The organism is Aphanizomenon flos-aquae FACHB-1287 (genome assembly GCF_014698755.1).
GTDB classification, from domain to species: Bacteria; Cyanobacteriota; Cyanobacteriia; order Cyanobacteriales; family Nostocaceae; genus Dolichospermum; species Dolichospermum flosaquae.
The window spans coordinates 1-55,866 of record NZ_JACJTO010000029.1; the positions used below are offsets into that span (position 1 = coordinate 1).

Here is a 55,866-nt window from a genome sequence, read left to right on the forward strand (position 1 = left end):
GGTTAATGCTATTACTGATGAAAATGCTCTCAATTGGTTTAATCATTGTGGATTGTTTTTTGACCCTATTTAGATAGCTATTCTTGTACTGGACTTGATATCAAACTGCTGTAATTTCCTCCCGTTCTTCAAAATTAAGCTGTTCTGGACCTTCAAGCGGCTCACCTTCCCAACTACCTATTACTTCTTCTAAAAACCTACGAGAATATCCTAATTCTTCCGGCGTTTTGGTTGCAGATTGTAATGATTTTTCTGCAATACGTTGAAATACAATTACTATTTCTAATTCTTCATTAGCAAATTCATCAGGAAGTTCAATTTTGAGAATTTTATCATTACCAATGTGCGTCTTAATCTTCATACTTTCCATAGACTGATCTCCTGGTTGATTATGTTGTCAGCGCATAAAATTTTTGATGGTTGTTCACGAATTAATGATAGAAATTAGTTTAGAAGGTAGAGGAATTTGTTTTTTACCACTACAATAAACAGTTTCTATCCATAACTCTCGCGCTTCATTAATATTTTCTATCGCTTCCTCTAAATTGTCTCCCTGACTCATACAACCTGGTAAGTCAGGAATAATTACTGTATATCCTCCGTCCTCTTCTGGATAAATAGACATGGGATATTTTAAAGACAGATAATATTCTGAAGATTGATGCTCAAGTTGAGAATTAGTTTTCATCTTGCCAATTTTCCAAGTCTAGTAATCTAATCGTTTCTTCAATATACGTTCGTTTAACTTTTTTACCCCCTTTTTTGGGAATAATAATCACTTCTCCTTGATCATTTTCAAAAGCGTGATGACTTCCCTTCGCTCTAATTTCCTGATATCCAAATGCTTCCAAAACATAACTAATTTCTTCAAATCTGGCTTCAGGAAAGAAAGAAGATATTTAATTAATTTACTTAGTTTACCCATTGACTAATCATAGCATTTTTTTGGCTAGGTGGTTGAGATAATTATTCATTGACCAGTTATACCACACTTTACAAAAATAATATTCTTGGTTAACCAAACTTAACTCCGTTTATAAACCATTTCCATTCTCAACTTCTCGACCTCAATCTTCAACCGTTCATTCTCCATTTTTAAACCGGTATTTTCATCCTTAATCAACTCTACCTCATTCCGTTTACTCAAAGCCTGATTAATTGCCAACTTCCGCATATCCAAAGAAAACCAACGTTGATAAGTTTTTGTATGAATCTGCACACTATGACCCAAATTATCCGCCGCAGCCTTAATAGGAACTCCCAAAATATGCGCTCGAATTGCCCAACCATGACGTAAATCATAGGGTTTAAAATCTAAACCAATTTTTCTAAACCACCAACTCACTCTTTGAATTAAAGCCGTGATTTCTGCATGATTATTTTGGTCTTTTTTACTAATTGCTATAGCCAACATTTCCAAATATTTAGGATTCCTTAAATCAAATTCATCAATCCATTCCTTATATAAAGGTAAAGCTTCCCTTTCACCAGTTTTACAATCTTTATCAACCCTCCAAGTTAAATCTGTATTCTCATCACTTAACCACCAATCAATATGAGGATTAACAAAAAGCTCACGGGGACGTAAACCAAAAACCGCTAACATTCCATAAATCCACCGCCAAAGTTGCCAGCTATCTTTCACATCTTGATTAACTTGTTTACCTCGATTATTTAGATATTCATCAAACTTGTAAAATCCCGTAACTATGCCCTTATCTGTAGGTACATTCCGAGAATTACTTTCAGGAACTTTAGAATAATTAGTTAAATTAATCTCAACTTTAAAAAGTTGGCAAAATACAGAAATAGCCCTCACCGCATTATATTTAGCCCATTCCTTATCTATCTTATTAATCGCATTAATCAAAACTTCCCCAATTGCCAAATCATCAGCATTTGTATAACGCTTAATGCGAGAAAAATAATAGAAAAAAGTATGTTCACTTTTAGTAGTGCGTTTATGGGTTTTAAAATATTCATCCTCAAACTTTTCTAATAACTCACCAATAGTTATTAACTCTTGTTTAATTGCTTCATTTCCTAAATATTTATCATTCCAAACAAAACTTTTTCTAGCAATTAACTTACCTAACTCATAAGCTTCTTCTTCCGCAGTTTTCAGTCCATCAAAGTTAGCAGGAATATTCAAAGTGATATTGTATTGTTTTCTTCCCGTTCCCCTGATATCCTCATCTCCTGGTTTAATAGGTAAAGTTGCCCGTAATTGCAGAGATCCATTTGATTCTCGAATTGTTACCCTCGTCTTTGCAGACTTTAACCGCAGATTTACCTGCTCTAATTCTAATAGTACCTTTGTTTTCATGTGTTCTCTTTGTTGTTGTGCTTGCAGACTTGAACCAAGAAAACTGCCATCGGTAGATGAAATAGGTTCTAAATCTGCAAAAGCTTCCTGATATTTGTCTTCACTCTGGTTATACATAGTTGTCTGTTTAGCCTATATTTAGACTAAAAATAAAGATGTTATTAGTAAACAATATCTACTTTAAGATTGCTTTCGGTAAACATTTTGCTATTTAAAAATATTAAACCATAAAAAGAATACTCCGGCCCTTATCACGGTTACGACGGATTCGCAATTTTCGCTCGTGACATGGATTTAGCTCTAAACAGCCCAACCTGGGGATTAATTGGCGCTCCCTGGAACAAAAAAGTTAAAGCTAAAGCTAAAGCTTCCGTCTAGGGAACAAAAATCTGGGGTAAAACCCCAGGAGAGTTGGAAATTCAAGATTCAAAATTAAAAATTCTCAGTTTTGAATTTTGCATTCTGAATCTTGAGTGATATTTCCGACTCTTTACCAAACGCAAACATCATACACCGCAGGAGATACAGAAAATGCCTCAGAATCCAGAAAAGATTCAGGATCACGTTGAGCTATTCCACCAACCAGAATATCAACAACTGTTTGAAAATAAGAAACAGTTTGAAAATGGCCACACCCCTGAAGAAGTACAACGGGTTTCCGAATGGACCAAAAGCTGGGAATACCGGGAAAAGAACTTTGAACGGACAGCTTTAACCGTTAACCCCGCTAAGGGTTGTCAACCTTTAGGCGCTATGTTTGCGGCCGTAGGTTTTGAAGGTACTCTTCCCTTCGTTCAAGGTTCTCAAGGTTGTGTAGCTTACTTCCGCACTCACTTAACCCGTCACTACAAAGAACCATTTGCTGGTGTTTCTTCTTCCATGACAGAAGACGCGGCTGTATTCGGTGGTTTGCAAAACATGATTGATGGTTTGGCTAACTCTTACAAACTATACAATCCTAAAATGATTGCTGTTTGTACCACCTGTATGGCAGAAGTTATCGGTGATGACTTACAATCATTCATTGGTAACGCTAAAGAAGCTGGTTCAGTTCCTCAAGATTTCCCAGTTCCTTTTGCTCACACTCCTAGCTTCGTTGGTTCTCACATCACTGGTTACGATAACATGATGAAGGGAATCCTTTCTACCTTAACCGCAGGTAAGAAGAAAGCCAAGAGCAACGGTAAAATCAACTTTATTCCTGGTTTTGATACCTACGTAGAAAACAACCGCGAAGTTAAGCGCATTGCTTCTTTGATGGGTATTGACTACACCTTATTATCTGACAACAGTGACTACGTTGATTCCCCTTGTGATGGTGAGTACAATATGTACCCAGGTGGTACTAAACTAGAAGACGCAGCAGACTCCATTAACGGTAAAGCTACTATTGCTCTTCAAGCTTACTCCACAACCAAGACCCGTGAATACATTGCTAAGGAATGGGGTCAAGACGTTTGTGTTTCTCGTCCTTGGGGTATCAAGGGAACTGATGAGTTCTTGATGAAACTCAGCGAAATGACTGGTAAAGCTATTCCTGAAGAGTTAGAAATCGAACGTGGTCGTGCAGTTGACGCAATGACTGATTCCCATGCTTGGTTACATGGTAAGCGTTTCGCTATCTACGGTGATCCTGACTTAGTTTACAGTGTAGTTGGTTTCATGTTGGAAATGGGTGCTGAACCAGTACACATCTTGGTTCACAACACCAATGAAGTTTTTGAGAAAGAATTGCAAGAACTTTTAGATTCTAGCACCTTCGGTAAATCCGCTAAAATCTGGGGTGGTAAAGACTTGTGGCACTTACGCTCCTTGTTATTTACCGAACCCGTAGATCTATTAATTGGTAACTCCTACGGTAAGTATTTATGGCGTGATTGTGGTGTACCTTTGGTGAGAATTGGTTATCCTATCATGGACCGTCACCACTACCACCGTTACGCAACTGTTGGTTATAAAGGTGTTATTAACCTGTTGAACTGGATTGTTAACACAGTCTTTGAAGAAATTGACCGTACTACCAATGTTGCTGGTAAGACCGATATTTCCTACGACTTAATTCGTTAAGAATGTCTGCAAGGATGGGATAAACCCCATTCTTTCATTTTCGGTTAAAAATAGGCAAAGGGGACGGTAATATAGGTAAATCACCTAAAATACCCTCCCCAGTCTCCAATTCCTAGCCGATACTCTTTGTTCCTTTTACCTACCTGACAGATCAATTTGGGAATAAGTTCCAAGAAAATTTATTTCCATACATTTGTTTTATTTTATACTTTATTGAAATCAAGCTGCGGAGAATAACACCTCCTGAATCATTAACCGCAGATTAACGCAACTAAATTATAGTACTTTCCGGTGTTATGAGGTACATATCTAGCGGGCAAGATGCCCGCACCACAAAAGTTTTATGATTCAATTTTGTACCTCATCAGTGCGGAAAACGCTGTATAGTAGGGTGTGTTAGCCTAACGCAATTTATAAACCAATATATAAGGTGCGTTACAGCTAATCATTAATTTCTCAAACTCCCAAATATTTTATAGTCGTAATACACCTTAATCTTTGCGGCTGAATGCTGGTAATGTTATGAAAATCCCACTCTAGAAAATACAGATAAATACATATCTTTTTTGCAGGTTTATCTGTGCAAATATTAAGTTAATCTCTTTTAGAGATCTTATAAAGTAGACGCAAAGGCACAAAACAAGAAATACATTAATTTAAACTGTAGTCTAAATATGTGAAATCCACTGTCATTTTGTGAAAGGAAAATTTGTAAAGTTAATAAATTCTATCTAACGGGAGAATAAAAATGAAAGTCAACCAAAGTAAAATTAATGAACTTCTGAGTGAATCAGGATGTGAACATAATCAAAAAAAACAGGGAGAAAAAAAGCATAAATCTTGTACACAACAAGCTCAACCAGGTGCGGCTCAAGGAGGTTGTGCTTTTGATGGTGCAATGATTGCTTTAGTACCAATTACTGATGCTGCTCATTTGGTACATGGTCCTATTGCTTGCGCTGGAAATTCCTGGGGAAGTCGTGGAAGTTTGTCTTCTGGTTCAATGCTTTATAAAACAGGTTTTACTACCGATGTTGGGGAAAATGATGTAATTTTTGGTGGTGAAAAAAAGCTTTATCAGGCGATTTTAGAAGTTAATCAAAATTACAAACCTGCAGCGATTTTTGTTTATGCTACCTGCGTTACAGCCCTAATTGGTGATGATATTGATGCAGTTTGTAAGGTAGCAGCGGAAAAAATTGCAACTCCTGTTATTCCTGTTATTGCTCCAGGATTTATTGGTAGTAAAAATTTAGGTAATCGTTTTGGTGGTGAAGCTTTACTAGAATATGTAGTAGGAACTGCTGAACCTGAATATACTACATCTTATGATATTAATTTAATAGGTGAGTACAATATTGCGGGGGAAATGTGGGGAGTTTTACCCTTATTTGAAAAGTTAGGAATTAGGGTTTTATCAAAAATTACAGGTGATGCTCGTTATCAAGAAGTACGTTATGCTCACCGGGCAAAATTAAATGTGATGATTTGCTCACGAGCGCTTTTAAATATGGCGCGAAAAATGGAAGAACGTTACGGGATTCCTTACATTGAAGAGTCATTTTATGGTATTAATGATATTAACCGTTGTTTGCGAACTGTGGCAGCTAAATTAGGTGATGCCGATTTACAGGAACGCACAGAAAAACTCATTGTTGAAGAAACTGCGGCCTTAGATATTGCACTTGCTCCCTATCGAGAAAAATTAAAAGGAAAACGCATTGTTCTCTATACTGGTGGTGTAAAAAGTTGGTCAATTATTTCCGCTGCGAAGGATTTGGGAATTGAAGTTGTGGCGACTAGCACGCGCAAAAGTACAGAAGAGGATAAGGCGAAAATCAAAAATTTATTGGGTAATGATGGTATTATGCTGGAGAAAGGAAACGCTTCCGAACTCCTGAAATTAATTGCAGAAACTAACGCAGATATGCTTATTGCTGGGGGTAGAAATCAATATACTGCTTTAAAAGCGAGAATTCCCTTTTTAGATATTAACCAAGAACGTCATCATCCCTATGCGGGTTATGTGGGTATGGTGGAAATGGCGCGAGAGTTGACTGAGGCTTTATATAGCCCCGTTTGGGAGCAAATTCGTAAGCCAGCCCCTTGGGAGTAAAAAGAGAGAAATATCTTGTTAATTATTGTGGGGTAGACATCCTATCTGCCCTTACCCTGGACGGGCTAGAAACCTGAATTATTGTGGGGTAGACATCCTGTCTGCCCTTACCCTGGACGGGCTAGAAGCCCATCCCACAAGATTTTTAGATGTTCTATAATTTATCAAAGATTCATTTATGGCGATCGCAATTGTTCCAGAAAAGTCTGTGACTGTCAACCCCCTCAAACAAAGTCAGGCTTTAGGTGCTTCTTTAGCTTTCTTGGGTTTAAAGGGAACTATGCCCTTATTTCATGGTTCTCAGGGTTGTACAGCCTTTGCAAAAGTAGTTTTAGTTCGACATTTTCGGGAAGCAATTCCCCTCGCTACTACCGCAATGACGGAAGTTACTACTATTTTAGGTGGTGAAGAAAATGTGGAACAAGCTATTCTCACTTTAGTAGAAAAGGTACAACCAGAAATTATTGGTTTGTGTACCACTGGGTTAACAGAAACTAGAGGTGATGATATAGAAATGTTCTTGAAAGATATTCGAGAACGTCACCCCGAACTTAATCATTTAGCCATTATTTTTGCTCCCACTCCTGATTTTAAAGGTGCATTACAAGACGGTTTTGCAGTCGCAGTAGAAAGTATTGTTAAAGAAATTCCCAAAGCAGGGGGAATTAAACCAGAACAAATCACAATTTTAACTGGTGCTGCTCTCACTCCTGGAGATGTTCAAGAAATTCGGGAAATAGTTACAGCTTTTGGACTAGAACCCATATTTGTTCCTGATTTAGGAGCTTCATTAGATGGACATTTAGAAGATGGTTATACTGCTATAACTGCTAGTGGAACAACTTTAAAAGAATTACGTTCTTTGGGTAGTTCAGCTTTTACCTTAGCATTAGGTGAAAGTATGCGCCAGGCGGCGAAAATTTTAGAAGAACGCTTCGGAACTAACTATCAAGTATTCAGAGATCTAATAGGATTAGAACCTGTAGATGAATTTCTGCAAAAATTATCTTTATTAAGTGGAAATCCCGTTCCTGAAAAATATCGTCGTCAACGTCGTCAATTGCAAGATGCAATGTTAGATACTCACTTTTATTTTAGTGCCAAAAGAGTATCTTTAGCTTTAGAACCAGATTTATTATGGTCTATAGTTGGATTTTTGCAATCAATGGGAGCAGAAATTCACAATGCTGTCACCACAACTCGTTCTCCCTTACTTCAAGAACTTCCTATTAAAAATGTCACCATTGGCGATTTAGAAGATTTTGAAAAATTGGCAATAGGTTCTGATTTATTAATTGGTAATTCTCATGTCAATACCATTTCTAAACGCCTTTCTATTCCCCTCTATCGTTTAGGTATTCCCATTTATGACCGATTAGGAAATGGTCTATTTACCAAAGTAGGATATCGCGGTACTATCGAACTTCTTTTTGGTATGGGAAACCTATTCATAGAACAAGAAGAATCATCAATGATGAACCAATGGTCATCAGTAATTAACAAATAACAACTGACAACCAACAAAGGACAAATGAAAGTGAAAATTGCTTTTACGACAACTGACCGAATTCATGTTAATGCTCACTTTGGTTGGGCCAAGGAAATTGATGTTTATGAAATTTCCGATAACGGCTATGAATTTATAGAAACTCTCAAATTTGAAGGTGATCTAAAAGAAGATGGTAATGAGGATAAAATTACCCCTAAACTTCAGGCTCTTAATGATTGTACTATTGTTTATGTTGTAGCTATTGGTGGTAGTGCAGCCGCTCGTTTAATTAAAAAGAATGTCACTCCAGTGAAGGCTAAATCTGAGGAGGAAAAGATTGAAGACATTCTCAACAAATTAGTCAAAACTCTTAAAGGTAATCCTCCACCTTGGTTACGGAAAGCTTTAGTACAGAAAAAACCTAGTTTTGCTGAAGAACTTGAAAACGAGAGAACAGTATGAGTACAAATAATGTGAATGGAACGGGTAACAATTCAGAGGTAGTTTTAACTCCTTTTCATAAATCATTAGTTCAACAAATCCGGGCGCAAGATAGCTATGGTTTTTACAGAAGTTGGAATGATGAATTAATCCTCAAACCCTATATTGTTACTAAAAAAAAGAAACGGGAAATTTCCGTAGAAGGTGAAATTGACCCCGCTACAATTTCTCGCATTAATGCCTTTTTTCGGGCGATAGCATCCAGTATTGAAAAGGAAACCGGACTCATTTCTAATGTAGTTGTTGAATTAGGACATGAGGGTTTTGGCTGGGCTTTAATATTTTCTGGACGCTTATTATTAGCTGTCAAAACTTTGCGTGATGCTCATCGTTTTGGTTTTGATTCTTTCGAGAAATTAGACGAAGAAGGCACAAAGTTTGTGGAAAAAGGCATTGATTTAGCCAAACGTTTTCCCGAAGTTGGCAATCTTTAATTAGTCAGTGGTCAGTGGTCAGTAGTTAGTAGTTAGTGGTTATTGATTAGTGGTTAGAGGAAACTTTCAAATTTGTTCTCTTCTATAGCAAATTACAACTGACAACTGACAAAGGACAACTGACCAATGACAAAGGACAAAAAATATGACAATTGAGGAAATCACAAACAAGATTAAAAAGCTAAATAGCAAAGCAGGTCAAATGAAAATGGACTTGCATGATTTAGCAGAAGGACTACCAACAGACTACCACAAACTGATGGATGTTGCTGCGGAAACTTACGAAATCTACTGTCAGTTAGATGGACTCAAGCAACAACTCAAAAAAATGGAGAATTCTAAATGATTACTAATATTGATGAATTCAAAAAACTCGTAGATGCAGAAGAATTTTTTATCTTTTTTAATCTGCCCTACGACCAAAAATTTGTAAATGTCAATCGTTTACATATTTTGAAAAAGTTTTCTCAGTTCATGAGTCAAATTGATGATACTTATCCTCAAATAAGTGATCAAGAAAGATTAGAGAAATATTGTATTGCTTTGCAACAAGCTTATCAGGTGTTTATAGAATCTACACCCCATGAACAAAAGCTGTTCAAGGTATTTAATGATAAGCCCAAAAATGTTGTCACCCTGACAGAAATCACCTCAGATTAGGAGTTAAAAAGTGATTAACCTAACGCCTACCGAATTGGAACGCTATAGTCGCCAAATGATGCTTCCTAATTTTGGCGAATTAGCTCAAAAGCGCCTAAAATCAGCGACTGTTTTAGTGTCGGGTGTGGGTGGATTAGGTGGTACGGCGGCGCTTTACCTAGCAGTAGCGGGTGTTGGGCGGCTCATCCTAGTCCGGGGTGGTGATTTGCGGCTGGATGATATGAATCGTCAGGTTTTGATGACTGATGACTGGGTGGGTAAACCCAGAGTATTTAAAGCCCAAGAAACCCTCAAAGCCATTAATCCTGATGTCCAAGTGGACGTGATTCACGATTACATTACCGCAGAAAATGTGGACTCTTTGGTACAGTCAGCGGATATGGCTTTGGATTGCGCTCATAATTTCACTGAACGCAATTTGTTAAATGCAGCCTGTGTGCGCTGGCGCAAGCCCATGGTAGAGGCGGCCATGGACGGAATGGAGGCTTACCTGACCACGATTATTCCCGGTGTCACCCCTTGTTTATCTTGTCTGTTTCCAGAAAAGCCGGATTGGGACCGACGCGGTTTTTCTGTTCTGGGGGCTGTTTCTGGGACTTTAGCCTGTTTGACGGCTTTGGAAGCGGTAAAACTGATTACTGGTTTTAGTCAACCGCTGTTATCAGAATTACTGACCATTGATTTAAACAGAATGGAATTTGCTAAACGTCGTTCTCACCGCGATCGCAATTGTCCAGTCTGCGGTAATACTGCTCCTTGGAGATATTCCCAATCTCAAGCCGCAACGGTGTAAGTTACCACTTTTATCAAAATCCACATCCAAATCAGAATATTCGCTACAGAATAGGACACAAAATGACTGTTACTTTAACAGAAAAGGCAGAATTTCGTCTCTGGGCATTTTTAAAGGGTTCTACAACCGACGAAACTAATAACGCGACAAAAGCTGTTCGCATCTCGGTTAAAGATGGTGGTTGTAGTGGCTATGAGTATGGCCTCGAAATTACTAGCAAGCCCCAACCTGATGATATCGTATCTCAACAAGGAAATGTGTTGATTTACGTTGATGCTAAAAGCGCCCCTTTATTAGCAGGTGTGGTAGTTGATTTTGTAGAGGGAGTTATGGACAGCGGTTTTAAGTTTTCCAACCCCAATGCAACTGATACCTGCGGTTGTGGTAAGTCTTTTAAAACCAATGATGGTACTCCCACTGGTGTACCTTGTGGACAATAGTTCAAAGTTCAAAAGTTAGATCCTTTATTTTGAATTTTGACTTCAGCTAGGGAAACTTAACTAACTCAAAAAACTCACTTCATTCACGTTTGAGGAGAATCGGAAAATGGCGACCTATCAAGTAAGATTGATCAACAAAAAAGAAGACATTGATACCACTGTTGAATGTGACGAAGACACTACAATTATAGATGCAGCCGAGGAAGCAGGTCTTGAATTACCTTTTTCCTGTAAATCTGGCGCTTGCTCTAGTTGTGTAGGTAAGATTGTTGAAGGTGAAATCAATCAAGATGATCAATCTTTTCTAGATGATGAGCAAATGGGCAAAGGATTTGCTTTATTATGTGTTAGCTATCCCCGTTCTAACTGCACAATCAAAACCCACCAAGAACCTTACCTTGCTTAATACAATATTTGTCGGGATTTAGAATTTCTAAGTTCTTTCACTTTGACAATGATGAAAGATGATAAACATCCTTCATCATTTCAATTTTCACTTTTTATTGTGATAATCCAATGTTTACCCCTTTTACAATTATGGGTTGTTCTTTAGAGTTACTAAAATCAGGAGAATTTGGCATAGTTACTTTTTGTCAAAGTCAGGACGAGACAATTAGAAAAAAGTTGATATCAATGGGAATTAAAACGGGAAATACCATTACCGTAGAACAGCAATTTCCTACTTTTATTATTAAATATTGTGGTTTATCTATGACTATAAATCGTCAAATAGCCCGGGCTATTTATGTGCGGGTGATTGATGAGTGAAAATGGTGATTATTAATTTTTGTTTAAATTGTGGTTTTTACAACCAAAGTCCTGTATAGTATTTAATATAGAGTTTAAATTTATAGACTTAAACCTAAAGCAAAAGATGTTAAAATACTATAAAGTTAGAGAGGTGAAATAATATGAGCTATCAAGATATTATTACCATTGAGCCAGATAAGCGGGGTGGTAAACCTTGTATTCGCCGGATGAGAATCACAGTTTATGATATTTTAGGTTGGTTAGCATCTGGTATGTCTTATCCAGAGATATTAGAGGATTTTCCCGAATTAACAGAAGGCGATATTAGAGCTTGTCTAGAATTTGCTGCTGACCGTGAACATCGTTTAGTTGCTGTGATAGGTGCTGTTTGAAATTGATTTTTGACCAAAATTTAAGTCGTAAATTAGTAACTCAATTAGCAGATATTTTCCCTGATTCTAGTCATGTTTAGCTTCATGATTTAGCAGAAAAAACTGATACTGAAATTTGGAAATTTGCTAAGATCAATGATTTTTGTATCGTTACTCAAGATGTAGATTTTGCAGAGAGAAGCCGTTTGTATGGTTCTCCACCTAAAGTTATATGGTTACGCTGTGGAAATGCACCAACACAAGTAGTTGAATCTCTACTGCGTTCTGGGGTGGTAGTAATTCAAAAATTGTTTGATAATCCCAATTTGGATTGTTTAGAATTGTATTAGTAAAAATTTGGTATTGATAGTAAAGTATTGATAGTAAATAGTGGGTTACGGCCTATGAAGATAGAAGAAATTATTTTTTTTGCAGAAGAAGATCAAGAAGAATAGTGAACATCATCCTGACTCTAAATCAAAGGTTAAATTTTATTAAATTTGTAAGTTCAAAAACAAAAATGCTGTATGATAGTTGGGAAATCACAATTTAATTAATATAATTAATAATTAAATTATATGAAAGTACAACAACAAATATTAGACTTTAGAAATAAAATTCTTCTGGGTGACAATCTATCTATTCTCAAACAAGTAGAAAGTGATACTTTTGATTTAATCATCACTTCACCCCCATATTTTCAGCAACGTGATTATGGAAATGGTAATTTAGGTATAGGGAATGAAACAACTGAAGCAGAATATTTAGAAAATATCTTAACTGTATTTGGGGAATGTGTGCGCGTTTTGAAAAAAACAGGAGCAATAGTTTTTAATTTGGGAGATAAATATATTAACGGTGGTTTATCTCTAATTCCTTATAAATTTGCCATTCAAGCTACCCAAAATCAAAATATTTTTCTGATTAATCAAATTACATGGTCAAAACTAAATCCTACACCACGTCAAGATAAAAGAAAATTAATACAAGCTACAGAACCTTTTTTCATATTTGCTAAATCAAAAGATTATTACTTTAATTTAGATAATTATTTACAACATTTAGATACCTTTAATAAAAGTATTAAAGGTAAACCATCTGATAAATTAGGTAAAAAATATCTGGAATTAATTAAAAATTCTGATTTAAGCGAAGCACAAAAAAATCATGCTATTAAAGAATTAAATCAAGCTATTTTAGCAGTACATAATGGAGAAATTGAAGGATTTAGAATGAAAATTCATGGCATACATAAATTAGCCTATGGTGGACAAGAAGGAGGGAGAAATAACCAAATTAAGAATCATGGTTTTACTATTATTAGAATTTTAGGAAACACTATGAAAAAAGACATCATTGAAAGTCCGGTAGAAATTACTAAAAATAATCATCATCCAGCAGTTTATCCTTTATATATTATTCAGGAACTTATTAAATTATTAACTAAAGAAGATGATTTTATTCTTGATCCTTTTTGTGGTAGTGGGACTAGTTGTGTAGCAGCTAGAAATTTAAATAGAAACTATTTAGGAATTGAAATTAATCCCGATTATGTAAATTTAGCTAATAATCGTATGGAAGAACCTGATTCTCAACAACAGGAATTATTTATATGAAAGAGAAATAGAAATATGCAGAAGTGTTGAATGTTAAGATTTTGAGGATTGTGTCCAAGTTGTGCATTGGTATTGGTGATACCAAATTTGATCAATTAATGACTCTATTCTCAATAGACAATGGATTTTACCTGGGTAAAACACAAAGATTGTAAAGTTTTATTGCAGGATTCAACACTTGTGAGAAATATGATATTAGATATAGTAAAAAAATCTGCCAATACAACAATAGAAAGATATTATATTCTGACCACATATAAAATTAGAAATTATTGCTAACGGTATTGTGAATACTTTAAAATATTACTTGCGTTGTTAAAGCATCTTTCAAATCTTGTTATATAATTATATTTATCATAGATGTTGAAGCTAAGAGTAATTCTAAAACCTAGTACAGCATTATCGTCAAAAAGCTTGCTCAACATTACTTTTGACTTTTGACTTCCACCTTGCGGTACTACCCGCAAAGGCTAGAACATCCTCAATTTAATCTTGACCGAGAACGGTTGTTAGAGAGCGTTGGGAATAAGCGTTCTATTAGGCGTTTTCACAAGCAGTCTATTATGCAATTAACCGGATTTGTTAAACAGAGACTGTATTTATTTAGCAAGTATTGGGGAATAGATTGTAGTGGTATTGGTGCTTTTTATAATGATAAAACCCAAGCCTTTCTAGAAACCAATAAGCACGTATTGCACGCAATGGCAACTGGTAAATAAATAGGAAAATAACGGGAAATGACGAACAAAGAATCTCAATTCCATGCTGATGATAAGCACCCTATACAGCCAACATCAGCAGATATTATGCTTAGGCAACAATTGGAACATTCAATTAGTAAATACTTTTATGAAGGATGCGATCGCATTATTCATAATTTATTGTCTAATTGTCGTTGGTATGCCACAACTCATGCCAGTATTTTAACTTTAGTAATTGAATGTCCTGACCAAGTTACTAACTGGAAAATTTTGCAACAAATTGTTCCTATGGCCAATGTTCTTTCTGGCATTGTTAGCAGTGCTAAAATTCGTATTTGTCCTCCCGATCATCAAACTGTACCTTTTGAAATGCGGGTAGATGAGTTACCAATTTATCGTGATTGGATCTGATATAATTTGGGATTTGAGACTTTTGATTAAGCCATTAAATTCTCTTCAATAACTGTAATTAGTTCGGCAAAAACTAAATCAGCAGAACGTTGAACTATAGGACTTAATTCCAGCCCCAAATCCAGATTTGCAGCTTCAATTAAATAAACTGTCACCTCTTCGGGAAAATCATCTAAAAAGATTTTTCTCCCAGCAGCCAAGGCATGATCCCAACGCAAATCATGTAAGTTGTAACTAGGTTCGGGCAGCGCTTCTAATTCCTTCCCTGGGACTTTAAATATAGCACCTGCTTCTGAACCTGTGCAACTAGCATCAAGAATAATTAATTTTTCACTTCCTCTCGCTTGAAATATCACCTCCATTCCGGCAGTTCCACAATCAAAAACACGGATTTTGGGGTGCGGATTTTGAGCGAGATATTGCTGTAAACGTTGGGCAATAATTACACCGACACCATCATCATTCCGATTCAGATTACCACAACCAATGATAGTTAGCATGGGATATTTATAATAACATGAATATTATTAATATTCCACAAAAAATTAGGTTCTGCGGTAGTTGTTATGCTAAATCGAGAAATTAAAAGTTCCCTTGTCATAACGACAATTTTTAAGGCTAACTTACTTAACTTATTGAACCATGCCATATAACTCATTCTTGGGAAAAAGTTTAGGAAGAAAATACGGCGTTTTCCGCACTGAAGAGGTGCAAAATTGAATCATGAAACTATTGTAATACGGGCATCTTGCCGGCTAGATATGTACCTCATAACATTGAATCATGAAACTCTTGTGGTGCGGGCATCTTGCCCGCTAGATACGTACCTCATAACACAGAAAGGCGCTGTATCTAAAAATTCTAAAAAACTTTGTTCCGTGGCAGATACATAATATTATTTGACTATTTCCTTTTCTAAGTAATTTTATTCATCTGAATCAACCTGTAATTCTGGTATTTTTGTATTGTTTAACAGGGGATTATATTCTTCAGTTACGCTTAATTTTACTACATCTCCTGACTTTACATCCTCTTGATTAGCATGGTTATAAACCTCTGTTCCAATAGCAAAGATAGCTTGTTGGAAATCGTCTAAAAGGGTTTTAAATTTCGGTACAGATATATTCGGATTCCTCATTGCCATTTGCAGTTCTTCAACCTTCTGATTAGCCAAATTTATCAACTGCTCATTAACTAAATTGGGATTATCCTGTACTGTCGAATTGTAACTGGACAAAAGATTATTAGCTTGGTTTGTGAGTTCCACCAGTTCTTTGCGTCTTTGATCATCTTCGGAAAATGCCTCAGCTTGTTTCCGCATTTTCTCAATTTCGCTGCTACTTAAACCGCCTGTACTTGTAATACGAATACTTTGTTCTCTACCAGTACCCTTATCTTGAGCCGCAACCCTGAGAATGCCATTAACATCAATGTCAAAAGCCACTTCAATTTGTGGAATACCACGAGGAGCAGGAGGAATACCATTGAGCAAGAACTTACCCAAACTTTTATTATCTTTGGCCATTGCCCTTTCCCCTTGCAGAACATGAACTTCCACAGAGGTTTGACCATCAACCGCTGTAGAAAATATTTGGGATTTACTAGTAGGAATTGTGGTATTACGATCAATAATTTTTGTAAATACCTCTCCTAGTGTTTCAATCCCTAAAGATAGAGGTGTGACATCTAACAACAACAAGGTATCTATTTCCCCCCCCAAAACACCAGCTTGGATAGCTGCACCTAAGGCTACAGCTTCATCAGGGTTAATAGAATGATCTGGAGCTTTACCATTGAAAAATTTGATTATGGCGTTTTGAATAGCGGGAATACGAGTAGAACCTCCGACTAAAATAATCCGGTCTATATTTTGAGGTTTGAGTTCCGCATCTTTGAGAGCTTGTACCATTGGGGCGATAGTACCCGCAATTAAATTTTCTGCCAGGTTTTCAAACTGAGAACGACTGAGTTCCATTTCCAAATGCTTTGGTCCTGTGGAATCAGCAGTGATAAATGGTAGGTTAATAGAAGTGGCCATCATACTAGATAATTCAACTTTGGCTTTTTCCGCTGCTTCCCGCAAACGTTGGAGCGCGATTTTGTCTTTGGTAATATCTATTTTCTCTTCTGCTAAAAACTGCTCTATCATCCAAGAAACAATGGCATTATCAAAATCGTCTCCACCAAGATGATTATTACCACTAGTAGCTTTAACTTCAAAAACTCCATCTCCCAGTTGGAGAATAGATACGTCAAATGTCCCTCCTCCTAAGTCAAATACTAAGATTAATTGTTCTTGATCTTGTTTGTCTAAACCGAAAGCTAGGGCAGCAGCAGTAGGCTCATTAATAATTCTTAATACTTCCAAGCCAGCAATAGTCCCTGCATCTTTTGTAGCTTGTCTTTGAGCATCTGTAAAATATGCTGGTACAGTAATAACTACCTTTGTAACCTTAGCACCTAAGTAATTTTCCGCGTCTTGCTTGAGTTTTTTCAAAACCATGGCGGATATTTCTTGGGGTGTGTAGTTTTGTCCGCGAATTTGTACATCAACGGTATCATCTCTACCTTTGGTACAATTATATGGGACACGACTACGCTCCAATTCTGTATCTTCCCAACGACGACCAATGAACCTTTTAATACTGTAGACCGTGTTTTCCGCATTGGTTACAGTCTGGCGCTTTGCTAGTTGTCCAATTAAGCGATCATTAACCTTACCAAAGGCTACAATACTAGGGGTAGTCCGTCCACCCTCCGAGTTAGCGATTACTTTTGGTTGTCCAGCTTCCAAAACAGCCAGACAACTATTAGTAGTACCTAGATCAATGCCGATAACTTTTTCCATATTCAAAGTATTTTTAGTTAAATATTCTAACGTAATCATGCAAATCAATTAATGAATTTGATGATTCCGTACCTCCGTGCATAAGACTAGTATAAGGCTGTTAAACTTTAAATATCAACAGCCCCATACTGTTTCGGTTAACTATTATCTTCCCCTGAAGAATCTTCCGAGACTGAAGATAGATCTTCTCTGGGAGCAGCCACTTTTACCAGTGCATGACGCAGTACACGCTCACCAAAATAATAACCCCGAACTAACTCTTCTAAAACTGTTCCTTCTGGATATTCATCCGTAGGTTCTCGCATAACTGCTTCATGTAAATTCGGGTCAAATTCTTGACCTTCAGGACGCATGGGAGCTACACCCAACCGTTTTAGGCAGTCCACCAATTGTTTATAAACTCCTTGATAACTCTTATGAATTGTTATTTCCCCTTCCGACTGGGGTTTAAGGTGCGCTCGGGCTCTCTCAAAATTATCAACTACGGGCAGCAATTCTGTGATTGTATTTCGCTTTACCTGTAAATCAAGTTCTTCTTTTTCCTTCGCAGTGCGTTTGCGGTAATTTTCAAAATCTGCCGCAATCCGCATATATTGAGAACTACGCTCTTCCAGTTGAATTTTAAGAGTTTCAATTTGTTGAGTTAAATCTGACAAGACAGCGACATCTAACTGAATAGGATTTGCTGTAGCGTCACCATATTCTTTAGTGAGTATATTCTCTTCCTGTTCATTTATTTGGTTTGCTGCTTGGTCATTAATCTCGCTACCAGACTGGTTGGAGTTAATTTCGGATGCGGAGTCGCTTTTCATTGCTTGCTATACCTCTATCAGTTCGCCCAATTACTGGCTTATAAGAACATAGGCTGAAAATCCCAGAATTGAAACCTAAAAAATCAAAAACTTTTAGGTGGTCTTTGAATTCGTGGATTAAAGCCCTGTGGGGAATTGAGCCCCAGTGACTTATGATGTTATACTATTTGTAACAGGAAAGGTGATTAACCTGTATAAAAAAACAAATGCCTAATGGTTTTTTTGGTTTTTGACACTAGGATTCCAGTTTAAATTGATTTTACCCCTTTTTTCCTCCTTCTTTCTATATGACTTACACCAACTCTCGCCATCACCAAAAAATTTTTATGGCTAGGTTATACTAGCCATCAACAAACTCTAATTATAAATATTTTTACATATAAAGCTTGTTGACTGAAATTTAATACATTATTAATGATAATTATCTACCACAGTATGGGAATACTCAAAAAAAGGCTTCCCTACTCTCACCCCATTAATTGCTTATGACTTATTCATCACCACAACGTCGCAGCACCGCGCTGACCACAAAAACTGAGTTTTCACCTTTTGCTAATAAGCTAGTTACATCTGGCTATGTCAGTAATGAACAGATGAGACAGGCCATGATTGCCAGCCGTAAGTCTCATAAACCATTAACAGAAGTCTTAGAATCAATTACTAAGCGAAAATTATCACCTGAGGTTGTCATTGAGTACAAAAAACAACATTTATTTGAACTCAAGATTTTGTACGGTGTTGAGTGCCTTGATCCGGAAATTAACCAAATTGATACCACAAAGGTGGAGAATTTAATTCAAACCCTGATTCCTGTGGATATATGTCGTCGACATCAATTAGTTCCATTGTTAAGGGATGACCAGCAAGACCCTCCTTATGTTTTGGTGGCGATGGTTGATCCAGATAATTTAGATGCCTCTGATGATCTAAACCGGATCTTGCGCCGGGAAAGCTTGTCTTTGCAGCGCAGGGTAATTACTGAGAGAGATTATCAGAAGATCATCAATAAATACTTAAACGAAGAGACTGCCCGTCAAAAACTATTAGAACAGCAAAAGACCTATGATGTTAAGGCGGATTTAGACCACTTAGAGACCCTATCCATAGATGAGAGTATTGATGATGATGTTGATTTAGATAATGCAATGAAGGGTGCTGATGATGCACCAATCATTAAACTTGTGAATCGGATCTTGTTGAAGGCCTTAAATGATGGTGTTTCAGATATTCATATTGAACCCCAAGAAGAATATCTGAGAGTTCGTTTCCGTAAAGACGGTATATTACGCGAGGCATTTGAAAATATGCCGAAAAAAATTATCCCAGCAGTGACGGCGCGATTTAAAATTATTTCTAACCTGGACATTGCCGAGAGACGTTTACCTCAAGATGGACGTATCCGACGTGTATTTGCCGGACGGAAGGTGGATTTCCGGGTAAATACTCTCCCTAGTCGCTATGGAGAAAAGGTGGTTCTGCGGATTTTAGATAACTCTTCTACTCAATTGGGCTTAGATAAGTTAATTACTGATCCAGAAACCTTGAGGATTGTTAAAGATATGGTTAGCAAGCCCTTCGGCTTAATTTTGGTCACAGGACCAACTGGCTCTGGTAAAACCACTTCTTTATATTCCGCACTATCTGAAAAGAATGATCCTGGTATTAATATCAGTACCGTAGAAGATCCGATTGAGTACAGTTTACCGGGGATTACTCAAGTACAGGTAATTCGGGAAAAAGGGTTAGATTTCTCCACGGCTTTGCGGGCTTTTTTGCGTCAAGATCCAGATGTGTTACTGGTGGGGGAAACACGGGATAAGGAAACGGCCAAAACGGCAATTGAAGCCTCTTTAACGGGTCACTTGGTGTTAACCACCTTACACACTAATGATGCTCCAGGGGCGATCGCTCGCTTAGGAGAAATGGGTATTGAACCTTTTATGATTTCCAGTTCTTTAATTGGGGTTTTAGCACAACGTCTAGTTCGTCGTGTGTGTTCGGAATGTCGGATTCCCTATGCGCCTACCATTGAAGAATTAGCTCGTTATGGTCTATCAGCCTCCCAAGAAGGACAGGTGACTTTCTATAAAGCCAATACCATTCCACCAGAGGAAATAACTACCCATAAAGATCTTTGTCCAAAATGTAATGGTATTGGCTACAAGGGACGTTGTGGGGTTTATGAAGTGATGCGGATTACTGAGGAGTTACAAGTCCTCATTAACAAGGAAGCGCCTACGGAAAGGATTAAAGAAGTGGCTGTGGAGCAGGGAATGAAAACCTTACTAGCTTACAGTTTGGATTTAGTCCGTCAAGGTGCAACTACCCTAGAGGAGGTGGAACGAGTAACATTTACAGATAATGGTTTAGAGGCTGAATTAAAAGCCAAACGAAAAAGTGGTCTGACTTGTTTAAATTGTAGTGGAGAATTACAACCGGAATGGTTAGATTGTCCTTACTGTATGACACCTCGCTTTCTAGACTAGTCAAGGATTTTGAGTTGAGAATTTTAAGTTTTTCATTGTTAATTAATTGGGGGGAATCAGACTATGGAAATGATGATTGAAGACTTAATGGAGCAATTGATTGATAAGGGTGGTTCGGATTTACACCTATCCGCTGGCTTGCCTCCCTATTTTCGGATTAGTGGACATCTGACACCCATTGGTGAACATATATTGACTGTTGATGAGTGTCAAAGACTAATTTTTAGTATGCTCAATGGTAGTCAGCGCAAAATCTTGGAGCAAACATGGGAATTAGATTGTTCTTACGGTGTGAAGGGATTAGCTCGCTTTCGGGTCAATGTCTATAAAGAACGTGGTGCTTATGCGGCTTGTTTACGAGCATTAAGTTCTAAAATTCCTAACTTTGAAAAATTAGGTTTGCCAGATATAGTCCGAGAAATGACGGAAAAACCAAGAGGACTAATTTTAGTAACCGGTCCAACTGGTTCTGGTAAAACTACTACCCTAGCAGCAATGATTGATTTAATTAACCGGACTAGGGCGGAACATATCTTAACAGTTGAAGACCCCGTGGAATTTGTTTATGAACCAATTAAAAGTCTAGTTCACCAACGTCAATTAGGAGAAGATACGAAGAGTTTTGCTAATGCTTTAAAAGCAGCTTTACGAGAAGATCCTAATATTATTCTAGTAGGGGAAATGCGGGATTTAGAAACTATTTCCTTGGCGATTTCCGCAGCAGAAACAGGTCACTTGGTATTTGGTACACTACATACAAGTTCTGCGGCACAAACTGTTGACCGGATGATTGATGTTTTCCCAGCAGAAAGACAAACTCAAGTGCGGGTACAGTTATCTAACTCTCTAGTAGCGGTTTTTAGTCAAACTTTAGTACCTAAGAAAAATCCTAAACCAGGTGAATATGGTCGGATAATGGCTCAAGAAATTATGATTATCACTCCCGCTATTTCTAACTTGATTCGGGAAGGAAAGACAGCACAAATTTACTCAGCTATTCAGACTGGTGGCAAAGTGGGAATGCAAACTTTAGAAAAAGTTTTAGCGGATTTGTATAAAGCTGGAGCTATTTCTTTTGAATCAGCAATATCTAAAACCTCAAAACCAGATGAAGTACAGCGTCTAATTGGTGGGATAGCTCCAACGACGGTTAAAGTACGTTAAATGAAATAGGGAACAGGGAACAGGGGAAATATTTACCAATCATCAATTACCAATATCAAAATTTTAAATTAATATTATGCCTACCTATGTCGCTCGTATTCGTGACTCTCAAGGAACATCCAAAACTAAAAAAGTTACCGCAGCCTCCTTAACTGAAGCTCGCAGTAATATCAGAAATCAGGGTTTTGCAATTCAAGATATCAAAGAATCTCAAAGTCTGGCTTCCCGATTTGATCTAGAAAAAATTCAAAATTCTTTTGTCAAGGTTTCTATTAAGGATAAAGCCGTTTTTTCTCGGCAATTTGCTGCTTTGGTAAATGCCGGAGTAGCTATAGTTAGAAGTTTGGGTTTGCTATCTGAACAGTCTGGTAATCCTAAACTTAAAGCGGCCTTGACAGAAATTAGTGCTGATGTCCAAACTGGAGTTAGTCTTTCCGATGCTATGCGTAAACATCCCGATTGTTTTGATGGTTTGTATGTAAGTATGATCCAAGCGGGGGAAATTGGGGGCGTGTTAGATGAGGTTTTAAATCGTCTAGCTAAATTATTAGAAGATGTATCACGATTGCAGAACCAAATTAAATCGGCTCTATCTTATCCAGTAGTAGTAGGTTTTTTGGCAACTGCTATTTTTCTAGGGATGACAATTTTTTTAATTCCAATTTTTGCAAATATTTTCAAAGATATAGGTGTAGAATTACCAGCACTTACACAATTTTTGATGACTTGTAGTGAAGTATTACGAAGTTATTGGTCTTTATTGATTATCGCCATTTTGTTTGCATTATCTTTTGCCTATCAGCAGTATTATAAAACCCCTTTTGGTAAGTTAAATATTGATGGTCTTTCTCTAAAAGTTCCTTTGTTTGGTGATTTGATTCAAAAATCTTCCATTGCAAGATTTAGTAGAACTTTTGGTTCATTAACTCGTTCTGGAGTCCCGATTTTAACCTGCTTAGAAATTGTGCGGGATACATCAGGAAACCAGGTTATTGCTAATGCCATTGACGCTGCTCGTGAAGAGGTTCAACAGGGAGGGATGATTAGTGTTGCTTTACTAAAAGAAAATGTTTTTCCGATGATGGCAATTCAGATGATGAGTATTGGTGAAGAAACGGGACAACTAGATGGAATGTTGATGAAAGTTGCCGATTTCTACGAAGATGAAGTAGAACAGGCAGTTAAGGCGCTCACCAGCATTTTAGAACCGGTGATGATTGTGGTACTGGGGGGAATGGTGGGGACGATTTTACTGGCTATGTATTTGCCAATGTTCAAAGTATTTGAAAAGCTGGGTTAAGAAAAGGTTTTAAAATCAAAAGGGTTGAGCTTTGTGACCCTTTACCCTTACTTAATCTCCTTTAAATACTATCAGGATCTACACCCAAAGCCTTTAATCTTTCCGCTAATAATTGAGCGCGTTCATCACCAGTCGCTAAAATTGTACCATCTTCGTAACACCAACGCAACCAAGAACTATGTCTACCTTCAATATTTGTTGAGCTTTTGTGCAGCCCAATCTTTAAATTATGAAAACTTCCGTTAGATTTACTAATGACTGTTCCTACTGAAAATATTTTAATACAAAATATAGATCCCCGAATTATTAAATACGTCGAGGATCTCTTACAGCGTTTTCCGCTGAACATGAGGTACAAAGTTGAATTATCAAACTCTTGTGGTGCGGGCCTCTTGCCCGCTAGATATGTACCTCATAACACCGGGAAGTGGTGTATAATTACTAATTAGTAAGTAAATAAATCCAAATCTGTCACTGCACCCACACTACTAGATGATACCAGTTTGGCATATTTTGCCAGTACCCCTTTAGTATATCGGGGTGGAAGTGGTTGCCAATTTGCGCGACGAATCCCTAATTCTGCTTCGGATACATTCAGTTGCAACAAACGTCCCTTAGCATCAATAGTAATGCTATCACCTTCTACTACTAAAGCTATATTACCACCTACAGCCGCTTCTGGGGCAACATGACCGACCACCATACCGTAAGTACCACCAGAAAACCGTCCGTCGGTAATTAATCCTACAGAGTCACCTAACCCAGCCCCAATAATGGCCGAAGTCGGGGCCAGCATTTCTCTCATACCCGGTCCCCCCTTTGGTCCTTCATAGCGGATAACAATCACATCCCCGGCTTTGATATTTCCAGCTAAAATAGCATCTAAACAGGATTCTTCTGATTCAAATACTCTTGCCGGTCCTGTAATCACAGGTTTTTTAACTCCGGTAATTTTTGCTACTGCCCCTTCCGTGGCTAGGTTGCCCTTGAGAATAGCTAAGTGTCCTTGAGCATACATCGGATTATTCCAGGGACGAATTACGTCTTGGTCTGTCCGTGGTTCTGCGGGGATGTCGGCTAAAACTTCGGCGACGGTTTGCCCGGAAATTGTCATACAATCCCCATGGAGTAAATCACGCGCTAATAGCATTTTCATGACTTGGGGAATACCGCCAGCTTTGTGTAAATCCGTGGCCACATATCTACCACTAGGTTTTAAATCACACAAAACGGGAACACGTCCGCGAATGGTTTCAAAGTCGTCTATTATTAATTCTACACCAGCAGCGCGGGCGATCGCTAGAAAATGTAATACTGCATTAGTAGAACCACCCACAGCCATAATAATGGAAATGGCGTTTTCTATAGATTTGCGGGTGATAATTTGTCGGGGTAATATCTGCTTGCGAATGGCTTCGACAAGGACAACGGCTGATTGTTCGGTGCTGTCGGCTTTTTCTGGGTCTTCAGCAGCCATTGTGGAGGAGTAGGGTAAACTCATGCCCATTGCTTCAAATGCTGAGGACATGGTATTAGCCGTAAACATCCCTCCACATGAACCTGCACCTGGGCAAGCACCCCGTTCAACTGCTAACAGTTCATTTTCGTCAATTTTTCCCGCGCTGTACTGGCCAACAGCTTCAAAGGAACTAACAACAGTTAAATCTTTACCGTCATAATGTCCGGGTTTGATTGTGCCACCATAAACAAAGATAGCAGGGATATTCATCCGCGCCATAGCTAACATTGCCCCTGGCATATTTTTATCACAACCACCAATGGCTAATACACCGTCCATACTTTGCCCTGTACAGACTGTTTCAATGGAATCAGCAATTACTTCCCGTGATACTAGGGAGCATTTCATGCCTTCTGTTCCCATGGAAATACCGTCACTAATGGTAATTGTCCCGAAAACTTGGGGCATGGCACCAGCGGTTTTAATCGCACTTTGCGCCTTTTGTGCCAGTTCGTTAATTCCCATGTTACAAGGGGTAATGGTGCTGTAAGCATTGGCTACACCAACAATGGCTTTGTTGAAATCTGCATCTTCAAAACCTACAGCCCTTAGCATAGCACGATTGGGCGATCGCTGTACCCCTTGTGTGATAGCTTTACTCTTAAAATTGTCTGACATCTATTTTTTCCCTTGTTTACGATTATTTATGAGTATTCCTTGTACTAAATTTAATCAGATTTCTAGAATAATTAACCGCAGATGAACGCAGATGAACGCAGATAGAAAATCATGATTGAATGGGCTTGAGATTAGAAGGGTAGAAACTGTAATAGGACTGAACCTAAACTTCCCACAAAATCCATAAAGCTAGGTTTACCCGTATTCACTGTTTCGGTATAGGGTGTTTTTAATTCTATAATGAAAGCTTGCGCTGTTTTCAGTCCTTCGGCATTTTTGGTTTTTTCAAATAATTCTGCTGCCTTTTGAGCATCTTTTAAGGCATTATTTCTGTCTAAACTTTGATAACTAGCGACACCACGGGCTAAATATGCCCCTGCATAGTCTGGTTGTAGGGCAATAGCTCGACTAAAATAATCAATAGCTGGGTTCAGATTCCCCTTTTCTGCGGCCGCTACACCCCAAGCATAAAAATCTTCTGATTTGGCAATTTGTGAAGGTATTCCGACTGCACCTTGAAAATTTGTCCCTGTAATATTAGCACCTTTTAATTCAGCATTCATTAAAAAGGTATTTCTTAAATCAGCACCTGTTAAATTTGCCCCACTAAGTTTAGCTTCACTTAAATTTACACCAAATAAACTTGCACCGCTTAAATTTGCCCCCCGTAAATCAGCACCAGCTAAATTTGCTCGACTTAAATTTGCCCCTACAAGATTAGCACCGCTTAAATTAGCCCCAGATAAGTCAGCCATTACCAACCCAGCATTACTGAGAAGACATTTTGGGCATTGTTTACTTGCTAATAACTGTCTAATATCTTCATAATTTCCAGCTTGGACTGTACTTGATAAGTTGAATGTGAGTAACAATACAGATGTCAGCAAAATTGTACTGTTCATAATTTATATTTTTCACTCAAGTTTCTAGTTTAGTGTAGTGATTGGTAATTGGTAATTGTCAACTTTAGTTTAAAAATCTATATTTAGGAAAGGCATAATTTCGGAAATTTAGAAAATGTTATACTCTGCGAAAATGTTTAGAATTTTGACTCAGTTCCGTAATTTGGCAACTATTAGCTTAATCTGCTTGATATTAGGCTGGTCACTTCCTGCCCAAGCTGATGTTAAAATTGATCCCCAACTAGAACAACAGGTTTTAGAAATTATTCGCAAACACCCAGAAATCATTCTTGATTCTGTAGAAACATACCAGGAGAGACAGCAACAGAAATTACAACAATCACGACAAGAATTTATCAATAATTTTCAAGCAAATCCTCAAGCTATTATTGATGATTCTCCCACAATTGGTGCAAATAAATCAAAAACTGTATTGATAGAATTCTCGGATTTTGAATGTCCCTATTGTGCGGAAGCTAATAAAACTCTTAAAGGTTTACTAGCCAAATATCCTGGTAAATTCACCTTAGTTTATAAACACTTTCCCCTTTATCAAATTCATGATCAAGCCTTACCTGCAGCTACAGCCGCATGGGCAGCACATCAACAAGGTAAGTTTTGGGAATATCATAATACCTTGTTTGCCAATCAAAAACAACTGGGTGAGACTTTATATTTAGATACGGCTAAAAAGCTAAAGTTAAATCTCACAAAATTCAATAGTGATCGCAAATTAGCTAATAATTCCATTGGCAAAGACCTATTATTAGCACAAAAATTAGGACTAGGGGGAACACCTTCTTTTATCATTACCAGTCCGAATTTTTCTGGGCCTGTGAAGTTAACAGATATTGAAAAAATATTGCAGGGTAAACAATAATTTGATAATTGGGCTAATTTATACCAATTTTATCATTATTGCCAATAAATCTGCCTCTTTAGATAGAGGTGGCACGTACTGATTAACTGTTCTAATTGCAATAAGTGTAAGGAGTAGTCTTATGGGAAGTGATGAGTATAACTTTTCACTTCTCAATTCCTATTTTGAGAACATCCTCAAATCACAAAAAGTTAAATTGAGTATAGTTGTTCCCAGGACTAGCCCAGGAACGAGAGCAGCCTCTGAAATTGGTAATCAAACTAAATTTGACCGCTAAAGACAGGCTTTACTTTACGGTCAATCCATTCCCCCAAGTCTTCAGCAATTGTTAAAACATTGGGTTTACAGCGTTTGACATTCACTATAATTCCCTGAGCTCCTTCAATTTCCAAATCTTCTATATAGCCATTGCTGGCCTCACTTGCTTCTGCAGAACTCAGAAACGGACCGAAGTAGTATGTACAACTGGGGTTTTGTGTAATAACTTCTACCCACCAAGCAAGTCCGAGTCCATTGAATATATTAATTAACCCCTCTTGGAAGTTATTCAAAATCGCTTTCATGGTTTTCTTCGATTTATAAACGTGTAACTGGTTGTGTGCAAAGAGATTAGAGATTTATTGTCTTTCACATTGTTTTGTTTATGGTTACTAATTTCGTAGATTTTTATTTTCCACGAAATCAGCCTTTGTACTATGGTTTTTTCAAAGCAATTGTCTGTAGTTTATCAAGATATAGTGTATTCTGCGATTTTTGACGATAAATTTCGTAAAGTGCCATACCAGTTGCCACAGAAGCATTAAGGCTAGGAGTCTTACCTTGTAAGGGAATAGATACCAAAACATCACAAGAACGTTGTGTCAACATCCCCAGACCTTCACCTTCACCACCCACAACTAAAACTACAGGTCCGCTAAACTTAACGTTTTGTAATGGTTCGCTACCTGTAACCGCAGTTCCGTAAATCCAAAAACCTTCTTCTTTTAACTGTTCTAAAGCGCGACCGAGATTAACAACTCTAGACACAGGGAAGGTTTCTAAAGCACCTGCAGCAACTTTCACCACTGTGGAAGTAATTCCCGCTGCCCTTCTTTGGGGAATTACCAAACCATGAGCACCAATGGCCTCCGCTGTCCGAATAATTGCCCCTAAATTGTGGGGATCAGTAATACCATCAGCAACCACAATTACAGGGTCAGTAACAGATTTAGCCTTAGTAATTAGGTCTTCTAATTCAATATAGGCATAAGGAGCAATTTGAGCCGCTATCCCTTGATGATTGGCCCGACCAGTAATTTGGTCTAACCGCATTGGTTCAACTTCATCAATAACTGCACCATTATCCTTGGCTTGCAAAATCAAATGATGAAATCTGGGATCATAACGGAGACGGGTAGTAATCCAAAGACGGTTAATACTCCGTTCATTTTCTAATGCTGTCAAAACTGGATGACGACCGTAAATTAGATCACTCTCTTCTGTAGATGTAATTTCTGGAAGTTGTTGGGAAGATTGATACGCGGGACGGTATCTAGCCGTGAAGGATTTACCTTCAGCTAATGTAATTTCTGAGGATTGTTCAGAACCGTAGCGAGATGTCCGAGGTTTCCCAGTATAGGATTTACTTTCTTTATCCTTTCTCAATCTAATTTCTGGGGACTGTTCGGAATAGCGAGACGAGCGGGGTTTGACGGAATAGGATTTACCTTCTCTATCTACTTTAATTTCTGGGGACTGTTCGGAATAGCGAGACGAGCGGGGTTTTACAGAATAGGATTTACCTTCTCTATCTACTTTAATTTCTGGGGACTGCTCGGAATAGCGAGACGAGCGGGGTTTGACGGAATAGGATTTACCTTCTCTATCTACTTTAATTTCTGGGGGCTGCTCGGAATACCGAGACGAGCGGGGTTTGACGGAATAGGATTTACCTTCTCTATCTACTTTAATTTCTGGGGGCTGCTCGGAATACCGAGACGAGCGGGGTTTGATGGAAATGGGCTTACCGTCACTTTTACCTTGATTACGAGCAGGTTGGGAAATAACGTGCTTACCCTTGATTTTTACAGGTTGTCCACGTTTTGATTGTGCAGCAGAATGATTTTTTTTCGGTTGACTTGTCATAACAGTATTGAGATTTGATTTAAGTGAACAGTCCGATAACATCAATTTAATAAACCATTACAAATCAGTAACAATCGCTAGATGTAGCTTCTCACTATTTTTCTAGGGGAAGTTTTTGTAATAATTCGGTTAAACGGGGGTAATCAGTAAGATATAAGTAGCCAACTAAGGTTTCTAAACTAGTTGCCTGTTGATAAATTTCGGGATTGAGTCGTTTATGACGACTCGTGGCAGAGTTACGACCTCTGCGAACTATTTCTAATTCGTTACTCCTCAAGTAAGGAGTTAACATTCGCAAATGTAGCGCTTGTGTTTCTGCTCTTACCTGATCCACAACAGAACGATGGTAATTGTCCAACCGCTGTTGTGGCCACAGATAAAACATTCTAACATATAATTCATAAATTGCATCCCCCAAGTAGGCTAAAGCTGAGGGAGATATCTGTTTTATTTGGGCTGGGGATATTTGCTGGGGCAGTTGCGTCGCATTTACCAACCATTGGTCAATATCTGATGAATGCTGTGTAGCAGTTTCATCCTCTTCGTGTTGGCCTGTTTCCTCCTTTGACTTCACAGATTCATCATTCCTTAAAAAAGCACTACATCGGGAGACAATTTTGGCGAACACTACTCTGATTGCAAAAGCAATGTTCGCGTACTTAGCCTATTCTAAACTAGTAACAATTACCAAAAATTACTGATTTTGTTTGCTTGACCTTTGGGAGTTATTCGGAGTTGCCAGCCTAGACAAAACAACCTTTCAAATCGTTTGGTGTATTTACGATCAGGAAGAAAACCCAATAAACTCGTACAAATTTTGGGTTTCACTTTATTCTACCCAACCTACACAGTGCTGGGGATAACGTTATTCCCCCCAACCTATACAATTTTGGATTTCACTTTATTCTACCCAACCTACAATTTTTTTTAAAGACCTGTGTTGAGTTATATTTAACTTTTAACATGGTACATTAAATTAGGTGTTGTTACTTTATCACCAAAAGATAGATTTTTGCTTTACGAAAAATTAAGCTATCCAAGTTTAACACCGGATAGCCTAATTGAGATTTTCCATTCAAGCAATCAATTTGCTGGGATGTTTTCTACTGCTGCATCAACTGACGGTTGTAAAGACAGGAACTTTTCTAAGCGAACAAGCTTAACTGTTTGGGTAACGCGGGCATTAGTGACAATTTGGAAACTGCCTGTACTTCCGGGTTCAGGTTTAGCCAGTTTGGCCAATTGTACCAGCGCACCTAATCCCGAACTATCTACAAAGTCTATTTGTGAAAGATCCAAAATGATGTTTTTTGGACCTTCTTCAATTTTACTGCTGAGTGTCTTCCGAAATGTTGGCTCAGAGAATGCGTCTAATAAGCCCGTGAGGCGGAATAGCTGATAGTTATCCCGGACTTCGCGTGTACCTCTCAGGCTCACGGTTAGATTTAGTGGTTCAGCTATGATTTCCTCCTCGTTCTTTTTACTAAAAGTAAACGTTCTAGTGTAGATGGTTTTTGAGCAAGTTGTCCATTCTGGGGACTGGCAAAAATTTTTACTAATTACCAGTGTCCATTATGACATTTTTTATGTTTACTCAAGTTAGGCTTTTGTTCCTTGACGTGATGCTTGCATTTTTAACACAAATTGCTCAAACAAGTAATCAGCATCATGGGGTCCAGGACTGGCCTCTGGGTGATACTGGACAGAAAACACAGGTAGGGACTTATGACGGACTCCAGCTACTGTCAGATCATTAAGGTTAAAATGGCTAACTTCGACTGTGGCTGTGGGTAAGGAGTCTGGGTCAAGGGCAAAACTGTGATTTTGGCTGGTAATTTCTACTCGTTGTTGCAAGCCGGCTGGTTGATTTAAACCCCGATGTCCAAATTTTAGTTTAAATGTTTCTGCTCCGAGAGCATGACCTAAAATTTGGTGTCCCATACAAATTCCAAACATGGGTTTTTGTCTTTCCAGTAAGGCTCTGGTGGTGTTGATCCCTTCTGTGACTGCGGCGGGGTCTCCAGGTCCGTTGGAAAGGAAAATACCATCTGGATTGTATTTGAGAATTTCTTCTGGTTGTGTATCGGCAGGAACAACTATGACGCGACATCCATAACTGGCTAACCGTCGTAAAATATTCCGTTTGATACCAAAGTCTAAAGCAACAACGGTGAAGGTTTCCCTAATTTTAGTTACGGCTTCGGGGTTAAATTCCCAGGGGGGGGTTGTGGCTTCCAGCCATTCGTAAACTGTTGGTGTGGTGACTTCTTTGACTAGATTTAGTCCTGTCATGTTGGGAGCGGCTTGTACCATTTCTAACAATTCTGTTTCGTCAAGAATTGTTGTGGAAATGCCGCCATTCATCGCCCCCAAGGTGCGAATTTTTCGAGTGAGGGCGCGGGTGTCTATGCCGAAGATGCCCGGTATTTGGTGCTGTTGCAGGTAGTTGGGGAGGGATTGGGTGGAACGCCAGTTACTGGGTTTATAACATATATTCCGAGCGATCGCTCCCTTAACATGAGGTTGGGTTGATTCTTCGTCTTCGGAATTAATACCAGTGTTACCTAATTCTGGATAGGTAAAGATGACAATTTGACCGCAGTAACTAGGATCGGTTAACACTTCTTGATATCCGGTCATGCCTGTGTTAAATACGATTTCTCCAATGGCGGTTCCTGTAGCACCGAAGGACCAACCGCGATAGGTAGAGCCATCTGCTAGGACAAGTAGAGCAGGTGTTGCGTCAGATAGGGACATAGGTTGTTTGTAATTGGTAATTGGAGAGAAAAAGGGGTTTTATATCTTCTATAACTTATTTTTTTAGAAGACGGCAAAGGTATATTTTCTCATGGTTTATGAAGGTGGGGAGTCTACATCTACAATATTCATTTCTATAATTTTGAAATGATTCAACATTCAAGCATTTTTCATTAGGTGGGAGGAGTACACTTGGGAAGAGCAGCCAGGTCGGTTAAAACATTCACTATGCTTGAGCCTTTTTTGTCCCGGACAGCCCTCATTTTTTGTGCCGTTGGTTTAGCGGTTTTGACTGTTGCCTGTGAGCAAAATCAGCAGACAAAGACAACTGGTGAATCTCAACCATCTTTGTCAACTGGTAGTTTGGCGGCAATAGGTTCTTCTGCCCAACGTCAACAACTGTTAGCTAGTCCAAAATCAACACCACTAGAACTTTCTCCCACTGAATTAAGTCCTTTGGAAATGGCACTAAATAAAGCTGCTGGTGCTAAAAGTATCAGCCAATCTGCTGTATCTGTGGATGATTGGAATTTGGTGGTGAGTCAGTTACAAGATGCTATCGTTTTGATGAAGCAAATCCGACGTGATAGTGGCAATTTTTCCTTTGCTCAACGCCAAATTGTTGAATATCGCCGTCAAATTGCTAATGCTCGTCGAAAAGCTCAACCTAGAAATTTAGCATCTTCTGTAACTCAGCCGCAACCAGTGGTAATTAATGTTCCTAAACCGCAGAATACCGTCATAGTTCCCCCGGTCAAGGGATCAAAACTATCTTTATCTAAACCTACTCCTTCTCCATTAGCAATGCTTTCTGGCAACAAGGAGGTGTTTATTGCCCCAATTAAGCGACGTATCAGTGGCACACCAATTATTGAAGTTACCTTTAATGGGACACAACGATTTGAAATGATTGTGGATACGGGGGCGAGTGGAACTGTGATTACAAAGAAGATAGCAGCGGCTTTAGGGGTGGTACCTGTCGGTAAAGCTAAAGCTAATACGGCTAGTGCTAAGGCTGTAGAATTTCCCATTGGCTATCTTGATTCTATGGAAGTCGGGGGAATGACGGTAAGTAAGGTCCCAGTAGCGATCGCTGGTACGGAATTAGAAACAGGACTTTTAGGACATGATTTTTTCGGTAATTACGATGTAACTATCAAACGTAATGTGGTGGAATTTCGCCCCCAAACCCACTCAGAATCTAATCCCCCAGGAATTCAATTAAATGTTCCAACTTTGTCCAGGGACTACCGCTTTGTAAAATTTCTTTAGCTAGAGTTACCCCTTGAGCATGATTTAACCAGGGAACTGCACCTGCTACTTGTAATGCTAAGGAAGCATTTAAGGCTACTATGTCCTGTTGTGCTTGTGTCCCTTTCCCTTGTAAAACTCTTTGAAGAATGATGGCATTTTCTTGGACATTACCACCTTTAATAGCGGTAATGGGGGCGGGTATTAGTCCTGCTGCTTGGGGATCAATTGTATTTAATTCTACTTTACCATGCTTTAATATCGCCAAGTCAGTAATATCCCCTAAACCAGCTTCATCTAATTTTTCTCGACCATGTAAAACAATTGCTGTTTGTGTACCCAGGAGATTTAAGGCTTCTGCCATAGTTAATATCAGTTTAGGGTCAAATACACCAATTACCTGACCGGTGGGATTCAGGGGATTTACTAGGGGTCCAAGTAAGTTAAATACTGTTCTGACCTTGAGATTTCTTCGTAATGGGGCAACTGCTTTTAGTGCTGGATGCCACCCCGGTGCAAATAAAAAGGTAATTCCTACTTCTTGTACTGCTGCTTGGACTTTTTCACTCGCAGCAGTCAAATTAACACCCAATGCTTCTAAAACGTCAGCGCTTCCTGTGAGACTGGAGGCTGAACGACTACCATGTTTAGCGACGGGTACACCTGCGGCTGCTACCACAAAAGCTACTGCGGTGGAAATATTAAATGTGGAGGCTCCGTCACCACCAGTACCACAGGTATCAATTAATGGTAAAGGTGGGGTTTCTCCGCTTTTGTTGATAGGTACGGAAGATAGAGATTTTAATACTTCTGCCATTCCTGTTAATTCTTCAGCACAAACACCTTTAAAGTTTAAAGCCATTAAAATAGCCCCGGATAATTCTGGGGGAATAGCTTCTTTTATCCACCCTTGCATTAATTCGGCTGCTTGGGTGCGGGATAATGATTGACGTTCTAATAATTGTTTGAGCAGGTCGGACCAAATAGTAAAATCCATTGTTTGTTTTTTTGTAATGTTGGATTTCATTTTACCGAAAAATGGCTTTTTGTTTCACGCGGAGGCGCGAAGAAAGAACGCAATGATAAGGTTTAAGCAATGAGTTGAGATTTTTGTAATTTTTGTTTGATTTCATAATTACTAATGAATAGTTCTTGTCCTTTTTCGGCTTTTTTTTGTTTATAGTTGTTCATACCATATTGTAATTCCCATTCGGTGATATTTGCCCATTGAAAGTTTTCTCTAATTTCTGGGCAATTGTCATAGGTAATTAACCAGTTATGGGGACATTGTTTTAATGTTTGGGCAAGTCTTTGGTGATCAAATCCTGTATGTAAATCTCCTTTTTTACCATATAATTTGGATTTTTCGGCTTTGAAATAGGGAGGATCTAAAAATATGAATACGTCTTTTCCTGGTTCATTAATAAGATGGCTGTAATCCAAGTTGGTAATTTTTATATCTTGTGTTAAGATACTTTCTAATTTTTCCAGTCTATCTATGGATGAATTGGTAAATCTTTTATGAAAAGATTCTAAGGAAAAACCTCCTGATTCTATTGTTCCAGAAAATGTAATTCTATTCAGAACAAAAAAGCGCGTTGCTCTTTCTAAGTCTGATAAGGTGTTGATATCTACATGAGCTAATTTTGCAAAGAGTAATTTTCCATCTTGGTGATTTTCTTTAATTTGACGAACTGCGGAAACTAGTTTTGATAAATCAGATTTTGCCAAATGCCAAAATAAAAATAATTCTGGGTTTAAATCGTTAATGGAAATCTTTAAATTGGGAAATTGTTGTTTCAGATAAATGAAAACTGAACCACCACCCACAAAGGGTTCTCTAAATTCGGAAAACTTTTCTGGAAGATATTCAGAGATTGTTTTAATTGCTCTTGATTTTCCACCAGGATAACGGAGAGGACTTTTGATATTCATGTTGTTTGAGGTTCGAGAAGTGATAATATAAATTATACATTCTACGCAGCTACAGCAAAATTACCCATCTTCACAACCTACCATATCAGCTTATGAACCGTTCAACACCCTATCAACCCTTAATATTACGAATCCTGCATGGTATCAGCGGAACTTTAGTAATTGGCGCAATTATCAGTGGATTCTTAGTTTACAACACTTTTGACAAAAGATTTGGATATATTCCCCTACCCAAAATAAATCCTATTCAGGACATTCACGGGACATTAGCCGTATTTTTCCTAATTTTACTCCCATTTTTTGCTGTTTATAGTTTTCATGCTGGGAAAAGACGCTTATTACAACCAGACTCTATCCAAAATTTAACTCAATTTGGTAGACCAATTTGGTGGGTAAGTCTACAACGTTTAGCAAATACTAAAATGTTACTTGCTGGTGTTTTGGCGGTAGTTTCTGGCAGAATGATGAAGGAAGAATGGTTACCTACAGGAGAACTTGATCATGTTTGGTATTATGCTCATTTAATAGCTTGGTTAATTATGATTTGTTGTTTAGCAATTCATCTTTTGATGTCTGCTAAAGTGGGAGGTTTGCCATTATTACTGTCAATAATATCATGGAAATTTCGACCAGAAGATAGTCCTGTTAACTGGTATATTCGTTTGCGTGGTTGGTTGGGTAATTTTTCTACTAATATTAGGGAAGAAATTAATCAGTTTATGGACGGTAGTTTATTATTGAAAATAATCGAGGTGATTGTATTAGGGGGAATTATTGCAGCGTTTGTTTTACCTTTATTTTTTGGTGATACTGAATAATAAAAGGAGTTATTATGAAGGTTTTTAGTAATTGTATCTAAGAAAACTTTATTTACTCTTTGGAAAACATCACTTGGCTACCTTAAAGTCCTAAATATTACCCTTCCTGGATACTCTTGCTGATTAATTCTAGCATAAACTCGTAAACAAGTTAATACTTCACCAGGAGTACCACCACAGTCTAATTGTAAGTCATCTTTAGATAACTCACAAACGTCAGCATACAGTCCTGATAACTGTTTTAGTCTCACATCATTACCTGCTTTAACAGCTTTATCAGCAACTTTTCTCAGCAAACGACGGGATTCTTTTTGTAAATTTCCCCACCAAGAATAACGTTCAACAGGGGGAATAAATACTAGAGAATGAATGGCTTCATCCATGTCAATCCAAGCACATAAGTTAAACACTATATCAGTATTTTCATCGGATTTTTGGATGCGGTGAAAGCGATCATTCAAAGCATCAATATATTGATGACGTTGTTCCAATTTAGAATTTAAAGCAACGACATCAAAGCTAAAAACACTTTTTAAAGCATGATATAAGTCCTTATCTATTTCTATAAATTTAATATATAAAAGTAAAAATCCTGTCATTAAATATAAGTTTTCAGAAAGATGATTTTGATTAATTTCTGAATTTATTAACGCTTGTTGAGATAAACATAGTCCTTTCGCTTTAACTGTACCATTCAACCCTGGATAAATAATTTCATCACGCACAAATGGTAATTGTTCAAGATTATCATCATCTGCAATTGCCCCTATTTCCTGGGCAAATTCTAAAGCTTTATGTTGCCAAGATATAGCTAAATCTTCAGGAACTCGCAAAAGTTTTCTATGAATTTCGTTCCATAGTTCTTCATCAGTTTGACTTTGAATATGGGCATTACCTAAATAAAAATTTAATTCATTATCATCATTAAAAGCATCTTTTAATTTTAATAATTTTAATTCGTTTATTACTTGAGATTGTTTTACGACTGGTTCAAGAATTAAAGAATTTGGAGATGGTAAAGTTTGTAATAATTGATGAAGTTCTTCCAGGAGTTCTTCACATATTTGATATCCTGGATCAATTGGATATTCTTGATTTGCTTTTGTTAAAGTTGCGACTAATCCATATAAATTAAACCGCAATATTTTGGCTAATTCTGAGTTTTCTGTATTTAGTAGTTTATGTAAATACTGCATAATTTTATCAGGATGAAAATAGTAAAAAGTAGGTTGGGTTAAGTGACGGCACAACCCAACAAAAAACAATTCAATAATTAATAATGTTGGATTTTTTTACATCAAACCAACAAATTCAAGCTAATGAATACCGCAAAATGGATCACGTTCTTTATCAACTTCATTGGGTTGTAATTCCAATTCTGCACGATAAACACATCCTTCTTTTTCCAGACATTCTTGATTATTAGATGTCAAATAAGGAACTGTACCAGCGTGCATTCTTAATACTCCCATATTATCAAGAGTTACATGATATTGACAAGGATAATCTGTGATCATATCCGGTCTACTAAGTGTACCAATTCTAAGCCATTTTTTACTATTTGTATCACCATCAGTCTGATAAATATAGAATGTATGTTGACCACTTTGGGGAAATGGTGGCAAAGGTTTACTAATTAATCCTGTTCCTGGTTGCTTCACACCATCTTGTAAATAATGAAATGTTTTCATTAATTTACTATCACTATTATTATTATCAACTGCAAATACTAAATGATAAGCATGGGGTTGATCAACTGTGGCTGACTCTAAAACATTAACAGCAATATCACCATCATTTAAGTTGTGTTGATGATTTTCAATGGCGATATTCCATTTTAAATTGCCATCAATAAATAAAGTATTTTCAGTAGCTTTAGATATGACTGAATTAATATCAATACCAGGGGCATCTATTAAATAATGAGGATTACCACGACATAGTAAAACACTAAATTGTAAAGCTTGATCAATCTCAAATTGAACTTTGATTTTTTTGAGAAATTCCTGTTCTTCCATACCTAATTTATCCATCAATATCTTACCATCAAAACTACCCCAGAGGCGAAAAGTTCCATTTTCATAATCTTGACGATGAATAATATTTGTTAATTGCATTCCTTGCCAAGGTGTCCGCACTTTAGCAACAGTGTCCGAAGGTGCAAGTTGATATAGTTCTTGTCCAGCATTAAAAATGGCTAATGGTTCGTTACTTTGGGTTTTGCGTTTAAAGTTACAAGGAAGATAATAAAATAGGTTTTTGACATCAATTTCTAATTGATTTGCACCTTTGCGTAACAGATTTTTAGATTCTTCAGGATCAAATCGAAAGCGACGCAGTTTTTCGGCATAACAAGCACCTGCGGAAGTGGCAAGTTTTGTAAATTCTAAAACAAAGGTAATTCGTTCTGGATTCCAAACAAAATAGGGTGATTGACTAAATTCTTGATAAATTTGTTGTTGCACTAGATCAAGATTACAAGTTTTACCAGAAAGAATTAACCAGTCTACTTTTTGATTAGGTTCTGAATTGAGACGGCTTTCCATTAAGCCTTTAGCAATCCCAATTGCTTCTTTAATTGAGGAAGTTGCTGCCCGTTCAAATTGCTGATGATCTAAAGTTAAAGAAATAGATTCAGAACTTCTAACTTGAAATTTAATCGAACTTTGTGCAAGTAATTCACCAATTTGTTGTTCATTTAAGGTGAAGGTTAATAAAGAACTATCTGTGGGTGGTTTTTGTCCTAATTTGAGTTTAGCAGCTTCCGCATGATCCCACAATGTGTAAAAGGTTTGTAGACGTTGGGTTGCTTGTTGCCAACGAGTTGGTAATACTTTTTCTGCCGTATCTAAAGCATCCTTAAAAGCAACATCACCTTCGGGATTTTCTTTATCTATACATTTTAATAAACTACCAGTTTTAAATTTTCCGTCTTCTAAAAAACGGTCGTTTAATTCGGAGTTAATTAAGTCTTCTAATTTATCACTTTCGATATCACCTGTAGTAACTGCGGTGAGAAGAAAATCAGAGATTGCCACTTTTAATAGGCGGAAAATTCGCAAGGTAATTAATTCACCACCTAATTGTAAATGTCCTGAAGAACCCAATAATTTAGGAGTGAGTTTATAGTAACGTCCTCCTAAACCTCTATCTTCATTATCTGCAAAGAAAGGTGTTTTATCTTCTAGAGTCAGTTCAATTAAAGCTAAGTCTGTTGTACCGCCACCAATATCTAAAACTAGAACATTTTGTGACCATTTATTACCATTTTGACGACAGCGAGTTTTAAAAGATTCAATCCCAATATTAAGATTACCGCCAAATTCTCGCCAGAGGAAAAAGATAGCTACAGAAACCGCTTCATCATAAGCTGTTTGTACATCATCAATGCCTAATTCCTGCACTAATTGCTTAATTTCTTTGCGAACTACAGGAGGGGCGACGGTGGGATAGGTAACAACTGCTGTTAAAAAATCGCCTTCCGAAAATCTCCGTCTAGCCCGTTGACGATAATCTTCTGTTAATTCAATTAATTGCGCCCAAGCTGCTTGAATGAGGCGATTAACTTGAATATTTTCTTCATCTTCTTCTAAGGTAATTGGGAAAAATCTATCTTGACCAAAATAGCGTTTGGGTGAATGATGAAATCTGCTAATAATGTCTTTAATAGAAGCTGTTGTTCCTTGGGCTATGGCTTTTTTTCTATTATCTCTTGCGTCTCTACCCATGCGTAATTTTAAGGGGATTAATTGCGATACTTCCATTTCACTGGGAATTTCTGTACTACGTCGGTCAATATCTAAAACTACGGGAATTAAATTTTGTGATTCTAATGTGGGAACACGAAAAACTTCATGATATATAGCATAAAGTTTTTTACTCACAGCCCGCCGAAATCTATCACTTGTTCCTAAACATAATTCAATTTGGCGAATTGCTTCTAAAAATAATTCTTTGTTATCAGTTTCAAAAATTTCGCTTAATTGATCTGATTCTATTTCTAAGTTTCTGCTAATATCAGCTAAGAATTTTTCCCACTCACCACCGCTAACATCTGATAAGGCTAAATCTGAGGGAGAATTTAACCACTCAGCCATACGTTCTCTTAATCTCAGTTCTTGTTCTCTTGGTAAAACTTCCGCAATGGGAACTTCAATAGGGTCAAAAAGTGTCACTGTAGAGTTAGAAGTACCAAAATCTAAGGCTAACCATCCGGGAAATCTTTTTCTTTGTTTTTCGTTGAGTTTCTCACTAAGTTGTTGACTTAAATTATTTAAATAGTGGTCAAATTGTGAAGTATTCATGGCTGGATAATTTTTTGTAGATGAACTAGATGATTTTTCTAAATTGGGTATGAACCAAAGATCACATTCAGCACATACATGATTAGATATAGACAAATTTGGGTTTCCTGCAACGTCAGAATCAAAATATTCTACAATTACCTTTAAGGTACAATCAACTATTGTCATTAAAGGTGTATCTAGCTGACAGATATCTTGTCCTAATTGACAAATATTAGAAATTTGTTTGGGTGTAACTGAGTTAAATTGTCTATAGCTACTTTGAATTTTTGCTGCTAATTGATATGGTGTACCTCTAACTATGCAGGTAATCCGAGAAATGTGGGGAATATTGCTTTTATTAGGGACAATTTGGATGGAGGGTAGATGCAACTGTGCGTTTTTTTTCATGCCTAATTTAAAGCTAGGTAGAAGTTGAATTTCCACAGGCATTTTTGATGTTCCTTTTTTTGTTTGTTAATGATTCATTGGTAGTGCATTCCCCTAAATTTATTTGATAACTACAGGTTTACTCTTTTCTAGTTTGGGTGTTTACAATCAGGTTCTTTAGCAAAAAGGCAAATGTTTAACAATTTGCAAGAATATGGATGAAATAAACCACCAAGGGACGAAGAACAGGAAACAAGCAGGGTATTACTAATTAAATATAGCTGAATAATTCAGTTTCATTAATTGTGGCAATATCGGTTAAAATTTCTAACCAAGCCGGAATGGCTAGTTCAGATTGTGAATCTCTTGCAGCAATATATCTTAGTAATGCTTCTTTTTTGGAAAGATTTTGCAAACTGGGAATAATTTGATCTAAAATTCCATGGATTTCTATATTCACCTGCTGATTAATTTCACTCACATACTGCACTAGGTGAAGACTAGCACTAGCGGTAATTTCATCTCGTAATCGTAATACGAAAAGTTGATGATTGATGCTTCTAGACTGGTTTTGATTCCTAGCTGGTGACCAATCAAAAATTTGTCCTACACTATGTTTTTCATCTTGTCTGGCTAGGGGAAAAATACTTTCTGCTTTGATATTTTGATCATGATTATTGATTTCCCCAATAATAGCTTCTTTCCATTGGCGAGGATCACATCCTAATAACAGTTTATAAAATAAATCGGCTTCTTCAAGTCCAAATTTTGCTTCAATTTCTTGTTCCATTTCTGGCTGAAGAATGTCTTGCAATTTTTCCCGTTCTAAGGTGATTTTATGTGCCAATGAACTTAATAAGTCTATCACGGCTTGACGAATGCGATCGCTGGCAAAATTTTCCAGTTCTTTGATTGTTTTCTCAAAGGTCGGATAAAAGTCATCACTCTTAGTGGGGAGGGAAGTATTCACCCGATTTCCTCTATCAAATAATTTCCCCGCTGCACCTTTAAATTCAGCTAAGGTAATTATACCATTTTGGACTTTATTAAATAGTAATGTCCACTGACTCCAATTCAAAATTCTCAAGGTTAGTTCATCTTTAATGACATCACTAACTACCACTCCTCGGCGATCTTTTAGTTGTTCTTTACCTAAATCTTTTTGGAAGTTTCTGTAGGTTTTATCTAGATTTTCTATAGCTGTTCTCAATTCCATTAAAACCGGAGTATCAATGGTGGGTATCCCTTGTTCGTGAATTTCGGTAATAATTTCCTTGAGATATTCTTGTTGTTGACGAATCACATCAGCAATCCGAGAGGTATCTTCATATAATTGCTTTAAACCGTGATTAGCAACATGATTTTGAATCAATTCTCTTAATTTACTAATACCACCATCTTGAGCAAAATAACCCAATTGTCTACCTAATTGATTGCGTCCATCTGTTGCTAATAAAGCTTCACTTAAACTACCCCATTTTTGTTGTAATTTTTTCGGTCTTTCCAGATAATCTGGATAATCTAAATTGGCGAGAAATTCTTCAGAACCTGCTTTAACTTGACTAGAACGTTTGGCTAATTCCGCCAGTCCTAATAATGGTGATAATAAAACAATTCTGTCTTTTTGAGTAGTAAATGCTTCAGCCCCATCAATAATGGTTTTGAGAACTTTCAATTTTTGGAAAACGGTATTTGTTTGTAAGGGTTGAAAATCCGATGGATTATTAACTAATAAATCTAGTTCTCTTTCCCCACCTTCACTATCTAAAGGTAATTGATCAAAACGTCCCACACCCACAAGAATTAAATCCTTGAGGTCTTGTCCTGGACGCTGTTGCTGCATCATTGTAAAAATTTTATTGGCGCGATCGCTCCCCGGTGATTTACCATTAAGTAAGACTAAAATTGTCTGTACCTGTGCCAATTCTCGCAATGATAAAAATGTATCTCTAGTTCCAGAATTAGCCGCACCCAACCCTGGAAAATCTAACAGAACAAATTCTTCTGCACCGGTAACATCCCAAATTTCTCGTGATATTTTCACATCAATATCAACGCGACGAATTAAGAGAAAACTATTTTGTAATAATTGCGTTCCTAATATTTGAGGGGCGTTAGGTAAGCGGATATTTGCTGGTGGTAAATCCTCAAATTTGAGAGATTGAATCACCATGGGCATTTCTGCCAGTTGTAAACCTTCACGGGCGGTGATACCATCAATTTGGTAAAAACGACCGCATAAAGCCTCACCATAAGCCTGATAAGCCCGCAAAAATAACACCAACTCCCGCACTAAATAGCGCAATTCTAAATTACTGGAACTTTTCCAAACTTCTTCACACCAAATACTAATATCTTTACCGGTTTTAATTTTAGCTACCTGTAAAGATGCCACCCCAGCGGACATAGCGCGATGGTTTGCTTCTTTCAGCATGAAGTGTAAGCACTCATTTACCCCCTCATGAGATAAATATTCTATCGTGTAATTTTCTACTTGAGTAGTTGTAAAACTATCCTGGGATTTCACATGAATAGCAGTGATATTACCGGTGGTGGGATTTTCACTTACGGGTAAAGCGTCTGCATAACCAATTAGACTACCTAGCAGCAAACTTTTACCGCTGCTAAATTCCCCCATTACGCCGATTTTTACCGGGGAGGTGGCCAGTTCTACAGTTTTCTCAGCAGCCTCTCGCAGCCGCAACAGACAATCATCAAGACTAGTGGGAACCCAATCTTCCTCTTGGGAAGGGCGTTGGGGAACTGAGTCAATTTTGCGAAGGATAAATTCACCGTACTCTTTCAATCGTGCCAGTTTGTCTGGTTCCATAGAGTAGTCTTTCGTTTGAGTTCGTTTTCACAACTGGGTTATAACACAAAACCTAAAAATTATGCCTATTTATGCAACGAAAACCGACAAGACGCAAGACTCAAGCGGTAATTTCTCTTTCTATTCTAGGGTTGATCTTTAATTTTTTCCGAACGGTTATGGCTGTATCTAATTGTAGTGCTGTAATAACCTGTAAATTGTTATTCGTAAAAAACCAAACTTCCCTCGAGGTTCGTTTAAAATCTCCCAATGCCATAAGGTGACTACAGAAAATTCTACCACAATAGTTGAAAAGCCATCCTAGAAAAACGGGGCTTGTGTTCCATGTTTTTGGTTATCTTACAGCGTTTTCCGACAAAGTTGAATGATCAAACTCTTGTGGTGCGGGCATCTTGCCCGCTAGATATGTACCTTATAACACCAGGAAATGCTGTAGCATTTTAATTGGGGGCTTGGAGATAAAATGGATAAACGAAACTTTTGGAATCATGGGAGTTTTTAATTTGATATTGAATCACAATATTTAATTTTCCCTGATTAGGATCAGATTTTTTCGTTAACTGAGATGATGCTACTTCTACGTATACACCTATAAGATTAATACGCGGTTCCCACCGTTCTAATGCTTCTGTAACATATAAACGAATGAGTAATAAGGTTTCAGTATTCATGGGTGCAAAAATGAGTTCGTCTAACCGTGACCCAAAATCTGGTCTGTAGAGTCGTTCACCCCATTTAGTAGCGAGAATCAGTCGCATTGACTCTTCTATATTATAAGTGTTAGCACTAAGGTGGAGATTAGATTGAATATTAACTCGTAGTGGAAAGGATAATCCTTGTCCTACATAATCAGGGGGTTGGTCATTAATAAGTTCTGGCATGATTACAGAATCCGTATTGAAAAGCTAAGATTTTACTTAAATCATTAATTTAATTATCTTAAATCATTTGTGACACACAAAATGATCTACTCATGTGAGTCATTTGTGTACTAAGTTGTTATACTTTCTTCATGTTTAACCAGCCAAAAACTTGCGAAGCTGTAAGCTCTAAATCTAGCTGGGGATAGACAGGAAGAACTTGATTTTCCTGACCAAGACTCGGCTGTTGCTGTGGCTGCAACAACAAAATACTTAGATTATCCGGGTCAATGAACCAACGGATGTGTTAGAGGTCGCGTCACACACCGAAACATCCCTTCAATGTGGTGCGTTACATTTTATTAACGCACCTTACAAGATCAGGAATCCCACATTCTTCGGTAACCGTGATCATTGGCTAGATTGCTACCGATTAATCTTTTTCAAATCGGATAATCGAAACCATGTTGGATCTGTATAGTTATTACCCACCACTGTCACTTTAACTTGATCGCCAATGGATATTTCTCGATCACGAGTTTCATTCGTTTGACTTGAAAATTTTAGCTCTTTGACTGGAAGGTTTAATGCTACGTTAGCTGGTTCGGTTTTTTCAACTTTGACAGTTATGTACGTATAGTTATTTTTCACCTTGACTGTTTTACTGCGATCTGCAATATTAAACTGTGTAACTGTTCCCGTTACTTCAAACCTCACATTAGGGATATCCTCCGTTGGCATCACTATAATCCTTTTTGATGATTGGTAAGTTTTCCGTAATGGGTGTACTTCGACTTGCTCTGGAGACTGAGAACACCCTATCAAAATTGCAGCTAGAAACGTATAAATACTTGTTTTGTTCATAGGGATTACTTACTCATGGCGTTCACCTGATTTCAGCGGTGCTACCGTTACAGATTTGTCGCCCCTCTTTTTCATTTGATAAAGGTCTTTATAGAGAGCATTCGGTAGACAAATTCCCCACGACGATCCACTAGGTGCAACCTGACCTGCACTACGGATAGACTCCACAGCAAAAGTTGTGCAATTGAATGTATAGAGGTTGTAGTTTGCACTACGTTTTGAGTTCACGTATGATATCAAAGAACCAACCTGAGTTAGTGTCAGATCATACTCCTTTGTCACATTAGGATCATGCGCTGTATCTGGTTCTTCAACTCGCCCTGGTACATTTTTCATTGGATTCATTGAGAATCCTGTATGTGCTGGATTGTTACTTGCTCCCGCACCTGGAGTTTGTCCGTGATCAATCCTTTGTTGTTCTGTGGTGTGGGGGGAGGTGAAGGCTTCTTTGATAGCGATCGCTGCACCACCCCTTCATTCTGCTGTACAACATGAGTCAATTCATGGGCAATTAACTCCTGTCCCCCTCGACTCCCAGGATCATATTCCCCACCTCTAAAGAACACATCTTGCCCTGTGGTAAATGCTCTTGCCTGAATTGATTGATTCAATTGGTCAGATACTGCATCATTGTGAACTTTTACTTGGCTAAAATCTACACCTCCAAAGGCTTTTTCCATCGGTTGTCGGATGTTTTCATCTAATGGCTGTCCGCTACCCCTTGCCCCTTGAATACTAGTTTCTAGATTAGGTGTTGCGGCTATTTCCCCTTTCAGAGATTTACCTTGAAGTTGTTCTTCCTCAAACAGCGCTTCCTGGCGTTGAATGAATGATCACCGCGTTGAGGAATATGTCCGGCGCTGGGGCATTTGGGTTAGAAGTGGGGTGAATGGGTTGCTTGATGGGTTGGGTTTGTTGGGTTTCGTTCACAGCAATGCCTTATCACTCTTGGCTAGGTATGTTAATAATCACATAACACACTGAAACATTTCATCAATTTGGTGCGTTAACGAAGTGTAACGCACCCTACAAGAGCGATCGCACTATTTCATGATATTTCCATTGCTATCAAAGTTTTGATTTATTTCTGAACCATCAGTTTTAATCATATTTCTGGTTTTTAATTTTCGGTTATCCCAATAGATATATTTATCTTGCCACTCCAATTTGCCATCAAGGTATTTTTCAAATCGTTCAAGTTGTTTACTACTGTTGTAGTATCCCACATAATATGACTGACGTTTTTGTGCCTCTTCTTGAGAAATAGGTTCTACAGGCACAAAAGGAATTTGGTAGGATGTCCAACTTCCATAATAAATAACCGAGTTTGTCGGAGGAGTATCGGTACTGCTTTTCATCCTAGTGTCCAGATTTTGTGAAAATGTACATCCATTCAAACTAGGCACTGCAACAGCCATGATTACTAATAACGTAATAGGGAATAGAATTGTGTTAGCCTTTTTGTAAATTATCACGATTGTTTAATTCCTACACTCTTCATCAGGCTTTTCTGGAATGTGGGTTGGAAATATCAGGTAAAATTGGCTGGAACATTAAGATATAGCAGTTATCGGTTGAGTGAAATACAAGAACCCCCTCCCCACAAGCGATGAGGGGGCTGATAATGTATCCTATTTAAGTGCATACTGCTATAAGACTTATAGATTGACAGAATTAAGTCACTCTTTGAGAATAGTCAGAATCTCTCTTAACCATTGTCGATAAGTTAGCCCCAGTCCAGGAGCGTAAATACAAGACAAAAGTTTATGAGTTACTATTTCACCCAAATCCCAATCATCTTCTAATGTCAGATGATCTGCGATGAATTGTTCCAATTCTTGAGTTACCTGGGCAACAATTGCTTGAGAATTATTGGTCTTAAAGTCACGCACAACAACCTGAAATGATGGTGGCTCTCCCTGCCAGTTATAGATATAAGCCCAATCTTGGTGGAAGTAGCCACCGAAAAATTGTTTGAGTTCTGGATAAAGCTTTTCGTATTTATTTTCGTCCCAATCCATCTACTTACTCTCCTTTGGTGCTATGTTTAATCCAGCTATTTAATAATGGGAAATGATGTTAAGATATGCCAGCCCTGAGCTGAACTGTCTGGCACTATAACTACCCGCACTCTCTTCGTTTCCACTGCCCGGAAAGCCCCGTTCCTACCCCGCTCAACCACAATACCAACTAATTCATCCATATTAAAATCTTTTACAAACGGTTTTCCTTGCTTACTGTTTAGCCATACTTCTATCTCTTCACGAAACTGCTTAACAAATTTTCCCTGGGTACGATTGGTAATGCTCTCATTACGGAAAGAAGATGCCATATTTATGTCAGGTTCATTCTGAAGTCGCTTACGCAGCCAATTTTCTGATTTACCAACGTGTTTTTCTTCCGTGTGACCTCCTTCATTTTCATGAGATTCAAGATCACGCCGTTCTCCCTCTTCTTTGTTGCTTGTACTAAAATAGATGTTGGCCATCTGTAACGCTTTGGTTACAGACCATCCCATTCTTTTCGCAACTTTCGCTGCTATTTTTAACTTCAGTGAATCATGAGTAGCAGCCCAGACAACTACTGCACCTGAATGAGAAGCTCTCAGTGCAAGTCCACCACCACCAGCCCCAGGTGCAGTTGCAAATATTAAATCTATAGCAGTAAAAAGATTATTGACAAAACGTTTAAAGTCTTTTTCTTCTCCTTCTTTGTATCCTAATTCAATATAAATGCGTTCTGCTACATCAATAGTGAGTCCAGTGTAATCTAACCAATCTGGGGGTAGAACCCAACATTGAATACGCGGAGAAATTACATTTTCCTGTACCAATGATGTCAATTTTTGTTGATTCTGACTTCGCTGCACCACCCCTTCATTCTGCTGTACAACATGGGTCAACTCATGGGCAATTAACTCCTGTCCCCCTCGACTCCCAGGATTATATTCCCCCTGTCTAAAGAACACATCCTCTCCCGTGGTGAAAGCCCGCGCCTGAATTGGGCGATTCCTAGGTCGCGCTTCGCTATCGCAATTTTCGTTGACGAGCTAATAATCAATTTTATGGGATAATTTCTTTGAGAATTGATGAAACATCTTGTGGTTGAATTTTTAATTGATTGATACAAATTAATTTAACTTTTTGATGATTTTTGATATTAGATTCTAATGACCATTTCGCCATACTTGTAATCATTTTTTTTACAGGATCGTCTTGACTTTTCTTACTAGACAAAGCAGATATGATTCTAATAACATATTTTTCTGATCCTGTTGCCATAAAAGCAGACCATAAAATATCCAAAATACTGGAATTGTCAATAGGTATTTCTTCTAGATTTGGTGGAACTTGATCTTTAAAAAAATTAATCATATCTTGAATAGCTGGTTCGCTGTTTTGATATAAATTATTGAGATATTCTTGAGCTTCTGAAGTATTAGATAAAAAAATAGCTTCAATGATCACTTCTTTCTCTACAATAGTTAAATTTTGCAAAACTTGAGATAACCAATCTGCTATTTTATTAGAATTATCACGAAAGATAAAACTTAAAAAAAACATGATTGAGATTTGAGAAGTTTCTTCTTTTAAAAAACCCTTTTGACTCAAGCTTTTAATAAAAACTGGAATCAAATTTGGTTGAGGATTTTGATAATAGAAACTCATCCAATTTTCTATATTTTCAGCAGTAAAACTATCCATATTTATCTTATTACTCAACTTTTATGCCTATTTTGTAATATACAAGCTTTTGAAACCCTATATAGGGTTTGCTGAAAAAGTTATTGGTTAAGAGAGGGAACAGTGAACAGTTTCAGTGATATGAATATCCCAAAATTCACCCATCTAACTAGGACACATGGAACTATTTTGAGACACCATCGGCAAAAAATTGGCACTTTTTAAGCATCAAAAACTCTGAAACCTTTATCTGTTCTTCTTTCTACTCTTATTCAGCAAATCCTAGATGAAGATCCCAAATGGGTTCTATAGACTGATTTATGTTCCCGCCCGTCCTCCTAATTCTAGGTATCGTGCGTACACATTGCTTACATACATTTGACAGTTATTTCTGAGTAAGCTGTATTGCCCAGGATTACCCAAATCATTAACAGCTTGTCGCATGATGGGGTCATCTAAATTATTTCTTCCGTGACCTATTGTATAATTTCCAGCATTATCTTGTCCAAGACCGTTACGATCCATAAATCCAATATTAGCAGGATTCCCACCATCTTGAAAGAAGATATGCTCATGAAAAATTCCTCTATTTGGGATCACCCCACCCCGGCTCATACGACCTATTCCTCTGATGAAGCCTGCTAAAGGTCGCCTAGCAGTATATGCTCTTTGTATTGTTGATGTTTGTGTTTGAGATATCGAATGAAATTTAGGTTGGATTAATGCTCCTCCTTTTTCTTCCATTTTCTCTATTTGTCCAGGAGTGAGATCATCAGTTAATTGTCGCTGAATTTGAGAAGCTCCTCCTTGTTGTACAACATGAGTCAACTCATGGGCAATTAACTCCTGTCCCCCTCGACTACTAGGGTTATATTCCCCACCTCTAAAGAACAAATCCTGCCCTGTGGTAAATGCCCTTGCCTGAATTGATTGATTTAATTGGTCAGATACTGCATCATTGTGAACTTTTACTTGGCTGAAATCCACTCCTCCAAAGGCTTTTTCCATGGGTTGTCGGATGTTTTCATCTAATGGCTGTCCGCTACCCCTTGCCCCTTGAATACTAGTTTCTAGATTAGGTGTTGCGGCTATTTCCCCTTTCAGAGATTTACCTTGAAGTTGTTCTTCTTCTGGTAATTCCTCACGCTGAATGGTATCGGAAATGGACTTAGCTTGAAGTTGTTCTTCTTCTTCCGGTAATTCCTCACGTTGAATGGTATCGGAAATAGACTTAGCTTGAATAGGTTCTTCCTCAAACGGCGCAACTTCCTCACGTTGAATGGTGTTGGAAATAGACTTAGCTTGAACTTGTTCTTCCTCTTCCGGTACTTCCTCTCGTTGCACTGTTTGACCTTGAGCCGACTGCACGGGTACAGGAGAATTAATCTGCTGTACTACCTGAGATGCTACCTGATCTGCTTCTTGCTCATATTTATCACCAGGTTGACCGATAGTTAACTTCGTTTGAATCGGTGGTGGTGGTTCTGTAGCAGGAGCATTTACGGGGATATTCGGGTAAGTGGGTCTATTATACCATGGAACATCCGCTGATCCTTGCTGATAATAATTAGTAGGTTCACCGCTATTTAACTGAGTTTGAATCGGTGGTGGTGGTTCTGTACCAGGAGCATTTACGGGTATATTCGGGTAAGTAGGTCTATTATACCATGCAACGTCCGCTGATCCTTGCTGATAATAATTAGTAGGTTCACCGCTATTTAACTGAGTTTGTATCGGTGGTGGTGGTTCTGTACCGGGAGCATTTACGGGTATATTCGGGTAAGTAGGTCTATTATACCATGCAACATCCGCTGATCCTTGCTGATAATAATTAGTAGGTTCACCGCTATTTAACTGAGTTTGTATCGGTGGTGGTGGTTCTGTACCGGGAGCGTTTACTGGAATATACGGTAAATTATATCTATTATACTGAGACTGTTCATGGTCAGCATCTAAATCCACATTTTCCTGTCCAGAAGAGGAATGGGACTGGTCTAGCTGAATATCAAAGGCGCGAGTCTGGTATAGATTCTGGACTGGGGTATAAGTAGACTGAGATGGATGTTTCTTTTGAATATGTTGTCGATTGTTCATTTTCTACACCTCGCAGCTTCACAGGGGATTGAATAAAATTATAATGTATTAATTGTCCTTTATGGTCAAATCTGGTCAAAAACTTGTATTGTTTCCATAAGTAGGCGAACTAAACAAAGTACAGGGAAGCTATTATAGGTTTGGGATAGTTTAGTCTTTTACAGAATGCGATTCCTAGGTCGCGCTTTGCTATCGCAATTTTTCTCAATGAGCTAATAATTAAAAACAATGATCTTATTTTTATACAAAAATAGTAGCACTGAGAATAAATATAAACATGGTGCGTTACATTTTATTAACGCACCCTACAGGATTGGCGATTCCTACTTATAAATCATGAGCCTTAAAATAAATTACAGGGTTGGGACTAGAAATATCAACCATGATCTCACTAGTACCTCTCGGCATAAATACGCCTACCTTTCTCAAGGGTTTCAAATCACAGACTTTTCAGCAACTTTAATGGTGGGTTTACTTACGCCAACCTGTACTAGCCCATTTTTGAATATTCCAAAATCCCCCCATAACTATCCAAGAGACACACCCCCTCTAAAATATTTTCATCAGTTTTAAGGATTAATTAGATTGTAATACCAAGATTTGCGGAATGTACGCTATAACTGATATCTTGCACTAGTAGCAACCAGCCAAAAAAGGTAGTTTTTTAGGGTTTAGTACCATGAAAAACTAATGGTTTCGGTGGCTATTGAAAAGGTGCAAAATTTTAATTATAAAGGAAAAATGAACCAATAGCGTTCTAGTGCGACCTCTGGTTCGTCAGCAAAAAAATGATTTTTTTTATGGGAATTTAGATATTCCAAATAATATCGAATTGCCTGACATTGTTGCTGATTAAATCCAGAAACTCGTTCCATAAATCTGTGAACTTTTTGATTAGAATTGGATAGCTCTTTGATCAAGAATTGACTTAGATCAGACTGAAGTTCGTTAGACTCTTGTTGGATATAGCATAATTTATTTAAGTCATCCGCCTCTACTGGAAGCGTTAAATACTGAACGGTCACATCTGGTAAAATATCAGTTTCTTCAAATTCCCGAATAACAATTGATAAATATGCTGGGAGATAAAATCGGAATGCAACTGGTGTCAAAAATGAAAGGGCAGAATTTTCTTTAATAAGTGTTTCTTGCGACAATTCACTCCAATGTTTACCCACAAAGGCTTGCTGAATATCTACACATTCCAAGTGGTAGCCAGTATTGTCGTATACTAAGTTCAAATCACCGGGATAAGTCAGTAGCTGAAAACTACTCATGAGTTTCTTTAAAACAATTGATGAACTAATCATGATTTTTGTTAATCAGTTTCTTTACGATTAAGGCACCGGAATCAAGTTGCGGGGTGGAAAGAGCCGACTTCCTTCCGAAATGATCAGATAAGTGATCAGTGCCGCTCCTGTCAGTCCTGTAATTGCCGACATTTTTTTCAAGAAGTCAGAAGACATCTCCGGTTGAGGTTGAGGTGCTTTAGATGTTTGCGCTTGAGGTTGCGGTGCTTTTACATGATCACGAGCTCGCTGACAAATCTTAATACTATTGATGGCGATTTCAAGAGCTTCTTTATGTCCAGCATCGCCCCCTCGGAAGCATTTCTTATTAATTCGGTTGCGAGCAGCAATGCACCTTGAGTTATTTTCAATGCGCTCTTCTAACTCTTCGATAGTCTGGGATTTTTTACAACTTCGAGGCTTGTTTTTACACCATTCATTTACTTCATTTTGAAGTTGTCGATGTTCTCCATGTGTGCAATCTCCGGGCGGATGTATTCCTGAAGCCGCGCTAGGACTTGGTTGGCGTTGAAGCAATTGATCAGTTGATTTGGCGAAATTTATTGATGAGGTTTTATTCACTACTTCTGCCTCTTCAGCTTCACAAGCATCACATTTTCTCTGAACGCTGATGCCTGCACGGCGCTGTAGAGAAGATCCACCCACCTGCTGGACAACATGAGTAAGCTCATGGGCAATCAATTCTTGTCCTCCTCGACTACTAGGGTTATATTCCCCACCTCTAAAGAACAAATCCTGCCCTGTGGTAAATGCCCTTGCCTGAATTGATTGATTTAATTGGTCAGATACTGCATCATTGTGAACTTTTACTTGGCTGAAATCCACTCCTCCAAAGGCTTTTTCCATGGGTTGTCGGATGTTTTCATCTAATGGCTGTCCGCTACCCCTTGCCCCTTGAATACTAGTTTCTAGATTAGGTGTTGCGGCCATTTCCCCTTTCAGAGATTTACCTTGAAGTTGTTCTTCTTCCGGTACTTCCTCACGCTGAATGGTATCGGAAATGGACTTAGCTTGAAGTTGTTCTTCCTCTTCCGGTGGAGCGTCCTCTCGTTGCACTGTTTGACCTTGAGCCGACTGCACGGGTACAGGAGAATTAATCTGCTGTACTACCTGAGATGCTACCTGATCTGCTTCTTGCTCATATTTATCACCAGGTTGACCGATAGTTAACTTCGTTTGAATCGGTGGTGGTGGTTCTGTACCGGGGGCATTTACGGGGATATTCGGGTAAGTAGGTCTATTATACCATGGAACATCCGCTGATCCTTGCTGATAATAATTAGTAGGTTCACCGCTATTTAACTGAGTTTGTATCGGTGGTGGTGGTTCTGTACCAGGAGCGTTTACGGGTATATACGGTAAATTATATAGCTTATACTGAGACTGTTCATGGTCAGCATCTAAATCCACATTTTCCTGTCCAGAAGAGGAATGGGACGGTTGTTGCTGAATATCAAAGGCGCGAGTCTGGTATAGATTCTGGACTGGGGTATAAGTAGACTGAGATGGATGTTTCTTTTGAATATGTTGTCGAGTGTTCATTTTCTACACCTCGCAGCTTCACAGGGGATTGAACAAAATTATAATGTATTAATTGTCCTTTATGGTCAAATCTAGTCAAAAACTTGTATTGTTTCCATAAGTAGGCAAGCTAAACAAAGTACAGGGAAGCTATTATAGGTTTTGGATAGTTTAGTCTTTTACACAACGCGATTCCTAGGTCGTGCTTCGCTATCGCATTTTTTCTCAATGAGCTAATAATCAAAAACAATGATTTTATTTTTATACAAATATAGTAGTACTGAGAATAAATATAAGCATGGTGCGTTACATTTTATTAACGCACCCTACAGGATAGGCGATTCCTACTTATAAATCATGAGTCTTAAAATAAATTACAGGGTTGGGACTAGAAATATCAACCATGATCTCACTAGCCCATTTTTGAGTATTCAAAAATCCTCCCATAACTTCCTTTGCATCATCAGGATTCCACCAAGCAATATTTTCAAACTCTTCAGAAGTAAAGGGACGAAATCCCTGTTTTAATGGTTTTACATATCCAGCATTTTTTAAAAAAGAATTTAGATCCTTTTTATTCAAAACTAATCGAATAAGAATGAGTTTGTCAATACCAGATTCATTATGAACTTGGATATTTTGACTACTTGGAGGTAACTTAATACGAGCTAAACTTTCAATTTCGGATGTTTCCAACTTAGCCTCCTTTTTCTGCCAAACATCACTACAAGACAGTATTAGGGAACTAAGTATAATCAGGCTGATTACTTGCTTGAATATTTTCATCGTTGCTTACGGTTAGGTATATCACCCACTAATGATCTATCACGTCGCTCATCCATTCGTCCACCATCACGATCATTAGCTACGTCTGAAATAGGGGTAGGAGATTTGGCAGTATCAGTCCAATTAATACTTATAGAAGAATTTGTTCCGTTAACTTCGTATTCTTGAGCTAGTCCAGTCTTGTGCAATTCTCCTAGAGATTCATCACTGACTGTGACAAGTCCAATGGTCACAGATTTACCTTCTTTAATAATTCAGGTTGGACAAAATTAGACGTTTTCACTAGTTTCATAAGAACAACAAGTTCCTGGTCCAAAAGACAGTACATTACCATCTGGTGTATAGAGAAACCAATGATTATAGTTCTGGGAGTAAATTGCAAAAAGTTTTAGGACAACCTGATGTTCAAAGGCAAAAACCACATCCCAGGCAGGAGGTATCAGATCAACAGACTGTAATGTAAGATTTTCTAAGCGATGGACGGCAACTTCCAAGTTATTTCTCTCATCTTCTGAAGCCGCAAAAATTTTATCTCCTTCTTCCACTCGCCATGCACAATTATATAGCCATAAATGCCATTCTCCATGAATTTTTTGCTGCTCATTATTGGATGGTAATGGTTGACCAAATTCTATGGTCGGAAAGCTGCCATATCCTAAAGAAACACCCCATGCTTTTTGTCCTAATAACTGATTAACTTTTGCTTGTACTTCTTGTATATTCATATCACAAATTTATAATGGTTTATTTATTTCCAAACATTTCTACGCCTTCTTCTACTATATCGTGATAGCCATAATCCTGACCACTAATAGCATCATGTAAACGGCGGATCTCTCCGTTGGAAAGTTTTCTACCTATACGTCTTTCGATCTCACGAATAGCATCTGCGCCCCATTATATGAAAAATCGCCTTGTATCCCCTACATTCCTAGTTCCACAAAACGCGATTCCTAGGACTCGCTTGACAATCAAGACAGTCGCTACGAGGCTATCGTAGTGCGATAGCGAAGCGATCCTGCAAGCAGATCGCACTAAATCATTACAGCAGTTTGAGATCAAAAGCGGTACAAAGATGGTAAACTTTAAAGATGGAAAAAAAAGAAAATAATTGAGATATATATGGCAGCAGCATATTCGACTGATATAAGACAAA

The 55,866-nt window shown here is 37.9% G+C and carries 55 protein-coding genes and 3 pseudogenes; 23 read left to right on the forward strand and 35 right to left on the reverse strand.

The window, feature by feature from the left end; genetic code table 11:
• Positions 1–100: 100 nt before the first annotated feature.
• The 4 genes from H6G44_RS13935 to H6G44_RS13950 form a co-directional block, all read right to left on the reverse strand.
• A complete protein-coding gene (locus tag H6G44_RS13935; protein ID WP_190387299.1) occupies positions 101–370 on the reverse strand; it encodes a hypothetical protein in 270 nt (89 codons plus the stop codon).
• A gap of 54 nt (positions 371–424) precedes the next feature.
• The gene (locus H6G44_RS13940) at positions 425–688 is read right to left on the reverse strand and encodes a type II toxin-antitoxin system HicB family antitoxin (RefSeq protein WP_190387298.1); all 264 of its coding nucleotides are present in this window, start codon (positions 686–688) and stop codon (positions 425–427) included.
• Positions 678–899, reverse strand: coding sequence for a type II toxin-antitoxin system HicA family toxin (locus H6G44_RS13945; RefSeq protein WP_375379332.1), 222 nt, complete (start codon positions 897–899; stop codon positions 678–680). Before H6G44_RS13945 ends, H6G44_RS13940 begins: the two co-directional genes overlap by 11 nt.
• Before the next feature lie 125 nt (positions 900–1,024).
• On the reverse strand, positions 1,025–2,443 hold the full coding sequence (locus tag H6G44_RS13950; protein WP_190387297.1) for a site-specific integrase: 1,419 nt from the start codon (positions 2,441–2,443) through the stop codon (positions 1,025–1,027).
• A 117-nt stretch (positions 2,444–2,560) separates the two neighbouring features.
• On the opposite strand from H6G44_RS13950, the pseudogene H6G44_RS20360 reads away from it, so the two are divergent.
• From H6G44_RS20360 to H6G44_RS14035, 17 genes and pseudogenes are all read left to right on the forward strand, one after another.
• A pseudogene (locus tag H6G44_RS20360) lies at positions 2,561–2,704 on the forward strand (nitrogenase molybdenum-iron protein subunit alpha); the annotation flags it as partial.
• Positions 2,705–2,857: 153 nt separating this feature from the next.
• Positions 2,858–4,393 carry a nitrogenase molybdenum-iron protein subunit beta gene (gene nifK / locus H6G44_RS13960; RefSeq protein WP_190387296.1) on the forward strand — a complete coding sequence of 512 codons (1,536 nt, stop codon included), beginning with the start codon at positions 2,858–2,860 and terminating at the stop codon, positions 4,391–4,393.
• Positions 4,394–5,141: 748 nt separating this feature from the next.
• Positions 5,142–6,509 (forward strand): nitrogenase iron-molybdenum cofactor biosynthesis protein NifE, encoded by a 1,368-nt coding sequence (gene nifE, locus H6G44_RS13965; RefSeq protein WP_190387295.1) that lies wholly within the window; start codon positions 5,142–5,144, stop codon positions 6,507–6,509.
• A 178-nt stretch (positions 6,510–6,687) separates the two neighbouring features.
• Positions 6,688–8,016 (forward strand): nitrogenase iron-molybdenum cofactor biosynthesis protein NifN, encoded by a 1,329-nt coding sequence (gene nifN / locus H6G44_RS13970; protein ID WP_190387294.1) that lies wholly within the window; start codon positions 6,688–6,690, stop codon positions 8,014–8,016.
• A gap of 24 nt (positions 8,017–8,040) precedes the next feature.
• Positions 8,041–8,460: a nitrogen fixation protein NifX gene (gene nifX, locus H6G44_RS13975; protein WP_190387293.1), complete on the forward strand. Its 420-nt coding sequence runs from the start codon at positions 8,041–8,043 to the stop codon at positions 8,458–8,460.
• Complete coding sequence (locus tag H6G44_RS13980) at positions 8,457–8,933, forward strand: NifX-associated nitrogen fixation protein (protein WP_190387292.1); 477 nt, start codon at positions 8,457–8,459, stop codon at positions 8,931–8,933. Before nifX ends, H6G44_RS13980 begins: the two co-directional genes overlap by 4 nt.
• Positions 8,934–9,078: 145 nt before the next feature.
• Positions 9,079–9,279 carry a CCE_0567 family metalloprotein gene (locus tag H6G44_RS13985; RefSeq protein WP_053540100.1) on the forward strand — a complete coding sequence of 67 codons (201 nt, stop codon included), beginning with the start codon at positions 9,079–9,081 and terminating at the stop codon, positions 9,277–9,279.
• The gene (gene nifW / locus H6G44_RS13990; protein WP_190387291.1) at positions 9,276–9,593 is read left to right on the forward strand and encodes a nitrogenase-stabilizing/protective protein NifW; all 318 of its coding nucleotides are present in this window, start codon (positions 9,276–9,278) and stop codon (positions 9,591–9,593) included. Before H6G44_RS13985 ends, nifW begins: the two co-directional genes overlap by 4 nt.
• Before the next feature lie 10 nt (positions 9,594–9,603).
• Complete coding sequence (locus H6G44_RS13995) at positions 9,604–10,386, forward strand: HesA/MoeB/ThiF family protein (protein WP_190387290.1); 783 nt, start codon at positions 9,604–9,606, stop codon at positions 10,384–10,386.
• A 62-nt stretch (positions 10,387–10,448) separates the two neighbouring features.
• On the forward strand, positions 10,449–10,826 hold the full coding sequence (locus H6G44_RS14000; protein WP_190387289.1) for an iron-sulfur cluster assembly accessory protein: 378 nt from the start codon (positions 10,449–10,451) through the stop codon (positions 10,824–10,826).
• A 106-nt stretch (positions 10,827–10,932) separates the two neighbouring features.
• On the forward strand, positions 10,933–11,232 hold the full coding sequence (locus H6G44_RS14005; protein WP_190387288.1) for a 2Fe-2S iron-sulfur cluster-binding protein: 300 nt from the start codon (positions 10,933–10,935) through the stop codon (positions 11,230–11,232).
• Positions 11,233–11,342: 110 nt separating this feature from the next.
• The gene (locus H6G44_RS14010; protein WP_190387287.1) at positions 11,343–11,594 is read left to right on the forward strand and encodes a FeoA family protein; all 252 of its coding nucleotides are present in this window, start codon (positions 11,343–11,345) and stop codon (positions 11,592–11,594) included.
• A gap of 143 nt (positions 11,595–11,737) precedes the next feature.
• Entirely contained in the window at positions 11,738–11,968 is a 231-nt protein-coding gene (locus tag H6G44_RS14015; RefSeq protein WP_190387286.1) for a DUF433 domain-containing protein, read from the forward strand.
• Positions 11,969–11,970: 2 nt separating this feature from the next.
• Positions 11,971–12,297: pseudogene (locus H6G44_RS20365) on the forward strand (DUF5615 family PIN-like protein).
• A 228-nt stretch (positions 12,298–12,525) separates the two neighbouring features.
• A complete protein-coding gene (locus tag H6G44_RS14025; protein WP_190387285.1) occupies positions 12,526–13,563 on the forward strand; it encodes a DNA-methyltransferase in 1,038 nt (345 codons plus the stop codon).
• A 437-nt stretch (positions 13,564–14,000) separates the two neighbouring features.
• Complete coding sequence (locus H6G44_RS14030) at positions 14,001–14,282, forward strand: hypothetical protein (protein WP_190387284.1); 282 nt, start codon at positions 14,001–14,003, stop codon at positions 14,280–14,282.
• Between the two features lie 18 nt (positions 14,283–14,300).
• Entirely contained in the window at positions 14,301–14,675 is a 375-nt protein-coding gene (locus tag H6G44_RS14035) for a hypothetical protein (RefSeq protein ID WP_190387283.1), read from the forward strand.
• 26 nt (positions 14,676–14,701) lie between these two features.
• Here the strand turns inward: H6G44_RS14035 and H6G44_RS14040 are convergent, their stop codons facing one another.
• The 3 genes from H6G44_RS14040 to grpE form a co-directional block, all read right to left on the reverse strand.
• A complete protein-coding gene (locus H6G44_RS14040) occupies positions 14,702–15,175 on the reverse strand; it encodes a hydrogenase maturation protease (RefSeq protein ID WP_190387282.1) in 474 nt (157 codons plus the stop codon).
• A 425-nt stretch (positions 15,176–15,600) separates the two neighbouring features.
• Positions 15,601–17,523 carry a molecular chaperone DnaK gene (dnaK, locus tag H6G44_RS14045; protein ID WP_190387305.1) on the reverse strand — a complete coding sequence of 641 codons (1,923 nt, stop codon included), beginning with the start codon at positions 17,521–17,523 and terminating at the stop codon, positions 15,601–15,603.
• A 137-nt stretch (positions 17,524–17,660) separates the two neighbouring features.
• Positions 17,661–18,335 carry a nucleotide exchange factor GrpE gene (gene grpE / locus H6G44_RS14050; RefSeq protein ID WP_190387281.1) on the reverse strand — a complete coding sequence of 225 codons (675 nt, stop codon included), beginning with the start codon at positions 18,333–18,335 and terminating at the stop codon, positions 17,661–17,663.
• 485 nt (positions 18,336–18,820) lie between these two features.
• Here grpE and H6G44_RS14055 point away from each other — a divergent pair, with 485 nt between their 5' ends.
• The 3 genes from H6G44_RS14055 (at position 18,821) to H6G44_RS14065 (ending at position 23,285) form a co-directional block, all read left to right on the forward strand.
• Entirely contained in the window at positions 18,821–20,821 is a 2,001-nt protein-coding gene (locus tag H6G44_RS14055) for a GspE/PulE family protein (RefSeq protein ID WP_190387280.1), read from the forward strand.
• A gap of 63 nt (positions 20,822–20,884) precedes the next feature.
• Positions 20,885–21,985, forward strand: coding sequence for a type IV pilus twitching motility protein PilT (locus H6G44_RS14060; protein ID WP_190387279.1), 1,101 nt, complete (start codon positions 20,885–20,887; stop codon positions 21,983–21,985).
• A 76-nt stretch (positions 21,986–22,061) separates the two neighbouring features.
• The gene (locus tag H6G44_RS14065; protein WP_190387278.1) at positions 22,062–23,285 is read left to right on the forward strand and encodes a type II secretion system F family protein; all 1,224 of its coding nucleotides are present in this window, start codon (positions 22,062–22,064) and stop codon (positions 23,283–23,285) included.
• A gap of 61 nt (positions 23,286–23,346) precedes the next feature.
• On the opposite strand, the gene H6G44_RS20765 is transcribed toward H6G44_RS14065, so the two are convergent.
• The 3 genes from H6G44_RS20765 to H6G44_RS14080 form a co-directional block, all read right to left on the reverse strand.
• Positions 23,347–23,634, reverse strand: coding sequence for a hypothetical protein (locus tag H6G44_RS20765; RefSeq protein ID WP_390802823.1), 288 nt, complete (start codon positions 23,632–23,634; stop codon positions 23,347–23,349).
• 96 nt (positions 23,635–23,730) lie between these two features.
• Positions 23,731–25,422, reverse strand: coding sequence for a dihydroxy-acid dehydratase (gene ilvD, locus H6G44_RS14075; protein ID WP_190387277.1), 1,692 nt, complete (start codon positions 25,420–25,422; stop codon positions 23,731–23,733).
• A 131-nt stretch (positions 25,423–25,553) separates the two neighbouring features.
• Positions 25,554–26,324: a pentapeptide repeat-containing protein gene (locus tag H6G44_RS14080; protein WP_190387276.1), complete on the reverse strand. Its 771-nt coding sequence runs from the start codon at positions 26,322–26,324 to the stop codon at positions 25,554–25,556.
• Positions 26,325–26,457: 133 nt separating this feature from the next.
• Here H6G44_RS14080 and H6G44_RS14085 point away from each other — a divergent pair, with 133 nt between their 5' ends.
• A complete protein-coding gene (locus tag H6G44_RS14085) occupies positions 26,458–27,204 on the forward strand; it encodes a DsbA family protein (protein ID WP_190387304.1) in 747 nt (248 codons plus the stop codon).
• Positions 27,205–27,464: 260 nt separating this feature from the next.
• Here H6G44_RS14085 and H6G44_RS14090 read toward each other — a convergent pair whose 3' ends face one another.
• The 5 genes from H6G44_RS14090 to carA form a co-directional block, all read right to left on the reverse strand.
• Entirely contained in the window at positions 27,465–27,767 is a 303-nt protein-coding gene (locus tag H6G44_RS14090) for a DUF1816 domain-containing protein (protein ID WP_190387275.1), read from the reverse strand.
• A gap of 130 nt (positions 27,768–27,897) precedes the next feature.
• The gene (rlmB, locus tag H6G44_RS14095) at positions 27,898–29,004 is read right to left on the reverse strand and encodes a 23S rRNA (guanosine(2251)-2'-O)-methyltransferase RlmB (protein WP_420867567.1); all 1,107 of its coding nucleotides are present in this window, start codon (positions 29,002–29,004) and stop codon (positions 27,898–27,900) included.
• A 418-nt stretch (positions 29,005–29,422) separates the two neighbouring features.
• Entirely contained in the window at positions 29,423–29,902 is a 480-nt protein-coding gene (locus H6G44_RS14100) for a Mini-ribonuclease 3 (RefSeq protein WP_190387274.1), read from the reverse strand.
• Between the two features lie 509 nt (positions 29,903–30,411).
• Positions 30,412–30,765: an STAS domain-containing protein gene (locus H6G44_RS14105; RefSeq protein ID WP_311138811.1), complete on the reverse strand. Its 354-nt coding sequence runs from the start codon at positions 30,763–30,765 to the stop codon at positions 30,412–30,414.
• Between the two features lie 162 nt (positions 30,766–30,927).
• Positions 30,928–32,085, reverse strand: a complete 1,158-nt coding sequence (carA, locus tag H6G44_RS14110) for a glutamine-hydrolyzing carbamoyl-phosphate synthase small subunit (protein WP_190387273.1) — start codon at positions 32,083–32,085, stop codon at positions 30,928–30,930.
• A gap of 228 nt (positions 32,086–32,313) precedes the next feature.
• On the opposite strand from carA, the gene H6G44_RS14115 reads away from it, so the two are divergent.
• Positions 32,314–33,357, forward strand: a complete 1,044-nt coding sequence (locus H6G44_RS14115) for a retropepsin-like aspartic protease family protein (RefSeq protein ID WP_190387272.1) — start codon at positions 32,314–32,316, stop codon at positions 33,355–33,357.
• Here H6G44_RS14115 and trpD read toward each other — a convergent pair.
• Both trpD and H6G44_RS14125 read right to left on the reverse strand, forming a co-directional pair.
• Positions 33,287–34,363, reverse strand: a complete 1,077-nt coding sequence (gene trpD / locus H6G44_RS14120) for an anthranilate phosphoribosyltransferase (RefSeq protein WP_242031750.1) — start codon at positions 34,361–34,363, stop codon at positions 33,287–33,289. The genes H6G44_RS14115 and trpD overlap by 71 nt on opposite strands.
• 62 nt (positions 34,364–34,425) lie before the next feature.
• Positions 34,426–35,271 (reverse strand): DNA adenine methylase, encoded by an 846-nt coding sequence (locus H6G44_RS14125; protein WP_190387271.1) that lies wholly within the window; start codon positions 35,269–35,271, stop codon positions 34,426–34,428.
• Between the two features lie 92 nt (positions 35,272–35,363).
• Between H6G44_RS14125 and H6G44_RS14130 the strand changes: the two genes are divergently transcribed.
• Complete coding sequence (locus tag H6G44_RS14130; RefSeq protein ID WP_190387270.1) at positions 35,364–36,089, forward strand: cytochrome b/b6 domain-containing protein; 726 nt, start codon at positions 35,364–35,366, stop codon at positions 36,087–36,089.
• Between the two features lie 77 nt (positions 36,090–36,166).
• Here H6G44_RS14130 and H6G44_RS14135 read toward each other — a convergent pair whose 3' ends face one another.
• The 18 genes and pseudogenes from H6G44_RS14135 to H6G44_RS14215 form a co-directional block, all read right to left on the reverse strand.
• Complete coding sequence (locus H6G44_RS14135) at positions 36,167–37,285, reverse strand: hypothetical protein (RefSeq protein ID WP_190387269.1); 1,119 nt, start codon at positions 37,283–37,285, stop codon at positions 36,167–36,169.
• 120 nt (positions 37,286–37,405) lie between these two features.
• Positions 37,406–40,825 (reverse strand): virulence factor SrfB, encoded by a 3,420-nt coding sequence (locus H6G44_RS14140; protein WP_190387268.1) that lies wholly within the window; start codon positions 40,823–40,825, stop codon positions 37,406–37,408.
• A gap of 208 nt (positions 40,826–41,033) precedes the next feature.
• The gene (locus tag H6G44_RS14145) at positions 41,034–43,592 is read right to left on the reverse strand and encodes a dynamin family protein (RefSeq protein ID WP_190387267.1); all 2,559 of its coding nucleotides are present in this window, start codon (positions 43,590–43,592) and stop codon (positions 41,034–41,036) included.
• 440 nt (positions 43,593–44,032) lie between these two features.
• The gene (locus tag H6G44_RS14150; RefSeq protein ID WP_190387266.1) at positions 44,033–44,473 is read right to left on the reverse strand and encodes a GPW/gp25 family protein; all 441 of its coding nucleotides are present in this window, start codon (positions 44,471–44,473) and stop codon (positions 44,033–44,035) included.
• Positions 44,474–44,878: 405 nt separating this feature from the next.
• The gene (locus H6G44_RS14155; protein ID WP_190387265.1) at positions 44,879–45,316 is read right to left on the reverse strand and encodes a hypothetical protein; all 438 of its coding nucleotides are present in this window, start codon (positions 45,314–45,316) and stop codon (positions 44,879–44,881) included.
• Positions 45,317–45,325: 9 nt separating this feature from the next.
• Positions 45,326–45,661, reverse strand: a complete 336-nt coding sequence (locus H6G44_RS14160; RefSeq protein ID WP_190387264.1) for a hypothetical protein — start codon at positions 45,659–45,661, stop codon at positions 45,326–45,328.
• Complete coding sequence (locus H6G44_RS14165) at positions 45,658–46,143, reverse strand: eCIS core domain-containing protein (RefSeq protein ID WP_190387300.1); 486 nt, start codon at positions 46,141–46,143, stop codon at positions 45,658–45,660. Before H6G44_RS14165 ends, H6G44_RS14160 begins: the two co-directional genes overlap by 4 nt.
• 216 nt (positions 46,144–46,359) lie before the next feature.
• Positions 46,360–46,734, reverse strand: a complete 375-nt coding sequence (locus tag H6G44_RS14170; protein ID WP_190387263.1) for a DUF6156 family protein — start codon at positions 46,732–46,734, stop codon at positions 46,360–46,362.
• A gap of 261 nt (positions 46,735–46,995) precedes the next feature.
• Entirely contained in the window at positions 46,996–47,337 is a 342-nt protein-coding gene (locus H6G44_RS14175) for a contact-dependent growth inhibition system immunity protein (protein WP_190387262.1), read from the reverse strand.
• 35 nt (positions 47,338–47,372) lie between these two features.
• The gene (locus tag H6G44_RS20370; protein ID WP_311138819.1) at positions 47,373–47,834 is read right to left on the reverse strand and encodes an RNase A-like domain-containing protein; all 462 of its coding nucleotides are present in this window, start codon (positions 47,832–47,834) and stop codon (positions 47,373–47,375) included.
• A gap of 366 nt (positions 47,835–48,200) precedes the next feature.
• A pseudogene (locus H6G44_RS20540) lies at positions 48,201–48,335 on the reverse strand (eCIS core domain-containing protein); the annotation flags it as partial.
• Between the two features lie 43 nt (positions 48,336–48,378).
• Positions 48,379–49,020 carry a hypothetical protein gene (locus tag H6G44_RS14185; RefSeq protein ID WP_190387261.1) on the reverse strand — a complete coding sequence of 214 codons (642 nt, stop codon included), beginning with the start codon at positions 49,018–49,020 and terminating at the stop codon, positions 48,379–48,381.
• Between the two features lie 297 nt (positions 49,021–49,317).
• The gene (locus H6G44_RS14190) at positions 49,318–51,093 is read right to left on the reverse strand and encodes an eCIS core domain-containing protein (protein WP_190595371.1); all 1,776 of its coding nucleotides are present in this window, start codon (positions 51,091–51,093) and stop codon (positions 49,318–49,320) included.
• 728 nt (positions 51,094–51,821) lie between these two features.
• On the reverse strand, positions 51,822–52,403 hold the full coding sequence (locus H6G44_RS14195; RefSeq protein ID WP_190484350.1) for a DUF6714 family protein: 582 nt from the start codon (positions 52,401–52,403) through the stop codon (positions 51,822–51,824).
• A 27-nt stretch (positions 52,404–52,430) separates the two neighbouring features.
• Entirely contained in the window at positions 52,431–53,945 is a 1,515-nt protein-coding gene (locus tag H6G44_RS14200; protein WP_190484353.1) for an eCIS core domain-containing protein, read from the reverse strand.
• Positions 53,946–54,272: 327 nt separating this feature from the next.
• A complete protein-coding gene (locus H6G44_RS14205; RefSeq protein WP_190484356.1) occupies positions 54,273–54,620 on the reverse strand; it encodes a hypothetical protein in 348 nt (115 codons plus the stop codon).
• Between the two features lie 86 nt (positions 54,621–54,706).
• Complete coding sequence (locus H6G44_RS14210) at positions 54,707–54,943, reverse strand: hypothetical protein (RefSeq protein WP_190484359.1); 237 nt, start codon at positions 54,941–54,943, stop codon at positions 54,707–54,709.
• A 36-nt stretch (positions 54,944–54,979) separates the two neighbouring features.
• Complete coding sequence (locus H6G44_RS14215; RefSeq protein ID WP_190484362.1) at positions 54,980–55,435, reverse strand: hypothetical protein; 456 nt, start codon at positions 55,433–55,435, stop codon at positions 54,980–54,982.
• Positions 55,436–55,866: the final 431 nt, after the last annotated feature.

Excerpts from the sequence above, each read along its gene's own strand:
- H6G44_RS13935 (WP_190387299.1), bottom strand. The coding sequence starts at position 370 with ATGGAAAGTATGAAGATTAAGACGCACATTGGTAATGATAAAATTCTC.
- H6G44_RS13940 (WP_190387298.1), bottom strand. The coding sequence starts at position 688 with ATGAAAACTAATTCTCAACTTGAGCATCAATCTTCAGAATATTATCTG.
- H6G44_RS13950 (WP_190387297.1), bottom strand. The coding sequence starts at position 2,443 with ATGTATAACCAGAGTGAAGACAAATATCAGGAAGCTTTTGCAGATTTA.
- nifK (WP_190387296.1), top strand. The coding sequence starts at position 2,858 with ATGCCTCAGAATCCAGAAAAGATTCAGGATCACGTTGAGCTATTCCAC.
- nifE (WP_190387295.1), top strand. The coding sequence starts at position 5,142 with ATGAAAGTCAACCAAAGTAAAATTAATGAACTTCTGAGTGAATCAGGA.
- nifN (WP_190387294.1), top strand. The coding sequence starts at position 6,688 with ATGGCGATCGCAATTGTTCCAGAAAAGTCTGTGACTGTCAACCCCCTC.
- nifX (WP_190387293.1), top strand. The coding sequence starts at position 8,041 with ATGAAAGTGAAAATTGCTTTTACGACAACTGACCGAATTCATGTTAAT.
- H6G44_RS13980 (WP_190387292.1), top strand. The coding sequence starts at position 8,457 with ATGAGTACAAATAATGTGAATGGAACGGGTAACAATTCAGAGGTAGTT.
- H6G44_RS13985 (WP_053540100.1), top strand. The coding sequence starts at position 9,079 with ATGACAATTGAGGAAATCACAAACAAGATTAAAAAGCTAAATAGCAAA.
- nifW (WP_190387291.1), top strand. The coding sequence starts at position 9,276 with ATGATTACTAATATTGATGAATTCAAAAAACTCGTAGATGCAGAAGAA.
- H6G44_RS14000 (WP_190387289.1), top strand. The coding sequence starts at position 10,449 with ATGACTGTTACTTTAACAGAAAAGGCAGAATTTCGTCTCTGGGCATTT.
- H6G44_RS14005 (WP_190387288.1), top strand. The coding sequence starts at position 10,933 with ATGGCGACCTATCAAGTAAGATTGATCAACAAAAAAGAAGACATTGAT.
- H6G44_RS14010 (WP_190387287.1), top strand. The coding sequence starts at position 11,343 with ATGTTTACCCCTTTTACAATTATGGGTTGTTCTTTAGAGTTACTAAAA.
- H6G44_RS14015 (WP_190387286.1), top strand. The coding sequence starts at position 11,738 with ATGAGCTATCAAGATATTATTACCATTGAGCCAGATAAGCGGGGTGGT.
- H6G44_RS14025 (WP_190387285.1), top strand. The coding sequence starts at position 12,526 with ATGAAAGTACAACAACAAATATTAGACTTTAGAAATAAAATTCTTCTG.
- H6G44_RS14035 (WP_190387283.1), top strand. The coding sequence starts at position 14,301 with ATGACGAACAAAGAATCTCAATTCCATGCTGATGATAAGCACCCTATA.
- H6G44_RS14040 (WP_190387282.1), bottom strand. The coding sequence starts at position 15,175 with ATGCTAACTATCATTGGTTGTGGTAATCTGAATCGGAATGATGATGGT.
- dnaK (WP_190387305.1), bottom strand. The coding sequence starts at position 17,523 with ATGGAAAAAGTTATCGGCATTGATCTAGGTACTACTAATAGTTGTCTG.
- grpE (WP_190387281.1), bottom strand. The coding sequence starts at position 18,335 with ATGAAAAGCGACTCCGCATCCGAAATTAACTCCAACCAGTCTGGTAGC.
- H6G44_RS14055 (WP_190387280.1), top strand. The coding sequence starts at position 18,821 with ATGACTTATTCATCACCACAACGTCGCAGCACCGCGCTGACCACAAAA.
- H6G44_RS14060 (WP_190387279.1), top strand. The coding sequence starts at position 20,885 with ATGGAAATGATGATTGAAGACTTAATGGAGCAATTGATTGATAAGGGT.
- H6G44_RS14065 (WP_190387278.1), top strand. The coding sequence starts at position 22,062 with ATGCCTACCTATGTCGCTCGTATTCGTGACTCTCAAGGAACATCCAAA.
- H6G44_RS20765 (WP_390802823.1), bottom strand. The coding sequence starts at position 23,634 with ATGTTCAGCGGAAAACGCTGTAAGAGATCCTCGACGTATTTAATAATT.
- ilvD (WP_190387277.1), bottom strand. The coding sequence starts at position 25,422 with ATGTCAGACAATTTTAAGAGTAAAGCTATCACACAAGGGGTACAGCGA.
- H6G44_RS14080 (WP_190387276.1), bottom strand. The coding sequence starts at position 26,324 with ATGAACAGTACAATTTTGCTGACATCTGTATTGTTACTCACATTCAAC.
- H6G44_RS14085 (WP_190387304.1), top strand. The coding sequence starts at position 26,458 with ATGTTTAGAATTTTGACTCAGTTCCGTAATTTGGCAACTATTAGCTTA.
- H6G44_RS14090 (WP_190387275.1), bottom strand. The coding sequence starts at position 27,767 with ATGAAAGCGATTTTGAATAACTTCCAAGAGGGGTTAATTAATATATTC.
- carA (WP_190387273.1), bottom strand. The coding sequence starts at position 32,085 with ATGTCCCTATCTGACGCAACACCTGCTCTACTTGTCCTAGCAGATGGC.
- H6G44_RS14115 (WP_190387272.1), top strand. The coding sequence starts at position 32,314 with ATGCTTGAGCCTTTTTTGTCCCGGACAGCCCTCATTTTTTGTGCCGTT.
- trpD (WP_242031750.1), bottom strand. The coding sequence starts at position 34,363 with ATGAAATCCAACATTACAAAAAAACAAACAATGGATTTTACTATTTGG.
- H6G44_RS14125 (WP_190387271.1), bottom strand. The coding sequence starts at position 35,271 with ATGAATATCAAAAGTCCTCTCCGTTATCCTGGTGGAAAATCAAGAGCA.
- H6G44_RS14130 (WP_190387270.1), top strand. The coding sequence starts at position 35,364 with ATGAACCGTTCAACACCCTATCAACCCTTAATATTACGAATCCTGCAT.
- H6G44_RS14135 (WP_190387269.1), bottom strand. The coding sequence starts at position 37,285 with ATGCAGTATTTACATAAACTACTAAATACAGAAAACTCAGAATTAGCC.
- H6G44_RS14140 (WP_190387268.1), bottom strand. The coding sequence starts at position 40,825 with ATGCCTGTGGAAATTCAACTTCTACCTAGCTTTAAATTAGGCATGAAA.
- H6G44_RS14145 (WP_190387267.1), bottom strand. The coding sequence starts at position 43,592 with ATGGAACCAGACAAACTGGCACGATTGAAAGAGTACGGTGAATTTATC.
- H6G44_RS14150 (WP_190387266.1), bottom strand. The coding sequence starts at position 44,473 with ATGCCAGAACTTATTAATGACCAACCCCCTGATTATGTAGGACAAGGA.
- H6G44_RS14155 (WP_190387265.1), bottom strand. The coding sequence starts at position 45,316 with ATGAACAAAACAAGTATTTATACGTTTCTAGCTGCAATTTTGATAGGG.
- H6G44_RS14160 (WP_190387264.1), bottom strand. The coding sequence starts at position 45,661 with ATGAATCCAATGAAAAATGTACCAGGGCGAGTTGAAGAACCAGATACA.
- H6G44_RS14170 (WP_190387263.1), bottom strand. The coding sequence starts at position 46,734 with ATGGCTGTTGCAGTGCCTAGTTTGAATGGATGTACATTTTCACAAAAT.
- H6G44_RS14175 (WP_190387262.1), bottom strand. The coding sequence starts at position 47,337 with ATGGATTGGGACGAAAATAAATACGAAAAGCTTTATCCAGAACTCAAA.
- H6G44_RS20370 (WP_311138819.1), bottom strand. The coding sequence starts at position 47,834 with ATGGGATGGTCTGTAACCAAAGCGTTACAGATGGCCAACATCTATTTT.
- H6G44_RS14185 (WP_190387261.1), bottom strand. The coding sequence starts at position 49,020 with ATGGATAGTTTTACTGCTGAAAATATAGAAAATTGGATGAGTTTCTAT.
- H6G44_RS14190 (WP_190595371.1), bottom strand. The coding sequence starts at position 51,093 with ATGAACAATCGACAACATATTCAAAAGAAACATCCATCTCAGTCTACT.
- H6G44_RS14195 (WP_190484350.1), bottom strand. The coding sequence starts at position 52,403 with ATGATTAGTTCATCAATTGTTTTAAAGAAACTCATGAGTAGTTTTCAG.
- H6G44_RS14200 (WP_190484353.1), bottom strand. The coding sequence starts at position 53,945 with ATGAACACTCGACAACATATTCAAAAGAAACATCCATCTCAGTCTACT.
- H6G44_RS14215 (WP_190484362.1), bottom strand. The coding sequence starts at position 55,435 with ATGAATATACAAGAAGTACAAGCAAAAGTTAATCAGTTATTAGGACAA.